Below are 57,671 nucleotides of genomic sequence, written 5' to 3' on the forward strand. Positions count from 1 at the left end.
ACCTCAGCTGTTGTTACTCATTAACCATCTCTTTGGGACAAGAGCACTTGAAGATCAAGCTAGTGAAATCATCACGGCGATTAACAGCGAACCTGCGCTTGCTGAGCTGCTCATTCATAACTTGTCAGCATGGCGCATTGATTTAGGTGATGCACTCAGGCAGCGAATTTTATCAACAGATGAAAATTGGCCTACGAGCCTTATCTATTTAGCATTTAGTACGGCTAACTTGTCGCGCCACCAACTCATGGCCGCACTTGAACATAGCAACCCTGAAATTGCCTACACGGCATTGGTGAATATGTGGCTGTGTAATACAGAGCAACTTTCAGAGCACTTAGTGAAGCGGTTTGCGATGACCGATGATGCCGCGCTAAAAGCAAAACTATTGCAGCTGGCAGGCTTACTCGACGAACCAAAATGGGATGAACCATGCTTACTTTATTGCCAGCATAATCCAAGCTACATTGCAGAAGTGTTTCCGTACTTTTCTCATACCCGTTCGTTACAAAATCTAGTTAAGTTACTCGAAGTCCCCAGTACCGCTCGTCCGGCTTACGAGGCGTGGAAACAAATCACCGATCTCGAATTGCCTGAAGAATTCGCAATAAGTGATGCGAAAACTGGTATTCAATCTCAAAAATCGCAAAAACTGCCCAGTTTTAAGCAAGCAGAATACGAACGCCAAGCTTTAATAACAGCAAATACCCAACATCAACTCGCAGGGCGTAAAGTCTCTGAGCCAGCGGCTTGGTTACAACAGGGATTGGCTGGCCTTGCTATACAGCGCAAGCTTTCCAAAATTTCCTCGCATGCACTTGGCGCTGCGCTTTTTTACATGCCGATGGCTTATCTTCAGTGGCAATCAGTGAAACAGGAGTTGAACCATGCTAGTGAATGAATCCGAGTGGCAAAGTAGCACGGTTGAGGCTTGGGATGAGGACAAAGATCCTATCGTAGTCATCGCTGTGAAGCAGAACTTTGAATACGACGTAAAGGGTAATGTATATCCCGATCCAACTGGAGCGCCTGTTGTACTTGCTGATGACTTTGACGGTGAAGGGCTTGAAGCCAGCCTAACCGCCGTTAGCGAAGTTCAGCCTTATAAAACCGGTTTTGAAGTATATGGTGAATTGACCTGTTTTCCACCAACCGACAAGCAAGCGCGAGTGATAGAAGTAGGACTCAAACTTGGCTGTGACGATAAGGTCTTTGTTGATAAATTACTGCGAGTTACTGGTGAGCGTGTGTGGAAGCGATCGCTATTCGGGCCCGTGGCGAGCGATCCACTAGTATTATCGTCCTGTGTATTAAATTACCAACTTGCCTATGGCGGCACAAGTCCGTCGGATGAAGAACAAGTTTCGACCCAAAACCCTCTTGGTCGTGGCTATAAGCTCAAAAATAAAGAAGCGAAAGGCCAGCCATTGCCACAAGTGGAGTATGCTAATCAGGTATTAAAAAAGCCGAGTCACGACACTGCGGTAGCAAGCTTTGCAGCGATCCCACCATTTTGGTCGCCAAGGGGTGACAAACTCCCAGAGGTTGACGAATCCCAAGCCCTCGCGGGTAAGTTTCCATTTAAAGAAGTAGTCCCCGCTGCGCATTATCAAGTCGCGCCGCAAGACCAACAAACTCCAAACCCGTTTAGTGATGGCTGGTGGATTGAAATGATGGGCTTGACACCAGATTTACCTTATGGACAAAGCCTAAAGCTAACGTTGCCCAGAATCGTACCTCGCTGTCGTTTGGTTAATGGCCCAGACGCCACGCCTATTGATATGCAGTGTGATACGCTGGTAATTGACTCGCAAACACAGCAGTTTTCATTAATATGGCGAGGAAGGGTAAAAAAGAGCCAAACAGGCAGTAACAGTGCGTTCTTAGTAGAAGAGGCGCAAGCGCAAGGAGTGGCACATGCAGTTTGAATTAATCGCGCTAGAAACTCCCGCCGGTAACCATCCCAGTGCTTTATATACCGCAGTCGCAAATAACATGCGCTTTTGCACACCAAGCAAAGCCATTGTTAGATATGATATAAGCCTCGATGCCCCATACTTGCGCGCACAAATTGAAGAAATCTCGGTCACACGACGTAAAGACCGCTGTTTAGCCATTTTAGAATCTTTATTAAATCAGACAAAACAACGGCTTGATGGCAGTGCCAACACGTGGGATGGCACCATTAATCTGGTTACTGCCAACACAAAAGCAGAAGAGCCATATATAGAGCTGTCTGATGTGAGGGCGCTTTGTGGCCACCTTGAGCTGAACGTTGACGATATTCAGTTGCATCAAACACTTGATATTGATTCGCTCTCGCCAAATAGCCTCTATGTATTTGTAGATAGTTGCGTTGGTTATGATGAAGCGTCAAAGCCAAACTGGGTAGGCAAACTACAAGTTGTTGGCGGTCCTGAAGGTGTTGTATTAAGTGAAGGCGGTTGCGTACTGCTTGGTACAAGTGCAAATAAAAATGCATGCCAAATTAAAGCATATCAGGGCGACTTAGGTGAGCTATTAAAAGAGCTGCACGCAGAGATAAACGAGCCTTATATTTCGACCCGCTTACTCAGTGAGCAGTGGCAAAGAGAATGGCTCAATGCCAGCCGCGCCTTGTACCAAGAACACGACGCGTTAATAGAGCTAAATAACACGGCAAATACCATTGGTTATATTGGCGCTGGCCATAATGCAATGGGGCTTGCGGTTGCCAGCAGTTATTTACACAACCCGTTAAATAGCCACATTGAAAGAGTGTGGCTGATCACAGAGCAAGAAAAACCACAATTAATCTCAGTAACAAGGAGTGTGTTATGAGCTTTATCGCAGCAGTAAAGGGAAAAGAGCCAGATTCAATTCAGTACGATCAAGATGCAATGTCTGCGACGTTGAGAGTAGGCGGGAGTGTGTCGTGGCGACATAATAATCCTGCATTGTTAAAGCTTACTATCGCAGCGAAAAATAATGGTGCCATTGGCTGTGTAAATGGGATAGCCGTATTTCCTGACAAAGCCAGCGGTGAAAACGCATTTATAGACGAGATTGAGCGCGCTAAATATGGCGATATGATGCTGGGTGAAATGATAACCGAGTTTGCCAGTGACTATATTGTCCCACCGCCTAAGTGGAACGACGAAAAAAACGAGCCAATTTTACCTCATCAAGAGCCAGAAACTGGCATGGATATGCACATGCCCATTGACAACCCTCGGGCATTTTTAGATTTGGTTGAGCGCAAAATAGGATGGCAAGCTGGCACTGAGGAACAAATTGAAAAAGATGCAGATAGCGAAGCGCAGCAGGTAGGCATCGTGAGCGGCCAAAACGTATTAATTAATGGTCGCACCGCAGTACACAAAGATAGCGGTGGCGCGCTCACGACCATAGATGTTTGCTGGACTCAAATTGGCAAAGTAGTGGTGCCGATACCTTACTGTAATATGGCCAAATCCAAAGACGCGGCAAGTACCGCTAGCTCGGTAAAAATTAATGGCAACCCTGCAGCCAATATAAAAAGTAACTTTTCAAAAAGCACAGGCGATCAGCCCGGCAGAAAAAAAGGCATCGCCAGCGGCACTATAAAAGGCAAAGCCGAATTTATTCTCGGCTCTTTTGATGTGTATATCGAAGGAAAACCCGCCGTTCGCCAAGGAGATTTTATGATCTCTAACAGTAAAAATACGCCGCCTTCTCCCCTTAACCAACCGGGCGGTGCTACTCCTAGCTCACTATCAGTGGCAAAAAGAGATGCAACGGTTACAGAACAAGACCCAATCCAGAGCGCATTTGGTCTAAATAACCAAAGCAGCCGTAGTCTTATTTCACAGGGAAATTTCGTGATAAAGCAAGGCGCAAATAAACAACAAAAAAAACTAGAACAGGGAGGGCAATAAAGCATGGGCGCACATATTTTTAATACGGAACTCAACGACGAGCAAGCACCTTGTACTCTGGAATTGCAACTTCAAGGATTAAATGGCAAAGATTGTACAGTGCCACTTGGTTTTGCTGAAGTTCAACGAGCGTCATCACCAAAATCGGATGACCAAATTCCTTTTGTAGAGACGGTAGAGTTACGTGTATTCTCAGAAGCGTCGCTTGATATTAATAAAGCAAAGGCACCAGAATACGTGCCCATGTTTAAAGATCAAAAAGAATTTCAAGAAGATGAGCCGGTTGGTTACTACTACTTTTTTGTTAATGGTTATTTGTGGCGAGAAATAGCTGCCATTTCAGGTGGCATGCTCAGTGAAGTTGACCTTCGCGAATATCACGGTCAAAGCTTCAGGCCCAACAACGGCACGCACATGCCAAGACTCACACTACCAATTCGCGCAAAGGGCCTATTCTCAGACTCAACTTCAGTTGAAACCATGACTTATCAAGTTGCCTTTTCACGCGTGCAATGGTCGTGGGATTACATCAGCGCGCTTGGAGATATGAAGCCAGGTGACAGCCGCTTTGATAAAAAGCCGATGACGTCAAAATGCCCAGACGAAGGTAAAGCCTCGACCTATCGTAGCGAGCGGATGCAAACCATCGATTTTTCATCAGCCCCCAATTGGGACAGTATTGAAAACCTAAAGGCTAATGAAGACGGTGAACCCTGTATTTATTTGCATGACGTTTTGGGGATAGCGCAGAAATATTATTTAGAAGGAGAGGCTGCATTACATAGCCTGAGAAATAGACAAACTGAGCTGTCTAAAAATGGGTTTCAAAAGTCAGCATTAATTGCTCATAAGCTCCTTTTTGATGAGTCACTCTATGAAATTGATTACACAAAAATGAGAAACAGACTCGCAACAAACTTATATGAGCAAAATGATAGTACTTCTAAAGTGCTCAGAAAGGCAGCTGCCTTAGTATCTGAGGATAAGTTAGAGCAATATCTTCTAGGCGAAAAACCACAAGAAGTTGTTAACGAATTGCAGTCAATAATTGATGCTAGAAATAACTTGTATGATATCTACAATAGAAAAGTTGAGGCTCAGAACACTCCACTTTCTAATCTCTGTTCTAGAAATAATATTGCGAGCCCGCCGACCCAAAAATCTGTACTAATTGACTTTAGTACACTCGAACAATCGGCATTTGATGATGGACTAGGACTCACATCCGAACATTTTTTACTATTAACTATGCCAGATGATTCTATACCTTTATACATTGATTCAATGGTAAATAAAAAAGAGTTAACACGAATCAGAAAAGACCTACAGCTTCAACAAAGTAAAGCACTAGAGTTTGTATGGCAACATTTTGACAATGAGAGTAGCTTTTTTAATGTTCTATTTTGTGCTCACCCAGATGCTTACGGAGATATGCTCAAGAGTTCCATTTATGACGAAGAGTTGATTTCCTCTGAGCTTGGCGAATTCACACCGAAAAAGTTTAAAAGTGATATCCAAGGTAATCAGCACATCAATATGGGAGGATCCATTTTTAATATTGCTAAAGGAGGGGTTGATATTTCACTAAAGGGTGTACAAGAGTATGTTGCACTTCAGCAACAGTTAGCTGTACTGAAGTTTGAGAAGATCCCACCTAGTGAAAGACTATTACATATTGTTGGTGCAACGATAAAAGCGAGGTCTCCAAGTTGGTTTGATGAGCTAGAGATTCACTCTTTAGGAGCTATACCAAACGATAGAGTCGCAATTACTAAAGAATTCGTTGATTTGCCTGTTTTGCAGAAGCTTGTCACGGGTGAGGCAAAAAAACCTTTTCAGCGGATACTTAGGCAGGCAAGTAACGGAAAGCAAGCAAATATAGCAAAAAGAGATCTTAAGGTTGTTGCTGGTGCATTAAAGCTAAAAATTAAAGGACCTGGAAACAAACCTCACAATGCTGAAATGTTAAAAAAGACCAAAGAGGTTATTATAGCTTTAGCACTGAGGGTTTCAGATATTAAGGAGGTTCAAGACTCCGTGCTCAGGGGTAAAAGTGCGCTTACCATGCCAAAAACGTCACTTTATAAAGGTGGATTTGCTTTTAATGTGGCACAAGAATTAGGCGGAGACTATTCCATTAATGGAATATCCTCTACAAAAGCAAACTTAGGTGCTCAGCTTATAAATAAATCCGTTGCCCATATTGTTTTTATGTTAGTTTCTTACAGTACCTATCTTGCTTATTCTGATTATAAAAAGAATTTTGAAGGCAAAGGAGATATATATGAGTATGAGAAGAACATCGCAATAATTGGAGCACAAATAGCGGCGTCGGTTTCACTTTTCAATGCTATTAAACAAGTTAAAGAAGTGGAACATACTGCTAAACTTTGGCGTTTTAGATTGTTATACACGAAACTCAGACTTTTTAGTGGAATCGTCGGATTTGTAGGAGCTGATATATTATTAAAAGACGCTTTGAAGCTGATTGAGAGAAATGATACGGTAGCGGGTACGACAATGTTAATAGCTTCTGGTGTGACATTTTTTTCGGCGATATATGGTATATTTGCTGCCACAATGGGGCCGGTAGGTTGGGCTTTACTTGTTGGGAGTATACTAACTACTATAATAGCTGAGTCATTAATTGAGTCAAAGTTAGAAATCTGGGCTAAAAATGGTCCATTCTCAAAGGGTAGTGAAAACCTCCCTGCTTTTACAAACCATGAAAAGTATTATAATTATATTAACTCTATACTTTTTGAGCCGAAACTCTCAATTTCCAGCTTAGGTGACAATGCTTATTTGGTAAAGGTGTTAACACCAAGGTTTGAGGTTGGGCTATCTGACTTGAGCCTAGTTGTTAGTTATGAGTATCGACATAAAGTGACACTTAATAAACATAAAGGAACATGGGTTTATGGGACTCAAGATTATAATCCTACTTTTTCTAAAGAAAATGAGCACCTTTCAGGTGACTTCTATTTCAAGATTCCAGATGATGTAACTAGCATTAGTATAAGTCCTAAGTTGATTTTAGATGATTACATTACTCTCCCTGTAGATTATGAAAGTTATGAGACCGGAGGAGGTTATTGAAAGTGAGAAGTACACGTTACAATGGTTTTTTCGAAGAGTACAATATATTGCACTTTATGGGGGGGAGAAAAAAAGGGTTGGCCTTATTTGACATTGAAACGGATGGAGAGAGTTTCCAAACCATACAGCGGGAAACGTGGCGGTTTCACTTAGTGTTAGATGAAGGGGGATTTAAACGGTTTTTGATGTTTTTACCTCTAGGTTTATGCGGTGCCCTATGGTTTCTCTTATTATTTAATGTTGTGTTGTATTTTTTTACGGACGAAATTACTAGTAAAGAGCTAATTGATCTATTTGCTGGGCGCTTTTTTTTTAACGTAGCTCTTTCACTTTTTTTTCTAAATATTTATCCGTACTTTTTAAGAATGTTGGGGCATAAATACGCCTACTTCGATAGAGTTAAACAAACCGTTAGTTTTAGTTTTGATGTTGGCTCAGACGAGCTGGATGAGTTTGGCAATCAGTGTTTTCCATGGCTGGATATAGAAGCGGAAATTTTTGAGCAAATTGGCGATATGGGGGTTCCACGTTTCTTTGTCCGTTTAGTGCATAAAGAACGCGATAAATACCCAAAGGTAAACCTTCGTATGGATGTTGTGGGAATACAAAATTCAGCTATGTACTGTCATTTAAGGTGGGAATTGATTATCCGACATATGGATTATACTAAACCATTACCAGATATCCCTATTTATGAGCTCGGTAGAAGCAAAGATGATTTGACGAGGGAGTTTGATAAGCAAAACAATCGACCAAAGCTTTTTTGGGCTGGGTTTAGTCTGGGAGAGCAGAGTCGATTAAAACGACTTTATGAAGAAGACGCTGCAGATTTTAACTTCACTTACGGCCCTGAACGTGAGGAAATTGTAAAGCCTTGGTTAAAGTGGAAACCAGATCTGACTCAAGAGCAGGTCAATAAAAAGCAAAGCTTTATAAAAGTCGCGTTAATACAGATTCTAACAGGGTTACCATAACAGTTGCTACAGCTTTTTCAGGGAGGAAAATAGTGAATACACTTCAGAAAAATAGCTTTTTTAATCGATTTTTTCGTGAAAATAGCTTTAAAGGTGGGCTAAGTAAAAATAGGCACGGCTTGGCAATTTATAGAAGGTTCTACACTCCAAAAACGGATGTGTATTTAAATACTAATGAACGCTACTTTTATGAAGAAAAGCCTAGTAGCACAACCTTTTTTCTATTTTATTTACCATGCGGTATTTCCTTTTCTATTTGGGTTTTGCTTCTAATAAACCTTCTTGTTGTTATTTTTACTGACGGAAGTTTCTACTGGCCGATTCTACTGATAATTCCAATCTACTCTTTTATAACTGTTAATGTTTTAGGTTTGACATATGATCGTGTAAAGTTTAAAGGAGCTTATTTTGATCGTTTAGAGAAAAAAGTCAGCTTTACATGGAAAGTAAAAAACGCTGAAGAATTTGATATGTTCGGTAATCCAACATTCAATTGGGAAGACATTGAGTGTCACACTAAAAATGAATTTGCTGTTTTAGGTATTATGAAAGGGTTTATTGAAATTAGACATAAAAATTTAGATCTTTACCCTAATGCAAAACTTACAATAAATGCCTCTGGTGATACATCGAAGCCTGTGCAATGTTTTTTGGAATGGGAGTCGATTGTTAGGCACATGGAGCAAGATAAACCTTTACCCGATACACCGGAATACGAGCTGTATCGAGAACTGGATCCAATCACTAAGTCTTTTGATGAAAGCAATGGTCGACCAAAAGGCTTTTGGACACAATTCAGCCTTGAACAACAAAGAGAAATTGAAGAGCAAATATTTCAGGAAGCTATAAAATTTGACTGGTCTGAGGGCAAAGTTCAACCAGAAATTACAAAACCGTGGGAAGTATGGACTCCTGACCCCAAACGGCCACCCAAGCCAAGAGGTATGTTCACCATGATAATGTTACAGCTAGTATTTTGCTATCCTGAGTAAAACTCCAAGGACATTCTTAGCTTTACCCTCGATGGTGATATTTTGGATGTTGAATTCGCGACGCCATTTATAAGAAGGGGTGGATTTAAACTTCCTGTTAATTATAAAGAATATGAAAGCTAGGGGCGAAATTGAAAGTACTAACTAGGGCATGCTATTTTAATCGATGTTTTAACGCTGAAAACTTTTATGGGGGGTTGTCTAGAGAAAGATTTGGTTTAGCCTTCTATATAATGTTCATGAAAAGGAAAGAAGAAGACAGGAAAAATCGTTTTATTTTCATTCATGCTCCGCAAGATTGGTCATTTTATATTTTTGCACTCCCTTGCTTTGTATCTGCGTTAATGTGGTTTGCACTTTTTGGGAAACTTATCGCGTATTTATTTATGGGAGATGATTTTTATTGGCCGGCGTTAATAGTACTCCCGATTTATTCAATATTTTTTGTTAACTTGTTAGGGTATTTAAAGTCTTTTAAACCCAAAAAAGGTGTGTGTTTAAATCGTGTAGAACAAACGGTAAGCTTTGCGTGGAAAATTGATGGTGAAAAAGATATTCCTTCAGGTGCTAATTTAAGCTTTAATTGGGAGGATATTGTTTGCAAACAAAAGCAAAATGTTGGCTCCGTAGGCTCTATGGTAAGTGTTTTAGAGTTAAGTCATCATAACTTAGAATCGTTCCCAAATGCAAAGATGACGTTGCCTTTAGGTTTGGATAATACATCAATGCCCATTAATAATTATCTAATGTGGGAATATATCGTGAGGTACATGGATATAAGTAAACCACTACCTGACTCACCTGAGTTTGAGCTATTTCGAGAACTTGACCCTTTGACTGCCAAATTAGATGAAAAAAATAAACGCCCGAATAGATTTTGGACACAATTCAGCCTTGAACAGCAAAGAGAAATTGAAGAGCAAATATTTCAAGAGGCTTTAAAGTTTGACTGGTCTGAGGGCAAAGTTCAACCAGAAATTACAAAACCGTGGGAAGTATGGACCCCTGATCCCAAACGGCCACCCAAGCCAAGAGGTATGTTCACCATGATAATGTTACAGCTAGTATTTTGCTATCCGGAATAGGTGTTGTGGATAGCTTTTAACTTTTGATGCTTTTATGGGACGTTTGCAACGCTAGCGTATATAGCCTCATACAAACCTAGATTGATTTAGTCTGCGCTCCGGTCATCAACATGGAAATATAAAATGAAAAATGCATCAATCGATTTTTATAGTATGTTGTATTCGCCTACGATAAATATTCAAAGATTTTTTAGTGTTTTTAAAGTGTAGGTTAGTATGTCTCCAACCAATGAGTTAGGAGGCTTCCTGCTCATTTTTATTGGTCAAAAGAAGGTGATGACAAAATACAGGAGATAAATCATCATCAGTTGGCCAAGCTTAGCAGTGGTTGGAAGCTATATCCTAATCGAACCGGTTATTACTTTGAGTTCACTGAAGGAAAACTCTGTGAACTATCAAACCTAGAAGTTGGTAGCTCTATTGAGTTAATCATAGAAGTAGAAAGCTACCCCAATGGTAAAGGTAAAAAAGTGATCGAGAGCGCTACTGAATTGTACTCTTTACCAACGGTGGTGACCAAAAAAGACGATGGTTATTTGATTGCGAAAGGGGTTAGATACATAAAAGAACTATCCAGATTAAATCAAAAGTTCAGATTTCCTGAAAGGCCGCCAATTAGATAGAAGGAAACGAAGTATGAAAAAGATTGAAGAGATGACTCAAGAAGAGCGGAATATTTATTTAATTGAGAGGGCTAAAGAAAGAAACAGAAAGTACCGTGAAGAAGCTACCGAAGAAGAAAAAGAAGAAGAAAAAGAAGACTTCGCAAAAATTGATGCGTATATAGATAGAGAAACAGGTTATCGCCGAAGTGGTGTTTTTTATGAAGAACTACCAAAAGATCATCTTCATAACTTAAGCTATAAGGAACGGCTTGCCAAGGCGGAAGAATTAAACGATTGTAAGTTTAAAGACGCAAAACCCTGTAAAGACGCATTTGCGCCGAGAGACGACTTTAGTGGCGTAAGTTACCCTAGCCAATGCGATGGTAGGGTTGTTTCCGTACCGCGCTCACCGGGATTATGGTCTATTAGGCTGCATGGGTTGGTATTAGGCCCTATTATTGGGATTTGTCTGTTAGGGGTAAGTATGACAGACGACAGTATGCCAGCTTTGCATTCATGGTTGGGGCTGTTTCTACTGACTGCATTCCCTTTAATAATGTACAAATTAGGGAATGCAATTCGTATTGTGGATGCAATTGAGTTTAACCGCCATACTGGATTGGTAAGAACGCCAAACACCTTATTCAGAAAGCCATTTTATATCCCCATAGAAGACCTAGAGTATGTTGTTGGTCCAGAAGTAAAAAATATGCGAGGTAGCGCATCGATGCAAACGGGTTACTTAAGTTGTAGAAAATACCCCGAGCACTATTGGTTTGGAAATCGTATTGGTATTGCAGGGGGCGGCGATGCTCACGATTGGTCACAAATGAATAGGTTTATGGATATTACTCAACCAATTGACGAGTACTATCACAGTGCTATGGAGTATACGTTTAAAAAGAATAGGAATGCTCACGGCAATGGCCCATTTCCCGAGGTGATGAAAAAGTACTTTGATGCAGATGACTGCCAAGTAAATCGCATGGAAGTGTGGTGATACGAATTCTAAAAACTTTTATCTGTAGATACGCTGGTCTCAGTATGATAGCTATTTCAACAAGCAATCCAATTTAATATCAGTCTCCAATTAGGTGGATACCAAGGTACCAGTAATAAAGCGGGTATTCATTTTTGGCCGTCTAGAGTGCATGTTAAGTTTTTGTGGCAAAGCAGCTGCATGTACTAAATGAGCCAAAAATTTAGGAGATTATGTAATGGATAGAAAATGGTTATTACCATCATTATTGGCATCAAGTAGCCTTCTGGTCGCATGTGGGGGCGGTAGTGATGACGATCCACAACCTGGCGATAACACCGGAGCCAAAGGTTCAATAAAAGTCATTGTACAGGGCTTACCCGCAGGTGCCGAGGCAGATCTAACGCTAACAGGTCCATCAAGCTATAGCGAAGATATTTCTACTACCACTACACTCAATGCGCTTGCTACGGGTGAATATAAGCTAACAGCTACCTCTCGTTCTGTAAATCAGGCACTGTATCAACCCAATGAAGAATCAATCACCGTTGATTTAAGCAGCAATGAAGAAGAAACAATCATCATCACCTACCGGACATCAGTCAATGCAGAGGGAACGGTAACGGGATTCGGCAGTGTGTATGTTAATGGTGTACGTTATGAAACAACACCAGAGCAACAAGCAAACCTTAAAGTTGGTATGCAGGTTGACTTACAAGGTAAACAAGGAGCAGATGGTGGCTTTGCGGTTGCAGACTCTATTACCTACGACGCAACCGCTAAAGGTGTAGTGACCGCAGTAGACTATGCAAATCAAACAATTACCGTTTTAGGTCAAGAATTTGGTGTCGATAAGCGCACAAAGCTCACTATCGCATTTACTGAGTTAAATACGGGAGACTTTGTTGAGATCAGTGCGCTGCATCAAGGGCAGGGTCAATACATCGCTACCCGTATTGATGTTGAAGAACAAAATGGCGAGTTTGAGGTTGAAGGCAAGGTTTCTGAACTAAACCTCGATGCCAAGACATTTAAATTAGGCGCGCTTATTGTTGACTACAGTCAAGCAACAGCGGTTGAAGGCACAATAGAAAATGATGCAATAGTAGAAGTAGAAGCTTCAAACTTACCTGTAGAGGGCGTTTTACTTGCGGATAGCGTCGAGGTTGAAAGCGCCAATTCAGCGCCTTCGGGAGCGGTGGCCAAATTCGAAGGAATAGTAACACAAGTCAATGACGATGCTTTTGCAATTGGCGGCCATACTTTTACATTGAGCGATGAGACTGACTATAAGAAAGGCGACGATGACGACTTACAAGTCGGTATGCGTGTATTTGTGCTTGCAGTTGCAACTGAAGAAGGTTTAATCGCCAAAAAAGTACGCTTTGATAAGCACTCTGAAATCGAATTAACCGGTGTCATTGACGCAATTGATCTTGAAGCACAAACACTAACGGTATTTGGAAGCAGTTATTTTGTAGATAACTATACCCAATTTGAAGATGAGTCAGATGCTGAGGACAAAGAGTTAAAACTCGAGAAGCTTAATATTGGCGATGTCGTTGAAATTGAAGCTTTTGGCTTTGAAGGTGCTTATGTCGTGAGAGACTTAGAGCGCATCTCTGCGAGTGATTTTAATGATCAGCAAGAGCATGAAGTTGAAGGAAAAGTTACTGCTGTGAATGCAGCTGAGCAGACAATCACTGTTGGTAAACTGGTCTTTGCTATCAATGGAGCAACCGAACTTGAGCTTGAGAGTGATGTTGATCTAACGGTATTTTTTGAAAAAGTGGCGGCAGGTGATATCGCGGAAGTTGACTATGTTATCCAAGGTGGTGCACTTATCGCCACGAAAGTTGAGGTTGACGACAAAGACGACGACTTTGATGACCGAACTTTTGAATTATCAGGTAAAGTTTCGGACTTTAACCCTGTCGATGCAACTTTTAGCCTCAATGGTAAAACCGTGTTTTTTGATGAAAACACCGAGTTTAAAAACGGCATATTTGTTAATGACGACTTCGTTGAAGTCAAAGCGATTCAGCGTGCTGACGGCTCAGTTTTTGCGCTTAAAATTGAAATCGAATCTGAAGACGGCATTGAGCTTGAAGTTGAAGGTGACGTCACTAACTTCGTCTCAGCGTCTGAGTTTATGGTGAATGGCATTTCAATTACCACGGATAACAATACTGAGTTTAAAGATGGCAGCAGTGAAAACTTAGCTAATGGCGTCTCTGTTGAAGTCGAAGGGGTGTTAACCCAAGATAACGTACTATTGGCTAAGAAAGTTGAATTTGATGATGACGATGCCGAAGAAGTAGAGATTGCGGGGGTTATCGAAGACTTAGTTAAGGACTCTCCGTTTGATTATCAGTTCAATCTCGGCGCGCAGCGTGTTCAAGTTACCGCAAACACAGAGTTTAAGCATGGTAATTTTGAAAAACTAGATAATGGTTTAGAAGTGGAAGTAGAAGGATACACCACAGATGGCGTGAAAGTGGTTGCTAAAGAGCTGAAGTTTCAAGCAATAAAGTACGTAGAAGTTGAAGGGTTAATCACGCAAGTTGATTCAGCAACCATGTTTTATGTGCTAGGCCAAAAAATTAAAGTGTCTGAGCAAACTCAGTTTGAAGATGGTAGTCAGTCTGATATTGCAACGGGTAAAAACGTTGAAGTGGAGGGCTATTTAGTAACCGAGGATGGTGAAACTTATATTCAAGCAGAAAAAGTAGAGTTCGAAGACTAAGTATTACTAAATGTTAAGCAAGCAATTAAAGCCTCCAATATGGAGGCTTTTTTGTATATTTATCACTTTAAAGTTAATTCACTTCTCCTGACTTAGTACCGTCATATTTCTAGCACTTAACTGCCATAAAAGCTTAGCTTTCTTGACTTTTTTCCCTCGTATAGTGACACCCGCCACGCAAAACGCAACGGTTTATCCTGACTCGCTGTTCTTCTTGGTTCAGTTTCTATGAAGTGGAATAAGAAGAGACGTGAATTGGTATTACTGAAATAACTAAAAGCATGCGCACGGGTATGCAAACAAAGTAAAGAAAGGACTTATGAAAACAAAACTACTTCCAATCGCACTACTGTGCGGTGCCACAAGCATTATGACTGGTTGCTCAGATTCAGATAACAATGTTGATATAAACGTGCCGAAAGGACCTGATATTCCAAAAGAGGGCACTGCGGTGTCTTTGCGTTTACTAGAAACCACAGATTTGCATGCAAATGTATTGAACTACAACTACTTTTCAGATAAGCAAGATGACAAAGTGGGTCTAGTGAAAACTGCGGCGTTAATCCATCAAGCGAGAAGCCAAGTTAAAAACTCCATGCTGGTAGATAATGGCGATTTGATCCAAGGTAGTCCACTTGGCGACTATATGGCGAAAATCAAAAACCTCAAAGAGGGAGAAGTTCATCCTGTTTATAAGGCCATGAACACACTAGAGTACGATGTCGCGAATATTGGTAATCATGAGTTTAACTTTGGCTTAGCGTTTTTAGACGAAGCAATCGACGATGCGAATTTTCCCTATATTAGTGCAAACGTATTTAAGGTTGATGGTGACGAAGATGAAACAAATGATGTGCCGTTATTTAAGCCTTACCTAATTCAAGAAAAGCAATTCTTTGACGAGAATGACAAGCTTCAGGTGATTAAAGTCGGCTTTATAGGTTTTGTTCCACCGCAAATCATGCAATGGGATAAGGCCAATCTTGAAGGCAAAGTGATCGCCAAAGACATCGTAAAAATGGCAAAACACTACGTACCTAAGATGAAAGCTGAAGGCGCGGATATTGTCGTTGCTATTCCGCACTCAGGCCTAGACGTGTCTGCCGATAAGCCAATGGCTGAAAATGCATCTTATGCTTTGTCCAAGGTGGATGATATAGACGCCATTATGTTTGGTCACGCGCATGCAAACTTCCCAGGTTCGGGCTATGCAGACTTAGCGGCACATGGTGTTGATAATGATAAAGGCACAATCAATGGCGTTGCGGCTGTAATGCCTGGTTTTTGGGGCAATCATCTTGGTGTAATTGACCTAGATATCCAATTTAAATCAGGTAAATGGGTGGTGGTTGACTCACAGTCGACGCTGAAAGCTATCTATGAAACGGATGAAAATCGTAACACCGTATCTTTGGTAGAAAGCGATGCGGCAATTGAAGCAGCGGTACATCGTGAGCATGCTGAAACTCGCGCATGGGTGAATGAGCCTTTTGCTAAAATTACCAACACAGTGAACAGCTATTTTGCGTTAGTGAATGACGATCCCTCAATCCAAATCGTGACTGACGCACAAGCATGGTATACAGCAAAAATCGTGCAAGGTACTGAGCTTGATGGATTACCTATTCTGTCTGCGGGTGCGCCTTTCAGAGCAGGGCGTGGCGGGCCTGATGACTTTACCGCAATACCTGCAGGTGATATCGCCTATCGTAACGTTGCGGATATGTACATTTACCCGAACGTACTTAAGGTGTTGAAGCTCAAGGGCAGCGAAGTGCGCGAATGGCTTGAAATGTCTGCGGGACAGTTCAATCAAATCACACCAAATACTGAAGGCGTTCAAGCGCTGATCAATCCAGACTTTCCTTCATATAACTATGATGTACTAGATGGTGTGACGTATCAAATTGATGTCACTGAGCCTGCACGCTACGCGGCAAACGGTGAAAAGGTGTCAAACGGTAACCGCATTAAGGCATTGAAGTATCAAGGTGAGTTGGTGAAGGACGACCAAGTATTCTTGGTTGCAACGAATAACTATCGTGCATCTGGTGGCGGTAATTTCCCAAATATTAAGGGAGATAAAATCGTTGTCGACTCGCCAAATGAGAACCGTCAGGTCGTTGCTGACTATATTACTTTTGTTAGCGACCAAAATGGTGCTGCAGGACTTGATCCGTCCGCCGATATGAACTGGTCGTTTGCACCTGTAGTTGGCGCCAATATTGAATTCTTTAGCTCAACCAGTGCGGATGCTGAAACTTACAGTCAGCAATTTAATCATATTCTACCTACCGGCAAAACCGACGAAAGAGGTTTTGCACTTTATCAGCTGGATTTAACACAACCGCTGAACTAATACACTACGCCGCCATATTTTGGCGGCTTTTTTATTGCTTCTTTTTATAATTTTCAACGGGATTTGACGAATGAAACAAGTAAACTTCAAGCTTTGCAGCGTAGTTTTGGCTGTAGCTATATCCACCTCTGTATTTGCAGCGCAGCCGTATGACTGGAATAACCACATTCCAGTCAAAACACCAAGCACAAACAACAATGGTAAGACAGTATTATTTGATGTGTCACACGGTGGCGTTGAAGGAAACGCTGATTGGGTTATTGACGGTGCGTTTTCAGACTTTGCGGATGCATTAGTTAATGAAGGATATACCGTAAAAGAATATCGTGGTGTTGATTTAAACAATGACGGCAAGATTAGATTCTTTGACGACCGTACCTCTCAAAGCAATCAAAATGAAGCGGTTATCAGCTACGATGCGATTAAAGATGCAGATGTTTTTGTATTGGCAGAAACTAACCGTCCTTTCACTCAATCAGAGCAAGCGGCGTTATTGCAGTTTGTTGCGGATGGAAAAGGGATATTTTTTATTGCAGATCATTATGACGCGGATCGTAATCTAAATACGTGGGATGCCACTGAAGTCTTTAACGGCTATAACCGCTCAGATCTGGCCAAGTATAATCTAGGTGGTGAGTACGGTGACTGGCGTAATCCAAAATCAGCAGACATGGGATGGCTTGCAGAAAACTTTGGGATCCGCTTTCGCTTTAATGCCGCGGATTACAAACAAGGCGTAAGTGGTATTGAGTCTGCGAGCAAAACAGAAGGGATCACACTTGGAGTTACTCCTGTATTGATGGCCGCAGGCGCGACACTTGCGATTGTAGATGAACAAAAAGCGAAAGGCTTGGTTTATTTTTCACCTTTAGATACACCGGCTAAATGGCGTCATGCTAAAGATGATGGACTTTACTTTGGTGGTAGAAATGAAGGCCCGTATGTTGCTATCTCAAAAGCAGGGTTAGGCAAAGCCGCATTTATTGGTGATTCTTCCCCAATTGAAGACGCTACGCCTAAGTACAAGCGTCAGGATAATGGCAATAGTAAAAAGACGTACCCTGGCTGGACAGACAGTGGTAATGCGGCTGTACTTTCGGTCAACATCATCAATTGGCTAGCAACGCCTGAGTCGTATCAGTACTTTGATGGTACTAACGGTCATGCAAGCGGTGAAGTAACACCAGTGCCAATGGCGCCGCAAGAAATGTCTGATCCAAACAATGGTCAGCCATGGGGGACGCCTGCATCGGGTTTTGATGCATGGAATACAGATAGCTATAAAAATAGCTCTTTCAATGCGCCTTATGGTTCAGGGCAAACCAACCCAGATCCTAATCCCGATCCAGAGCCAACACCTGATGGCGCGATTTCTGTAGCACAGGCACTTGCTGCTTCAGCTGGGTCTAAATTTGCTGTGTTAGGTAAAGTGACAGCCGAAGTAAACGGTATCTATGGCCTATTACTCACAGATACTGCCAACGCATCGTTAAGTATCAACGTAAAGCTTGAATCTGCTCAGCGCAGTGACTTTAACCCGCAACTCAATCCTGAGATCCTTGGTCAATCAGTCATAGTGACTGGTACTCGAGACAGTTATATGGGTGAGGCTGGTATTCGTTATGTAAGCGATATTCAGATTGCACCAGTGGCATTGTCGGTTGAGCAGGCGCTTGCAACTGCCGAGGGCAATGAAATTGAGCTTGTTGGGCGCGTTAAATCTGCACTTAATGATATCTATGCTCTAGTACTTGAGGACAGCCAAAATCCAACTCATACGATAAATGTTAAACTTGAAAGTCACCAGCGTGCTGCATTTAGTCCGCAGCTTAATCCATCCATTCTTGATTCTACTTTAGTTATCAAAGGTGTTCGCTCATCGTATATGAGTGCACCGGGGATACGAGAAGTAAGTGAGATACAAACCGTTGGTACAACGACAGAGCCATCTAGTGATATGAGTGTTGCTGACGTATTAGCGCTAAATAATGGCTCGGCAGTGGTAGTCAGTGGCAAAATCACAGCTGCTGTAAACGATATCTACGCGCTTGAATTAAGCGACCCAACAGTTGCTGGCAACAAGCTATATATTAAGTTGGAATCAGCTCAGCGCGATGCATTTAGTCCCAAGCTTAACCCGAGCTTGATTGGTAAATCACTGAGAGTTGAAGGGATTAAAAATGACTATATGAGTCATCCCGGTGTTCGTAATGTTACTTCACTTGTATTGTTAAATTAAATCATTGTAATTGACCCTCCTTAAAGTAGGCATAGCGACGTTTATGTCTACTTTATTCTAAGCGTTATTCCTGTATATTCTTTGTTCATTCATTATTTCACAAACTACACTTTTGAGGTCATTTACCTAGTTTGGATGGTAATGATTTTTATTTGTGTTAGTGTGTCGGCGTTATAGTGACATAAACTCGCCAGCTGCAATGCTTAGTCGAGATCAGTAGGTGCTATTGCATAGTGTTTACTGAAAGGAATAGTGTTTTTAACTTTGGAACAAACTACATGAAATGCGTTTGCTTAATACTCTCTCTTTTATCCTTTAACCTTTATGCTGCAGCGGTCAATGTTGTGGTCACTGATGTAAAGCAACAACAGCTTGAACGAACATTGTCTTTAACGGGCTCAATTAGTGCAGCACAACACGCACAAGTGTCAAGTTTAACCGATGGTGTAATAACTAAGATCTCAGCTGAAGCTGGTGATATTGTTGAAGCAAATGCTGTACTGCTGGGTCTCGATGCCGCTTTAGTAAAAGCTGAGCTGAAAAGCGTAGAAGCAGCACTTGAGCGCGCCAAGGTCGATCGCAATAATGCGATAAGATTGGTAAAAGAAGCACAGTCTCTGTCGCAGCAAAAATTATTTGCGCAAACTGAGCTTGCTGACAGAGAGGCTAAGTTACAAGCATCAGAAGCCACGCTTTTAGAAGCACAAGCTAAGATAGCTTATCAGCGAGAGCTCGTTAACCGCCATCAATTAAAAGCGCCTTTTACGGGGGTGATAGCAAGGCGCACGGTTAATTTAGGTGAGTGGGTGACGCGTGGACAAACGGTGTTTGAATTAGTGAGTAGTGATGTTTTGTGGCTCGATTTGCAAGTGCCACAAGAATACTTTCAGCTTATTAACCTTGGCCGTGTCGTTAATTTTAGTGTCGCAAGCGCGCCAAGCGTGCTGCATCAAGCTCATGTATTGGCAAAACTTCCTATCGTTGACAAAACCAGTCGCTCGTTTCTATTAAGATTGGCAATCCCAACAGATGCGCAGTTGCGTGTCGGCGCATCGGCTACGGCAAAACTGCCGCTAATTCGAGTACAAGACCACAGCGTGATTATTCCTAGCGATGCGATTTTGCGTCATCCCGACGGTGGGTTCAGTGTCTTTGTGGCCGTTGACGGTCAAGCAAAGCGGTTAAACGTTCAAATTGGTGAGCGAATTAATGGTCATATTGAAGTTTTATCAGGCTTAGAGATAGGGCAACAAGTGGTGGTTGAAGGCAATGAGTTATTGCAAGAAGGCCAGGCATTAAACATTGTACCGGGTTTATAGGAGCGGGTGATGTTAAGAGCCAGTGTAAATCACGCCATTTTAGTTGCAGTCACGGTATTGATCTGTTCGATATTGGGTATTGTTGCCGCGTTTAAAATTCCGGTGCAAATGATCCCAGATCTTGAAGTAAGAACCATCACTGTGGTGACCAATTGGCCCGGTGCCACGCCACAAGATGTTGAAAAAGAAATACTGATAGAGCAAGAAAGGTATCTTCGCTCACTTGCGAATCTAACTCGCATGTCCAGTTATGCCAATACTGGTGAGGCAGAGGTAGAGCTTGAGTTTCCATTTGGTGTCGACGTCAACGAAGCGCTCATAAACGTGAGCAACGCGTTATCTCAAGTACCAAATTATCCTGAAAACGTTGACCAGCCGGTGTTATATAGCAGCGCGTTTTCGAGCAATGCCTTTATGTTTTTTAATCTAAAGCCGCAACCGGGAAATCCACTCAATCTTGATATTGATATGCTTCGCGATTATGCCGAAGACTTTATTCGTCCAGAAATGGAAAGAGTCAGTGGAGTATCTCAGGTGGGTGTGCGTGGTGGTGCACTCTATCAAGTACAAATTTTGGTAGATCAAGAACAATTGGCGAGCCGTGGAATTAGCTTAGTTGACGTTAGAAATGCAATACGCAGTCGTAACCAAGATGCCTCTGCTGGCGATATAGACAGTGGGAAACGGCGTTATTTACTGCGTATGGTCGGCCGCTTTGAGTCAGCTAAAGCGCTAGAAGAGCTGGTAGTCAGTCACCGTGAGGGCACCACAATTAAGCTTAAAGACATCGCTCAGGTAAAGCTTGATCATTATGAAGTGCGCGATATTGCCTATAACAATGGCGAGCGAGCCTTAATGCTCTCGGTGAGACGGGAAAGCGGTTCTAACGTGATGGCCATTAAAGAAGAAATGATGGAGGTAGTGGCTCGCATCAACCGTGACATGCTCGCAAATAATGGACTACAACTGACGCTATTGAGCGATGATGTTCGTTACGTTAAAGGATCAGTTGAAAATGTTTGGACGAATTTAGCGCTAGGTGCGGTGCTTGCGACTCTGGTGATGTTTTGGTTTTTAAAGAGCCCACGCTCTACCTTTATTGGTGTGATGGGCGTTCCAATTTGTACCATCGCGGCATTTTTGGGTCTGTTGCTATTTGACAGAACGATCAACGTGATTTCCCTCGCCGGCGTTGCATTCGCCATTGGCATGACGGTTGATAACACCATTGTTGTACTTGAGAACATAGAGCAAGCCAGACGCCGAGGTCTCGACAAACTTCAAGCTGCTATTACCGGTGTTCAAGAGGTATGGCCTGCGGTGCTTGCTTCAACCCTGACCACAGTGTTGGTATTCGCACCTATTTTGTTTATTCAGCAAGAAGCCGGGCAGCTTTATTCAGACGTCGCAATTGCGATTTCTGCTGCAATCATCGCTTCTATGTTGGTGGCCTTGTTTGTGGTGCCTGCGGCAAATGCAAATTTTGCCTGTAAGGAGATCTCCAGTGGCATGTTGTCTACGCCTAAACTGCCAACGTTTATTCCGGCGATGTTATCAAGTCCACGTGCTCGCATAGTGTGTATTGTATTCGGTAGTGTGTTGTTACTCGGTGGGGCGTGGTTATTTATGCCTAAAGCCGAATATTTGCCAGAGGGAGAGGAACCAAAAGCGTTCTCTATGATGATAGCGCCTCCGGGCTATAACCTCAGCCATATGCAAAAAATTGGTGATGAACTACTTCCTTATTTAAACAAGCATTTGGAAAACGATGACAGCGATTTTGTATCAGGTAAAACGTCGTTGCCACCTTTAAAGTATTATTCGATGTCTGTTGGTGTTGGCAGCATTTGGCTATTGAGTGAACCATACAACCGTGAATACATCGATGAAATGATGGAGGCAATCACGACCAAGTTTAGAAGCTACCCAGGAATGCGCGCATTTTCTTCTAGAGGCTCGATTATCTCAAGTAATGATGGCGGTTCAAGAGCAGTCGCTTTGGATATTAGCGGTACAGATCAAACGGCGCTCTACCGCGCGGCAGATGCAGTGTATCGGTTAGCGGGGGAAGTCTTTGATAATCCACAAGTGGATTCTGCGCCATCTTCTCTGACACTCGACCAACCGCTAATAGAAATCCAACCAAGATGGCAACGGTTGGCTGAAGTGGGTATGAGTGCTGACGAACTCGGCTATACGGTCGCAGCCTTGAGTGATGGCGCGTATGTTGACGAGTTGATCTTAGACGATGACAAAGTAGACGTCTTTTTATTTTCTGAGTCGGGTAATCAGCAAAGTCTCTCGCAATTAGCGCAATCTCCGGTTGTGACCAAAGCTGGACTGATCCCGCTGAGCGCTTTGGCCGATCTACGAGAAAAAGCAGACAGTGATAGTTTGCGTCGAGTTGATGGTCGTAGAACCGTAACTGTATATATTATCCCGCCAAGAAATGTTGCCCTAGAGGAAGCGCAGGAATTAGTAAGAACAGAATTATTACCGCAGCTTCAGAGGCAGGGCGATCTGCTGCCTGGTGTTAATGTGAGTATCGGTGGTGCTGCCGATCAACTAGACAAAACCAAAGAAGCGCTGGGCAGTAATTTTATCGTCGCATTAGCGCTGTGTTACTTATTACTTGTCGCAATCTTCAAGCATTGGGGCTATCCGCTATTTATTATGGCAACAGTGCCGCTTGGCATGGCAGGGGGCTTACTTGGACTAATTGCTATTAATGGCATTGGTAGCATAACAGGCACTTTCCACCAGCCTTTTGACATGATAACCATGCTTGGCTTTTTAATCTTGTTAGGGACTGTGGTTAATAATCCTATTTTGATTGTTGATCAAAGCCGCAGAAACCTTGAGAGTACCGCGATGAGTGTGTACGAGGCGGTGATCTCCGCGCTACAAACGCGATTAAAACCGATTGTGATGTCAACGATGACAACCCTATGCGGTCTTGCGCCATTGGTGTTTATTCCAGGAGAAGGATCTGAGCTCTATCGAGGCGTTGGCATGATAGTGCTTTGTGGTATTGCTATGGCAACTATCGTCACACTCACCATTTTACCCGCGCTATTAGTCAGCTTTTTAAAACGGCCGGTAGAGAGTTCTGTAAGCAAACTCTAACCATATATTAATCACGCTGTGGATATTACGTATGCCTTGCTTGAACTTTTCCGTTCAGCAGGGCATTTTTTTATTGCTAAGTGGTATGAAAGCTTGAATTTAACGGTTTTTGCCCACAGTAAAATAAGATGCGTACAGGTTTATATAATAAAAAGAGCACAACATGACAACTAACATAGGCTCTGCAATTATCGCCGAGGGCGGAGGTCAAAAAGGCATTTTTACAGCGGGCGTGCTTGATGCTTTTCTTGAGAAAAAGTTTACGCCTTTTGATTTAAAAGTGGGTGTCTCAGCGGGTGCACAAAACCTCGCAGCTTATTGCGCTCGCGCCAGTCAATATGCGCAAACCGCTATCGAATCACTGACGACGGAGCAGCAGTTTTTCCGTCCAGCACGATTTTTTACCGGTGGTAATGTCATTGACTTGGATTGGTATTTTCAGCAAGTAGAGCACAGCGGAAAAGTACGGTTTCCAACTGAGCCTAATCACCTCACGCCGGAAAGTAACTTTTATGCGGTTGCAAGTCACTTAGACTCGCTTGAGCCACATTATTTGCATACGTGGCACGATAACATGTTTACCCATTTAAAGGCTTCTAGTGCAATCCCTTTTTTATATCGACCAGGCGTTAAAGTTGCGGGTCACGGCATGATGGATGGCGGCGTGGCCGATCCTTTACCCGTGCGCTGGGCACACAGCCAAGGGGCAAAGACGATTTGGGTGATCAGAACCATTGAGGCACATGACGATGGCAAAATGCCAGTGCTTGAGCGTTTAAAGCCAATCATGCGGCGGGTTAATCAATCTCCTCGAATGTTTGAAATGTATCATCACTATCAAAGTCGTTATGCCGATGCGGTTAACTTTATGAATTCACCACCAGAAGATGTTGACGTCATTCAAATAGCGCCCAATAGACCACTGGGATCCATGGTTTTAGGCTCAAGTCCTGAGACCTTAAAGTCTGATTATAAATTGGGGTTTGAACTGGGATTAAAAGCGGTAGATAAATGGCGTGATATGCTTGAAGTAAGTGTAATGTAACTAGCAAGCCTCAGGTTGAGACTTGCTAAGTAACCTGAGCTGCGGATAATTAATGCCTTTCTAGCAGCCAGCTTTAGCGCTAACTGCGTTGAATTCACTTCCAATAGCCAGCTATTGGTGCGTAAATTCGCCTTGTTTTCCCTAAAACTCTCTGGCTAGAAAAGGAAAAAACTAAGTTGTTATTTAGAAACAATGAGTTGGAACATTCCTTATCCAAACCTCAGGTTAAGTATTATGTGCGTTTAAGACTTGCGAATTGAAATAGAAGTCGCTTCGATATCAATTCGGCCATCTTTAAATAAACCACCGATGGCTTTTTTAAAGTTAGCTTTAGAGGTAGAGAAAGTACGCTTGATGGCGTCAGGATCTGACTTATCGCCCAGCGGTAAATAACCGCCGCTTTCTTCGAGCTTGCTATAAATGATTTCCGCAAGGTCTTTAACCTTACCAATACCTGGCTTTTCTAACACGATATCAATCTTATCTTCGTCATGAATCGCTTTTACAAAGCCCTTCATGCGCTGACCAATATACATACGCTTAAATACATCATTGAAAAAGACCAATCCAAAGTGTTTTTCATTGACGATCACTTTATAGCCAAGATCGGTTTTTGCCGCGACGATTAGGTCTACTTCTTCGAATTTTTCGTACTCGGCTTTTGATTTACTCAAAAATTTACCCAGCGCACTAGACGCACAAATACGCTTACTGGCGTTGTCTAGGTAAAGCCTAACCAAATAGCTATAGCCGTCGCGCATTTTCGGCTTTTGTTCATTGAAAGGCGCTAACACGTCTTTTTCAATACCCAAATCCATAAAAGCACCAACCTTATTGATCTCTTTTACGCGAAGCAGGGCAAACTCACCGACTTGTGCAAGTGGCTTTTTGGTTGTTGCCGTTGCGTGTCCCAAGTTATCTAAATAGATAAATACTTCAACAGAGTCACCTTCTTCGGTGTGCTTTGGCACTTCTGCTCGAGGAAGAAACACATCGCCAAGCTCACCACCGTTTAAATAAGCACCTTCCGCGGTAAGCTCTTCAATGGTTAACATTTTGATTTGACCTAACATGATTATTCCTCGTCAGTTTGTGGTTTTGGTTTGCGACGCATCGGCATAGTACCGTCAATATCAATCGGTGGCGGGACCACTTTTCTCGGTTGTGATTTTTTCAACGGCTTTTTCTTAGGTTTACTTGTTTGTTTTGGCGCAGACTCTGCAGGGCGATTTTTACTCTGCTGTGGTTTTTGCTTAAGTCCTTTGAATTTACCAACAAGACCGGGGACTTCTTCAAAACGTAGTGGCTCATCAAGATAGTTTTTGATTGCCACATAGCTATCCCAATCTTTAGGACCAACAAATGAAACCGCAGTGCCTTTAAACCCAGCACGTCCTGTACGACCGATACGGTGGACATATTCTTCTGCCTGCTTAGGCAAGTCAAAATTCATAACATGGGTAACGGAGAGCAAATCGAGACCACGAGAGGCAACATCTGTGGTAACCAGCACTTTATAGATACCACGGCTGAAGCTTTCCATGATGTCTAACCGCTTACTTTGTGGCATATCGCCCGACAACGATACCGCTTTAATCGACATCTCATTTAACAGTTTGCTTAATCGGTCTGTGTCGCCACGGGTTGCGGTAAAGATAATGCACTGTCCTACGTCATCTTGTGTGATGAAGTGCTTAAGCAGCGCTTCTTTATGATCTAAATGATCGGCAAAGTAGAGTGCTTGCTTAATGTCTTCATGCTGCTGGTGGGCATTGCTTAACATAATGCGCTTTGGCGATTTAAGTAATTGACGTGATGATGCTTCAACTTGAGTATGGTCTAGTGTGGCTGAAAATAGCAGCGTTTGTCTTTGGCGGTGATCCGCAGAGTCATTAATGACGTCCAACTGTTTTTCAAAGCCAAGGTCAAACATACGATCTGCTTCATCAAAAATAAGCAGTTCAAGACCACCTAAAAATAATGAGCGATTTTCAACGTGATCGGCAATACGACCAGGAGTACCCACCACAAAATGCGGGTCTCGGCGTAGCGCTTTTACCTGATCATTGTAGTTTTCACCACCCAAAATCTTACAGACTTGAATATTAGTGCCAGCACACAGTGCACGACACTCAGAGAACACTTGAGTCGCGAGTTCACGAGTTGGGGCTACGATAACAACGCGAGGATCGCGTTTGCTCAGCGCTTTTTGTTTCATTACACGCTGTACGGCAGGCAGCAAGAAGGCTAGGGTTTTGCCAGAGCCTGTTTTAGACTGCGCAAAAACATCGTGGCCAGCTAGAGCCGTTGGGATGGCATGCGCTTGGATCTCGGTCGGTTCCGTGATCCCTTGGTGAGCCAGTTGTTGTTCTAGGCGCGTATCTATCCCAAGTTCAGTGAATCTCAAGTCAATTTCTCCAAGTCTTGAATTTTAAAAACACGAGATTATACCAAAGCATAGACGCTATCGGATATAGAATTTGTGTTTTTTGCATTTTAATCAAAAATCCGTAAAATACGCGCCTCAGCGCCGGGTTTGCGACTCGGTTTTCGTGCTTTACACATCGTCATGCTTAATGTGTAAGCTAATCAAAGCTTAAATCTAGGAAAATACAATGTCAGAACAATACGTTGTTTGTGCTATGTACAAGTTTGTCTCTTTACCTAACTATCAAGAGATAAGACAGCCACTTCACGATGTGATGGAAGCGAATGAAGTTCGCGGTACGCTATTACTTGCCGAAGAAGGCATTAACGGTACCGTTGCCGGTAAACGTGAAGGTATTGATGCGCTACTTACATGGTTAGACAAACAACCGGGCCTTGATAACATCGTTTATAAAGAGTCGTTCGATGAAACGTGCCCTTTCTACCGCACTAAAGTAAAGCTTAAGAAAGAAATCGTGACCATGGGTGTGCAAGGTATCAACCCTAAAGAAGTGGTTGGTACGTACGTAAAACCACAAGATTGGAACGCATTGATTTCAGATCCTGACGTTGTGCTCGTTGATACGCGTAACGACTATGAAATCGAGATCGGTACGTTTAAAAATGCCATCGATCCTAAAACCAAGACTTTCCGTGAATTCCCTGAGTGGGCACAAAATAACTTAAACCCAGAAAAACACAAAAAAGTGGCGATGTTCTGTACTGGCGGGATCCGCTGTGAAAAATCAACAGCGTATATGAAAGAGCAAGGCTTCGAAGAAGTTTATCACTTGGAAGGCGGCATTCTAAAATACTTAGAAGACGTGCCAAAAGAAGAAACCATGTGGGAAGGCGAGTGCTTTGTGTTTGATAACCGCGTTGCGGTCGATCATGATTTAAACAAAGGATCTTATGATCAATGTCATGCTTGTCGTATGCCAATCACAGAAGCAGAGAAGCAACTTGAAGAATATATGGAAGGGGTGTCTTGTCACCACTGCCATAAAGACCTAACAGAAGAGCAAATTGCACGATTTGCTGAGCGTCAAAAGCAAATTGAGCTGGCTAAACAACGCGGCGAAGGTCATATCGGCCATGAAGCACAGGATGCTATTCGTAAGCGCAAAGAAGAAAAGCTAGCGCAAAAAGAAGCGCAACGTCAAAAGCGCTAAAGATGCATTGTACTAAGAATACGTAACAAAGGGACCGGATGGTCCCTTTTCTCTGCTAAACCTTTCACTGCCAGCTATTTGTGCAAGCGCCATTCGCTTTGCAAACTTTTCATATTAGGTGTGTAGCCTTTTCTAATTCCTGCTTTCAAATTCTTCGAAATCAAATTCTGAAATTAAATTAATTTATAATAATCAAAGAGATACTCTTTATTTTCAGATTGGTGTCTTCCTTGCTTATTCAAAGGCTATCGCTGTAAATCTACAAATTGATTTACGCCGTTAAATTTTTGAAGGAGCTTTATGATGTCAAATACGGTAACCACAATTAATCCTGCGACAGAGCAACCCGTTAATGAATATACGTTAATGAGCTTGGACGAGGCGCAAAAGTCGGTGGACTTAGCCAATGACTGTTATTCATTTTGGAAGAAAACCACATTTACGCAAAGAGCACAAAAGCTAAACAGGCTTGCTGACTTAATTGAGCAAAATAAATCCAAGTTAGTTTCACTGATGACCGAGGAAATGGGCAAAGTGACGGAGCAGGGCGAACAGGAAGTCTCCTTGTGTGCTGAAATTTGCCGATATACCGCTGAGCATGGCGAAAAAGAATTACAGGATGAGCATCGGGTATTTGAGCAGGGACATGCCATTATCACTTATCAACCAATAGGCGTGATCTTAGGAATACAACCTTGGAACTTTCCGCTTTATCAGGTTATCAGATACAGTGTTTCGAACGTGATGGCGGGTAATACCACGGTAATGAAACATGCCTCAAATGTATTTGGTATGGCTAAATTAATTGAAGAGTTGTATTTAGAGGCCGGTTTTCCAAAAGGTTGCTATCAATCACTGTTAATTGATGGTGAGGCAGCAAGCGAGTTGATAAAGAATCCATATATTCGCGGGGTTACGTTTACCGGAAGCGATAAGGTAGGTAAACAAGTTGCAAAACAAGCGGCTGAGCTTTCTAAAAAAACCGTCCTAGAGCTTGGTAGTAACGATGCTTTTGTGGTGCTGGCAGATGCTGATATTAATAAGGCAGTGTCCGCGTGTATTCAAGGTCGTATTGTCAACAACGGTGAAACCTGCGTTGCCGCGAAGCGCTTTATTATCGTTGATGAGATTTATGATCAGTTTAGAGAGGCTTTTGTGGCTGGCTTTAAGCAGCTAAAGGTGGGAGATCCAACCGCAGCAGACACCGACTTAGGTCCTATGGCGCGTAAAGATTTACGTGATGAATTACACCAACAAGTTGAAGCGTCCGTTAAGGCGGGAGCGACTTGTCCACTTGGTGGAGAAATTCCAAAGCAACAGGGGTTTTATTATCCAGTCACCATTTTGGAAGACGTTAAACCCGGCATGCCGGCTTATGATGATGAACTATTTGGCCCTGTGGCGTCGCTAATTCGAGTGCAAGATGAGGCTGAGGCGATGATGGTAGCCAATGATTCACGCTATGGTTTAGGTGGCGGGATTTTTTCTGAAGACACTCAACGTGCAACAGAGCTTGCTATCAAGGAGTTTGATACTGGCATGGTGAACATCAATGGCTATTCGCTGGCGCAACCAAACTTGCCGTTTGGTGGTGTTAAAGACAGTGGCTATGGTAGAGAGCATGGTGGCTTTGGGATCAAAGAGTTTGTTAACGTGAAAACCGTAATGGTCGCAAGCGCTGAATAACGCAAACTGATCCTGACGTTTGCTTATATGCTGGAGCCAGTAATACTGGCTCTTTGCGTTTTAAATTGGTTATAATTCGCGTCCATTTTTTACAGCGAGAAAGACACGTGGGCGAAGCAAGCTTAACTACCTTACATTTATTGGCAACTGATCCAAGCGCAGTGGCGCAAGCGGCTGAACTTGCACGTGACGGTCAACTTGTTGCGGTTCCAACGGAAACCGTTTACGGCTTAGCAGCAGATGCAAGGCAACCCGATGCGGTAAAAAAAATCTTTGCAGCAAAAGGACGCCCAGCTGATCACCCGCTAATCGTACACCTCGCTGACAAGTCTTTGGTCACTGAGTGGGTGGAAACATTGCCAGACTATTTTGATGCCTTAGCTGATGCGTTTTGGCCGGGACCACTGACGATCGTTGCCAAAAAGCAAGCACATGTGAGCGATATAGTCACAGGCGGCCATCCAACCGTGGGTATTCGTGTGCCAAATCATCCTGCAATGTTAGCATTATTGCAGCACATTAACTCTGGACTTGCTGCGCCTTCTGCTAATCCTTATAAAAAAATTAGTCCAACCACCGCCGAGCAAGTGTTGTTTGGATTGTCCGGCAAAATAGCGGCTGTGTTAGACGGCGGTCCATGTGAAGTAGGACTTGAGTCTACGATTGTCGATATATCTTCAGCCACACCGAGGATCTTGCGAGCAGGCCCTATTACTAAAGCTACACTTGAAGCGGTGCTTAATATTGAAGTGGATGAGCCTGATGTACACACTGTAGCCGTCCCAGGTAACGTAAAAGCCCATTATCAACCAAGCAAGCCACTTACCCTGTTGTCGACAGAAGAGTTAGTTGCTCGCCTCAGCAGCCAGTGCGAAGCAAATACCGGTGTGTTGTATTATTCATCACAAATAGAGCGAATGATCTCTGAGAATTCAGCAAACAACGAGCTGGTGGATCTGAAACTTGGTGCCGACAAAGCCAAGTATGCGCAGGGCCTTTATCACGGGTTACATCAATTGGACCAATCAAGTGCAACCGAGATTTTGTTGGAAGCACCACCAACGGCGCCCGAGTGGCGCGATGTTAACGACAGACTGATGCGCGCGGCCGCGCAATAGACATAATTTGGCGCGGTAGCCTATCGCGCCTTACTCTGCCTCAATCTTTACATAACTTTACCTTACTTTACATGGGCTTATCTTGCCTTTAAAACGCTGCAAGGCATACTGCATCTTATCGCACTTATACTGTGTGTTATCGAATAGTTTATCTTGATGTGAGTGATTAACTGTTACACTCAAATATAGCTAAGAACAATGGAAATTATTAAGGTTAATATGTGTAAAGTAACGCGCTTGGTGGTTTTTACGGCCACTATGCTGATAACCAATGCCGCTTTGGCGAAACCTTCGCAAGTGATTGCAGAGCCTATTCAATTTGAAAGCAGTAGCCAGCAAATTCAGGCAGTAGGTAATGCTGAAGCTATTCAATCGGTTATTTTGTATCCCGCAATTGGCGATAGGGTGACTGCGGTACATTTTAAACCGGGCGATCAGGTTAAAGCGGGTACTTTGCTATTGGAGCTAGATTCACGCCGCCAAAAAGCAGCGCTTGAAGAAGCTAAAATTCGTCTTGCAGATGCGCAGCGCACCGTCGACCGCCTAACTGATAGCCAAAAGCGTGGTGCCGTCCCAATTAATGAATTAGATAAAGCGGTAACGGACAGAGATTTAGCAAAAGTCGCCTTGATCCAAGCTAAGAATGAATTAGAAGACCGCCAAGTGATCGCCCCTTTTTCTGGCGTAATGGGACTCACCGACGTTGAGGTTGGAGATCGCATTACCACCCAAACCGCGATTGCGAGTATCGATAACTTTGACAAGTTGTATGTTCAATTTGCGGCACCGGAATCGGCGTATGGCATGCTTAAATCGACCGATAGCGTGCTGCTGACACCTTGGAATGATAATTCAACACGGATAGACGCAAAGATAGCGCAAATGGACTCTAGAATTGACCCAACAGCCCGCACACTAAAAATCAAAGCCATCTTTGAAAACCGCAACGACCGTTTTTTGCCTGGAATGAGCTTTAGAGTATCGCTAACGGTATTAGGTGAAGAGTTTGCCGTTATTCCTGAAGCCGCACTGCTTTGGGGCGCAACAGGTCCTTATGTATGGAAAGAAGTAGATGGCAAAGCTAAGCGTATTGATGTGAAAATCCAACAGCGTTTGCCGGGTAAATTGCTGGTATCAGGCGATTTGGCTGCAAGAGAGTTATTAGTTGTAGAAGGGGTGCAACGTCTTCGTCCTGGGCAAGAAATTGCGGTGACGAATGCACTGGCGAAGGAATAAATTGTGACTAAACCGGAGTTACCACAGTTACAAGATTTACCGTCGATGGCCATTCGCCGTCCGGTATTAATCGTTGTATTAAATTTATTGATTATTATTGCAGGTATTGCTGCTCTTGCCGGCGTTGAAGTTCGTGAACTGCCCGATGTGGACAGGCCGCGTTTAACGGTGTCCGCATCGTTTCCTGGCGGCTCGCCTGAGACCGTCGACACCGAAGTAACGAGTAAGTTAGAAGGCGCAGTCGCGCGCGTCAGTGGTGTAAAAAGCATTCGTGCACAAAGTGAAGAGAATAATGCGCGTATTGTTGTTGAATTTCGTCCGGGCATTAATCTAGACGATGCAGCAAACGAAACACGCGAATCCGTTTCTCGAGTACAAAGAGAGCTACCTGAGGAAGTTGAACGGGTGTCCATTATTAAAGCGGATAATGACGCAGAAGCCGTGGTGTCTTTAACTGTAAGTAGTGCCTCTTTAACACTTGAAGGATTGACCGAGCGAGTAGAAAAAGACTTAGCGCCGCAGTTTTTGACTATTCCAGGCGTGGCCGATGTGCGCCTGAACGGCGATAGAGAGCGAGTGCTGCGCGTAAGACTTGATCCCTTAAAACTGACAAGCTTTAATCTAACCGTTCCGGATGTTGCTGCGGCGCTTAGACAAGCACCGTTTGATGTACCCGCAGGCAGTTTAAAGTCGGACGACCAACAGCTGATTGTCCGTGCCGATGCCACCTCTGTAACCGCTGAGCAGGTGAGTGATATCATCATTCGTGGTGAGACTCGGGTGGGGGATATTGCCTCTGTGTATTTTGGACCGGCTGATCCTCGCTCTATGGTGAGGCTTGATGGAGAGCCTGTAATTGGTCTTGAGATCATTCGCCAAGCACAGTCTAATACCATTGAAATCTCAGATGAAGTGCTGCAGCTCGTTGATAAGATAAAAGTACGCTTTCCAGATCTCGAGCTATTCGTCACCTCCGATGATGCACAGTTTATTCGCTCATCCGTAGACGAAGTCTTGAGCTCTTTAGTGATAACCATATTGCTGGTGGTATTCACGCTTTGGGTATTTATCGGCTCGTGGCGTGCGACGCTTATTCCAGCTTTTGCAATCCCGGTCGCGCTTATCGGCTCTTTGGCGCTGATCTGGGCGCTTGGCTTCTCGGTTAATATTTTAACCTTGCTAGCACTGGTGTTGGCCACTGGACTTATCGTCGATGATGCGATTGTGGTTAGTGAGAATATTCAGCGTCGTCGTGGCGAAGGGATTGGTCGTCGCGCCGCGGCGGTACTTGGGACAAGAGAAGTTTTCTTTGCTGTAGTCGCGACAACCGCAGTACTTGCTGCGGTATTCGTACCGATTGCCTTTTTACCCTCGACTGCGGGCCGACTGTTCAGGGAGTTTGGTGGCGTGTTAGCTGGTGCCGTGATTATTTCTTCATTTGTGGCCCTGTCATTGGTGCCAGCATTAACATCTAAGTTAAAAGTAAAGCAAGATAGCAAAAAGCATCTATTTTCGAGCATTGGTGTGAAACTCGCAGAAATGTATCGTGGTACGATCCACTGGGTGCTTGACCATGCATGGCTAACCTTTGGTGTATTTGTGGTTATTGCGAGCTTATCTGGTGCGCTCTATTCGCAATTGGATAATGAGCTTTTGCCATCTGAAGACAGAGGTAAGATCCGGATTTTCGCAAGAGGGCCTGACGGTGTTGGCCTTAACTTTATGGACCGACAAGCCAAACAAATGGAGGACATTTTATTACCTTTTGTGGAAAGTGGAGAAATAGAGTCTATCTATACGGTTGTTGGTCAGTGGGATCCCAATATCGTGTTCATTACTGTGCCGCTAAAACATTGGGATGAGCGTCATTTCTCGCAACAGGAAATTATCGATAAGATCAGAGGACCGCTTGGTAATATACCCGGTGCACCTGCTCGTGCCTTTGGTGCAAACAGTTTAAATCTTAGAGGCCAAGGTGGTGGTATCGAGCTTGCGCTACTTGGTAACGACTATTTAGAGATTTTTAAAGCAGCGCAACAATTTGCGGCTTTGGTTGAAAAAGAAATGCCAGACGTGGCTCCAGTGCAAATCTCTTATCAACCCTCGCAACCTCAGCTCCGCGTAAACATTGACCGTCGAAGAGCAGAAGAGCTTGGCGTTAGTTTGAGTGATATCTCAACGACACTTAGGGCGGCCATTAATGGCGATGATGTTGCTGATTTGAATGTTGGCGATCAATCCATACCAATTATGCTGCAAGCTCAAAACCATACCATCAGAGACCCAAGTGATTTGGCTAACCTTTATGTTGGCAGCCGCTCTGGTGCGTTAGTTCCGCTAAGTAGTCTTGCCGTTATTGTAGAAGAGGGCGTGGCTGCCGAGCTTGAACGCCACGCTCAGCGTCGTAGTATCGAGCTGGATATGAAACAGCCAGAAGACATGCCTATGGCAGAAGTGGTTGAAAAATTACGAACGCTGGCAGATCAGAGTTTACCTGACAGCGTGACGCTGGCGTTTAAAGGTGAAGCGTTAACCTTTGAAGAAACTGCCAACGAAGTGTTACTTACCTACGTGCTGGCGTTTTTGATTGTGTTGCTCGTACTTGCTGCACAATTTGAAAGTGTAAATAGTGCCGTTGTAGTTATGATCACAGTTCCGTTTGGGATCACCTCCGCCATACTGGCGCTGTATCTTACAGGTACTTCGCTAAACATATACTCGCAAATCGGTTTAGTGATGTTGATTGGTTTAATTGCTAAAAATGCCATCTTGTTAGTTGAGTTCGCAGATCAGTTACGTGATAAAGGACGTTCGGTAAGACAAGCCGTTGAAGAAGCAGCAGTGATCCGTTTACGTCCTATCATGATGACCTTAGTGTCCACATTGCTTGGTGCTTTACCGTTGATTTTATCGGTAGGTGCAGGTGCTGAGTCGAGAAATGCAATCGGTTGGGTCGTATTTGGCGGTTTAGGCTTGGCGGTTTTCTTTACGCTTTACCTCACACCTGTCGTTTATCTCGGTTTAGCGAGATTTACAAAACCGAGGGCGGATGAAACCAAATTATTAGTGGATGAACTTGATAAAGCTGAAAGTTAAATTCCACGGTTAAAAATAAAGTAAGGTGAGCGCAGCAATAGCTGCGCTTTTTTTATACAGTGATTAATGTTGTGGTAACACATTCTTTGATACTTTTTGTTGAACTTTTCATTATTTAAACTGTCACAACCGATGTGGTTGTTTTATAGCCAGTATGTTTGCTACTCTAAGACAGTAAATCCTGTTTTCTATAACAATAATAAAAATAACAAGCTAATTGAAAGAAGATGTGTCATGGGTAATTTATTTTTAAAAGAACGGGAAAATTGGACCGCCTGGATTATTTGGAGCTTGATAGGATGCACGGCAACCGTTGCATTATCGAGTTATACCAGTGAGATATGGATGGGGCTATTGGCGCCTATCTTGGTATTAGGATTACTAACAACATGGATGAGTTACACCAAGCGATTTGATTTTTCCAGAGCATTCAAAGTGCTTAGTACCGTTGTGTTGTTTTCATCTATTCCGGTTATCATTGAAAAAGTGCTGCCTGCAAAAAACGCAGTCATTGGTATGATTGACTCGGGGATCATCGTGATTGCAATGGTTATCGCCAGTTGTATTTTTGCTTACATTGCCAAAAGGCCAAAGCAATATTATTGATTATTCGGCTATTATTTGCGCTTTTGAATGCAAAAATCGAAATAGTGCTTTACAACCGATGGATAACTCCATAAAATGCGCGCCAACAACGGAGAGATGGCTGAGTGGTTGAAAGCACCGGTCTTGAAAACCGGCATACGTTAATAGCGTATCTAGGGTTCAAATCCCTATCTCTCCGCCACCTCATTCCCAAAACCGCCTCCAAATGGCGGTTTTTTTCGTTTGGAGGCGTGTATGTCTGCGGCTAGTAACATGGCAATAATAAAACATAGTTCTATTTGGATTGTATTTAGTTATTTTTATCTTAGTGGTCTAAACATGGCGCTTACGTTGTCGATTGATTCGCAACAAGACCCTGATATTACGATGACGCTGCTGCATGTTTTTTTATTCAATTGCCTTGTTGGTCATCTGATCACTAAATATGAAAAATCCTGGCCAGAAATTGCCAGTGTGGTTATTGCATTATTTGGTGTGGTTGGATTTGGACACTACTTTGTTGGTAGCTTGGGAGAGTACAGTGATGAGCTTAATATTGGTCTTGTATTATTGCTGCCATTTGCAACCTTTGTAATGAAAAAACTCAAACAATATGCCGAAGAGAAAGCCGCTAGTTAGCGGTTTTTTTGTGTCCGACGAATAGCTTGACTGCTTGATAATCAAGCAGCTCCGGTATCTTGCCTATTTTGGCTGTGATACAATCTAAGATTCTTGTTAATAAAAAATATGGAAAGACTATGTCTCAATTCAACACAGACGCAGATAAAGCGAGCTACGGTATTGGTTTACAAATGGGTGAGCAACTTAAAGCAAACCCTTTTGAAGGTCTAAACCTTAACTCTGTATTCGAAGGTATGAAAGATGCTTATGCTGGTGACAGCTTCCGCGTTGAGATCCCTGAAATTCAAGCGGCATTTGAGAAGATCAATGCTGAAATCCAACAGCGTCGTGAAGAAGAAGCTAAAGTGTTAGCTGCTGAAGGTGTTGCATTTCTAGAAGAAAATGCAAAGCGTGCTGAAGTAACAGTAACTGAGTCTGGTCTTCAGTATGAAGTAGTTGAAACTGGCGAAGGTGATAAGCCTGTTGAAGATTCAAAAGTACGTGTTCATTACCACGGTACTCTAATCAACGGTACGACTTTTGACAGCTCTTACGAGCGTGGTCAACCAGCTGAATTCCCAGTAAATGGTGTTATCAAAGGTTGGACTGAAGCACTTCAAATGATGCCAGCAGGTTCAAAATGGCGTCTATACGTACCGCATGAGCTTGCATACGGCGAGCGCGGTGCAGGTGCTGCAATCGCACCTTTCTCAACGTTGATCTTTGACGTTGAACTACTAGACGTACTTTAAGTCTATGCTTTGAGTGGATCTGTTCGATCCACTCTATTATTCCATTTAGCGTTAATACTCCCTCAAATTGAGCGACTAAACAACAAAAACTTTTACCTCGCCGACACAGACCTCGCTACCTTGCCCATAGCTGTGCTATCGACAAGATTTTCTCGTCTAAAAATGAATCGTTGAATTAGGCTAGTTGATATTACTTTTGCTGCATATTTTCTTTAACCCGCCTCATTACTTCCATTCAATACTAAATACACATTCTCCCAAAGCTTTGATAATGCAATTAGGTAGTCAGGCGTTTGAAAATGGGGACAGTCGCTGCCGCCATATATAACGGCTTTAAGTTGTTCAAGTACGGCTAAGTTGGCTTTATCGCGCAATGTCATTATTTCATTCACCGTAAACGCATGTTGCTCCAGCAGGTAGTGGCTTCGCCACTCTTTACTAGACATAGTGATAGGTGATGGTAACCAAGTTAATGGACCATAAGTATCGCTTAGCAGTAATGTGCCATGGTTAAATATGGCTGAGACTCTATGATTGATAAATGTTGCTGAACCATCATCAAACTCAGACGCAAAGTTTTGACAAAGCAGCGAAATGGACATCTCCCCGCGTTGTAGCAAAATACTAGCAAACGCACTCGGAGTAGCCTTCGGTTGAATGGCTACTGTCACATCAACTTCGTCGGTAAACAGACGACAAATTAAATCCAGTCCCGAATACAGTGTCCTGAGGTTAACGGCGAGGTCTAGATGCATACATTGGCCTTGTGCTGCGGCACTGAAGTAGCTGTCATAGAAAGAGCGAATAGGATACAAATCGGCGAAATGGGCGTTCACCCAGAACCTAACGCCATTCGCTTTTGCGACTGCTAATGCCTGTGCCATCGAGGTCGGCCCAATTGGATGTTCACAAATTACATGAATATGTTTTTCTAATAGTGCGATAGTAATCTCAATACCGGCATCGCCAGCGATAGCCACACAAGCAATATCTACTTGTTTGTCTGTTATCTGCTCTACATTGGTGTAATGTGGTACGGCAAAGGACTGAGCGTACTGTGTTGAGCGAAGACCACCAGTTGACAATATGCCACTGAGCATCAATCCCGTATTTTGAAACTGTAATGCCCGAATATAAGTAGCACCGTAATTTGTTCCGCATACTAAAACTTTCATAGCTGAGTCCTTATGCAATGGGGTGTGGATACAAGTTAACCGCGCGGCCTGCCAAGAGTTTATGCAATCTTGGGTTGTCAATGCGCTTGAATTGTTCGCCAAAGTGAATGGGCTGCATATTAACACCAACAGCTCGAGCAACTCTAAATGGACTTAATGCAACGTCTGAAGCAGTGACGTCAACAATGGCAATATCAACCCCCGCTTTGGTAATGCGCTGTCTTAGATCTGCGGCTCCCTCAAGTGTAGGATAAGACCAGCATGATAGCGGTTTAGATTCAGATTTAGGCTGTCTCATGAAGTTAAAGGCGGATAAGTGTGCACTAGAGAAATAAAATGCAGCATGATCCTCTAACGTTCTGACCTGCTCTACGGTTTGTGGAGCTTTATGCCCACTCTGCATTAGGCTGCAAAGATAGGGCATAACATGACCTTGCTCCAATAGTGCTTTGGTGACAGCCACATTGATGTTGTCATGGGTTGCTAGTGAAACTGATACCGCAGGCGTGGTGAAGCCATCGCCTAGACCAAGGCAAACTACCGTTGGGAGATGGATGCCGACGTCAAGAAGGTATAACTCTAGCGCTATGCCTTGCTGTGTTATCGATTCGACCATGAGCTTCAACTTGCCAGTTAGCAAAGAGTCGGCATCTAATCTAGTACAAGGGAGTTGGGCGTACCAGGTAAGCATCATCGCATCTCTTTCAATGAGTTCGAAGCAGGCTCTGACAGCGGCATCTTCGTTATCTTTACCTGCCGCTAAGCCATTAGAAGAAACTTGACTGAATTGTTCTTCATAAGGGCAAGTAAAATTAAAGTAGCTCACTAAAGCGGGCACCCAAGTAGCGCGACTTGTGCCAATCCAACTGCCTTCAACCCAATGAATTTTTTGTTTGCTTCGCCATTTACTAAAAGGAAACCCTGGTGTTGCATACTGCTCGGGAGAATAGAGGACTAGATCTGCTGGGTTTACGTAGTCTCCTTGAAGTTGATTTACCGTGGCATAACGACAGTTACGAATATCGTATCTTGCTGCTGAATAACGTTCAAGTGCTTCACCCACGGCACTAATATGAGCTGAAAGCGAGTCTAATCCTTTGCCTGAACCAACTTGGCCTTGTGTTCTCGGATCAAACTTACCACTTGTAAAACTACTTAGGCTTGCAGATGCGGTGACAGGGAGTTCAGGCAAGTGGGGGGCATGGCCCGTTAGTTGTTTTATCACGCCAAATTCAGGGTCAACCCAACCTCGCATCATTGTTTTAAATTGCTCAACTGTCTCTAATTCAGAAATGGCTGATAACGCCTTATTGCAGGAAGAGATATCTTGTTCGCTAGGGCCAGAGCATACTGCGCATTCAGGGACTGGAATAATAGGGTGGAGCGAGCTTTCTCCACTAACCAAATTGGTTGTTCTGGTAGTATTTTGCAGCACAGATTGCGTGTACTGTAACAAAATGGTTTGTATATCAGTTGCAGCCTGCATTGCGATTGATGCTGACATACTACTTAAAATTGAATGGGCTCGAGCGCCGGAATGTGCTTTATTCGTGATCTCATCAATCTTGTGTGCAGTTTGCGGATTTATTGCGGTGCCAAGTTTTCGCAGCCGTAAACAGTTCCAGCATCCACCGCCTTGATTGGTAACATATGGACCTACATGCCCGGTTAGTCCATCAATTGAGACGTAAAAAGTAGGTAGTGCAAGCTTAGCTAAATGCGTGGCGATGTTGGTATGCGCACTGAGCGAGTCCGATGGCAGAGAAATAACAACCAGATCCCAGTTTTGAAGAATAACTTCATCTAATGGGGAGTTCAGTTCGGCAGTTTGTGCACTAACTTCTGAGTGAACAAAGCGTTGCTTTAGGTAGTCTGTGAAGGCATCGACCGTTGTAGTATTACTTGGCAGGTGATTAACTGCATGATGATAATAGCCACTTTGGTTAGTACAATTAGCATCATCAAGAATATGAATATACCCCACGCCAGCATTTAACAGCTCTTCTAGCATAGGCATCGCCCAAGGCGTTAACCCTATACACAGAATACGGTTATTCTGGAGTGTTCGTGGATCACGCTTTGCCTCATTTTGCCACGCGTTAATAAAGCGGTATTGTTCAGGCCAAGGAGCTGAGGTTGAGTTGATAACAACGCGTTCAATGAGACCTTTTTGCTCCAATAAGCGCAATAATTGCTCAACACTAGCGCTAGAGTATTGCGTTATCTGTGATGCGATCTCATCGAGGCCAAAGTCACCATTTAATAAAGGAATAATGTCGTCAACAAAAGCACTTATGTCTTTTCCATGGAGTTGAAAATCTCCAAGATCAGAGCGTAGCAATACTCCCTCATCGTTAGGTAAGATACTTGCGGCAGGTGATAGCCTTATTTTATCTTTATTCATATGCATCCTCTGTAAGTTATGGAAGCCCCGATAGAGAGGCTTCACTAATGTCTTTATCCTTGAACTGCACTCAACATACAGCAATAAATTGGACCTGGTGTACAGGTATAACATTGGTATGTTGGGTTACTTCCGGCACACAATTGTGCACCTTGAAAGTGATTAACAGAGGGTTGACACAACACACACTGTGTTGGCTGACAAGTAACGCACTGCGGTTGACATAATACACACTGTGTTGGCTGACAAGTAACACACTGCGGTTGACATAAAACACACTGTGTTGGCTGACAAGTAACACACTGCGGTTGACATAATACACATTGTGTAGGCTGGCAAGGAACGCACTGCGGTTGACATAAAACACATTGTGTTGGCTGGCAAGGAACACACTGCGGTTGACATAATACACACTGTGTTGGCTGACAAGTAACGCACTGTGGTTGACATAAAACACATTGTGTAGGCTGGCAAGTAACGCATTGCGCAGGCTGGCAGGTTACACAGAACGAAATGATACAAGGAACACACTGTATGCTTTGTGCGCATTGAACACTAGCGCCCCCTGAAGGTTGACACTGTAGACATTGCAATGATGCAGATTCTGGCGTAGCAGTAGGCTGACAGTGAAGGCAGCAGTTACAGAAATTGACAACACAAGGTAGGCAGTTTGTACAAGGCGAACATGGAGTACATGGTGTGCAAGGAGTACATAAATAGCAAGGACTGCACGTAAGGGCGCAAGCGTCGCATTTACGTACTCCCTCTGCTTGCTGCTCAGAATATTGCTTTTCTAATTCTTTAACTTTTGAACTTAGCTCAGTGAGCTGAACCTGAAGATCTTTAACGTCATTACTCATTTTCAAATCCTTTATGACCAAAGTCATGGCTTTAGATTGATATTTGGTGCCGAGCGATAGACACCGCTAAATTCGCCATGGCAAATAACAACAAGGTTGAGACCTGACTAACTACATGTAGATATCAACTTATATTTTGAACCTAAGCGAAATCCTAGTATCGCTATCCCACCTTAAACAGGGTGTTTGCAGTAATGTGGGGAAACAGTAGTTTGCTGTTTTTGGTGTTGTTAAACTGTAGCGAGATATTCTGTGTGTATTGCAGTTGCAACGCGCCATTGGATAACCTTTCTATCCAGTAAGTGGTAGAAAAGTTTGGAACGTCTACATGGTTTTTACAAAATGGGATACTTGAAACTAATCCATCATTGTCACTGTTAACGGTCAAAATATCCGTTTTAGTGATAGGGTTATATGCTTGGTTAACTAGCAATTGTTGTTCTAACACGATATTCGGATTGATATTTGGATTACTCGGTGAGTTTTCGCCATACAAACCCGCAATGGCAGTACCTGCCTTAGTTTCTGGTTGCGGCAGCGTGTTGGCAATGGGAATTTCTGGACGACCATCGACAAAGTGATGATTTCCAAGTGCTAAAATTGAGTTACCGTGTGGAATTGAAACCTGTTTGACTATCGCATGCTCTGGATTTTGTATTGGCACGTTTGCTCCACCTGAAGGAGCGGGGATATAAGGAGGGCGGTTGTACTTACCTGAACCTTGATTGGTGGTGGCTAAATTGAGCCAAGTGCCATTTTCAGCATGCACAAGTTGGTCTTTCTTGTCACCGTCGGCAAAAAATACACGTTGCTCATAAAAGATCGTATAACTATTTTGTTGATAATCGCCACCTCGATTTACTACTTTTCCTTGTGTAGCGCTAAAGGTGATCACCTCGTAGTAAGGGAAATTAAATAATATAACCCCTTCTGGAGCAGTTTCTTGCGGCAGCGGCATGACGTTAAATCCCGCAAAACGAGCACTTGCCCAAGTGCCGATGAGATCTGCCAATGGCCCAAGTGCGCTGAGGGTTTCTGGCTGGTTATTTCCTCCTCCTGTTGCGAGTAAAGGTATATTGTAATCTGGGACAAAACCTTGCTTGTTAGGTTGCAGCGCAGCTTGTAGGTGATCTGCTGTGGCTTTTGCTTGCTGATTGGTGACAGTATTAAACATAAAAAACTCCCTTTAAAAGGTTTGTTAATAAAGTGTTTTCAGTGTTTAATTTAAGTATGGTTATGCAAATTGATCGATTACATCACATTACATTGAGGGCTGTGTTGTGCATATGAATACTTAGGTGTTTGAATTGGCAGGGTTCTATGACCTCGGGTGAGCGCTATGTTGGTACAACTATAGTAAAGCGCTGATGTTATCATGAGAGATCTCAAAACGCACAATGCAAAACGCTCCCATGAAAGGGAGCGTTTTTAGCAAAGCTGAGTTTGTGACGTTTTAGTAAGTCGCACTGCCTTTAGTACGAGGGAAGGCAATAACGTCACGTACGTTGCCCATGCCAGTAACATAAGCAACCAAGCGCTCAAAGCCAAGACCAAAGCCTGAGTGAGGCACTGTTCCATACTTACGTAGGTCGCGGTACCAGCTGTAATCTTCTTTGTTTAAGCCCATCTCTTCAAGACGCGCATCTAGCACATCTAAACGTTCTTCACGTTGTGAGCCACCAATGATTTCACCAATACCAGGTGCAACGACATCCATAGCGGCAACGGTTTTACCGTCTTCGTTTTGGCGCATGTAGAATGCTTTGATATCACGAGGGTAGTTTTTGATAACTACTGGTGCGTTAAAGTGTACTTCAGCAAGGTAACGTTCGTGTTCTGACTGTAAGTCGACGCCCCACTCAACAGGGAATTCAAACTCTTTATCACATGCTTTTAGAATTTCGATAGCATCTGTGTAATCTACCTGAGCAAAGTCTTTATCGATGAATGATTCTAGGCGAGTAATGGCATCTTTTTCGATGCGCTGTGCGAAAAATTCCATATCATCACGACGTTCATCAAGTACTGCTTTAAACACATACTTCAACATGTCTTCTGCAAGCGCTGCGATGTCGTTAAGGTCGGCGAATGCCACTTCAGGCTCAACCATCCAAAATTCTGCTAAGTGACGAGAAGTGTTTGAGTTTTCAGCACGGAATGTTGGACCAAAAGTATAGATTTTTGAAAGGGCACTCGCGTATGTTTCACCGTTAAGCTGACCAGATACGGTCAAGAATGCTTCTTTACCAAAAAAGTCTTCAGAATAGTCTACATCGCCTTTGTCTGTGCGTGGTAGGTTGTTCATATCAAGTGTAGATACACGGAACATCTCGCCTGCGCCTTCACAGTCACTTGCGGTAATGATAGGCGTGCTGATCCACTGGTAGCCACGCTCATGATAAAAACGGTGAATAGCTTGTGCAAGACAGTTACGTACACGCGTAACCGCGCCCATAACATTAGTGCGAGGGCGAAGGTGCGCATGTTCGCGTAAGTATTCAATACTGTGGCGTTTTGCAGCCATTGGGTATGAATCTGGATTCTCAACCCAGCCTAATACCTCAACGCTGTTCGCTTGGATCTCAAAAGATTGACCTTGACCTTGTGATTGTACAAGCACACCAGTCACCGCTACTGAACACCCAGCAGTAAGACGAGTCACTTCGTCATAATTATTCAGCGAATTAGGGACTACGGCTTGAATAGGGTCAAAACAAGAACCGTCATGAACGGCTAGAAATGAAATACCTGCTTTTGAATCACGTCGTGTACGGATCCAGCCTTTTACTGTTATTTGGCTGTCAACCGCAACGGTGCCTGCTAGTAGCTCCGTTATCGCTGTGTGGCTCATCTTTACTCCAAATGATTTATTTTTTATTTGTAAATTAAAAGACAGAGTGTCTTATCGTCATGTAAGCCGTATCTTACCTGCGATGGACAAATAAAAAAACACTGAAATGCAAAAAACTGGGCTGAAAAGAATGAGTAAAAGCCATGAAAAAACAGTCGGACTGTGGCATTATGAATGTTCGATGATAAAAATAGCTTTATTAATACTAACAGTGACGTTCAAAACTCGATGAAACAAGTTTTTATTTTGAGGGGTCTACCTGGCTCTGGAAAATCGCATTACGCGCAAACGCTAGCCGACGATTTCGTCTCCGGCGATGAAACACAGTATTTTATCTGTTCAACCGATGATTATTTTCTTAATGAAAACGGCGAGTATCATTTTGAAAAGCAACGCCTTTCAGAATATCACAATTTAAACTTAGCCCGGTTTATTAATGCCTTAGCTGAAGGTATCCCTTTGGTCGTTGTTGATAACACCAATATCAAGAAATGGGAGTTTGTTGCTTATGCGTCAGCTGCTGTGGCAATGGGTTATCAAGTGAAAGAAGTCATTGTTGGCGAAATTAAAGATAAATCCCTACAGCACTTATATGCCAAACGTAATAGCCATGGCATTGGTTTGAAAACAATTTCAAAAATGGCCCACCTTTTCGAATGGTGATCAAGCTTAGGGAAGTGTAACCCTAACAACGCTCGCGTATGTAAAACAGGATAGTATCGTATCCGATCTTACAGTTAAAAAGAGCGGGTTTAGAATTCGCCTTCGAGCAAACAAAAGACGGTCGTCAATGTTAGCTTCATTCTACATATCGGCCGTTTAGTCAACTCATTCCTGCTCCATTTCGATTCAGCAGTGGAATGTGCAACCAACTTTTTTAGCTTCAGTTGACCCAATTTTCGTAATGCTACTGAGTTTCGAAAGGGCTCTGACATTTATATTGTGTCTAACGTCATTGTGGCCCAGTAATTCTTGAACACTTCTTATATCACGACCAGCTTGAAGCAAATGGGTTGCAAAGCTATGCCTAAACGTATGGCAGGTGACGCGTTTATTTATTTGAATATTACGCACGGCATTCCCGAGCGCTTTACGAATAACACTTTGATGTAAATGGTGCCTGCAAAGTGTTCCTGTATAAGGATTGATACAAGTAGTGCTGGAAGGGAAAATAAACATCCACCCATGCTGCCTAAACGCGTTGGGATACTTGCGTTCTACGGCATTTGGCAAAGATGGACCTATCCCGTGAAGGTTGTCATCCTGTTGAATCTTAATAGCCATTTCAATATATGTAGTGAGCTTTTTTGAGCATCTATTGCTGAGGATGGTTTGCCTATCTTTATGCCCTTTTCCGTCTCTAACGGTCAGCGAAGCTCTATCAATATCAATATCTTGGATACGTAACCTGAGGCATTCTGAAACTCTTAGTCCGCTACCATAGAGTATTTCTATTATTAGTCTATCACGGCCATCAAGTTCATTTAGTATTAGTGAGATTTCTGATGGGGATAACACTGTAGGTAAATGTCTTTGTTTAGTGGCATAGCAAAAACCTAAATCCCCAAGCTCATGGTGCAAATGCTTCTGATACAAATAGGCCAACGCGTTAAGTGCAATTTTTTGTGTGTTGATAGCCACATTTCGTTGGTTGGCAAGGAAGGTTAAAAATTGTGTAACCTCTTCCGTTCCCATTGTCTCAGGGTGACGCTTGTGGTGAAAGTTAATGAATGCCTTAATCCAATATAGGTAGGTTTTTTCTGTTCTAATGCTGTAACCACGCATACGCATTTCTTCCTGAAGACCTTTCAGAAATGGGCTTTTTAGACTCATGATAACTCCTTATTCCACATTGCTGTATATATACAGTGCTATCTAAAGTTCTCGGATATCAAGGGAAATAATGAAAAAATTTTTGCGCGTTTACGCATGAATAAATTAAAAATATGATTTTTATCAAGAGGTTATTTATTTTCGATTTGAGATAATAGGTTTGGGAAACGCGCATGCGCATTTTTCTAGATGGTATATTTAGAAGAATGCTGATAAGTTCTTTACATACTGATAGTTAACTGCGCGCGTTTTCACTGGTCCAACGAGGTAAACGCGCATGCGCACGAATAAAATGTTAGGCCTTCGATACGAATCACAAAAATTTTATGACTTATAGGAGTAAGTAATGTTTGAACCAACTTCAATAGATGATGTGCGTCAAGCACTAAAAGAGGTAGAAGATATTGAACGCCCTGATGCCGACAACGAAGGAGATCCTTTGAACTCGCCTTCAGTCTACGATTACTTGTCACCTGAAAATCAAGAAAAGGTAGATCATGCTGTTGAAGTCGTTTGTGATTACGTCAGAAATTCAGCAGGTGAGCCTAATAAGAGATCTATCACAACACTAAACAACAATGGATTCTCTGCCCATTTCAACCAAGATCAATATGATCCATACCGGTACGTCGGTAGCGTAACAGTCGGAGAGTGGGAAATAGATGTCAGTGACCCATCTTCTGGCGAAGAATGTTAACAGGCTCAACGATAAGAATAATGGCCTAACAAAGGCCATTAAATTCGCTCCCTACGGTCGCCGGACGCTCGCAAGCTCGCGCAGTTTATGGCAGCGTTAGCATTCAGGGAAGTTTGTGAGAATAGTTCTAGTTTTGGTGTCACTAACTCTCATTGGTTGCTCCCCAGTTTGGGAAGACCCGCCGTATGAAGTCTATTACATTGATGGTGCAAAAACGTTAGGCTATAGCATTGGTGAAGGTTCATATATTGGGCGTATTGATGAGCCTGTAAATATAAATGCTAATAAAAAGTACATATCAGTTTATGCTTGCCCATATAAAATGTGTTCTTTTTATTACATCGATAAAACCAAAGACCATGAGTTTGCTGAGCACGACGAATTTGTGTTTGGGCCATATACAAACGAGCAGTTTGCAACGTTAATTAAAATGTTAGGCTTACCGAGTGTTAGCTCGGAGTAAGCTGAATGCTAACAAACGCTTTAACCAATGGACGCAAAACAGCAGGCTTGCGCTCCTTCGTCGCTATTTTGCGCCGGTTAAGCGGGGCGTTATGTGCTAGTTACGGACTCCTACATAGAGGTAAACTTTGAATAAGATATATTATTTACTCGGATTTGCATTTCTTGCTGCAGCGGCAAGCATATACACATTCGTGGATCATTTTGGCTGGGGATATTGGCAAAAAATCGAACAGTGGGGAGCAACCGGAGACTTTTTTGGTGGTATTTTAAACCCGATATTTGCATTTTTAAGCCTTATCTTACTCGCTTATACTCTGTGGCAAAATCAGAAAGCACTGCAGAATAACAGCGAAGAGTTAAGGCTCAGTAGGGAAGAGCTCTCTAATTCTGTTAGTGCACAAAAATTACAGGTACATCAAGCTCAAATGCAACGATTTGAAGATACATTTTTTTCACTACTAAACCAATTAAAAAGCTTTGATGAACCTAAATTGACAGACTTTGTTTATGATAACGTGATGGTACGAGAATATGATCCACAGTGGATTTCAACAAGTATCTTAAGAGAGGCAAAGAGCTATATTTACCCTAAAGGTGGAAACTTAAATAGGTACTTTAGAACTCTATACCAATTGTTAAAATTTATTGCTCACAAATGCCCAGAATCAACATTAGATGGTGAATTTTCTCGAAGTAAGCTTGAGTCTACGACTACCTCAGAAACAGAAAAGACTTATTCAAACATTGTAAGATCCACTTTGGACTCAAAGCTAGTTATATTGCTTGCAGTGAATTGTTATTGCTCTGATGAAGATGATTCTTTCTATAAATACCTACTTTTAATAAAAAGGTATTCATTTCTTGAGCATATGCCGCTATCTGTAACTAATACAGAAAAACAACATGTAATCCCTGCATTAGTTGAATACCATGATCCTGAGACGTTTGGGAACAATATAAATATTAATCGCACCTAACAAGGCGTTTAAACGGAACAAAAACAGTGGGTTATGTTTCGCTTCGCTACACATTATAACCCACAATTTTTGTCCGCTTAACGCGGCGTTATATTTATATGCACCTCTGCGTACTAAACCCCAGAGTGTGAGGTCAGCTATACGAACGTTAGACTAGATTTGTGTACTATGTGTTTCAACTGAGTTCTGATCTTTATGGTGTCGACTTTTGATTGAGGGTCATTATGAATATCTTTGAAAACTTCAAGCTACTTAAGGCTGATATGGAAGAAAAAGGTTGGGTAATTGAGGCCTTTTCTTTCAGTTATAAAAAAGTAGATTATGTAGTCCTAGTGAAACTGTATCAACATAATGAAGTTAAGGAAAACAGATACGCTCTCTTGAAATTAGAATTTCTTAAAGCACATGACATCAATGACAATTTAGTTGTTCCCGCGAACGCTCGTGAGCTCCTTACAGATGCTCGAACTTTGAGAGAGTATTTTGGGATTGAATGGTCTGATAATCTAGGTAATATTCTACGCCAGTTTAGCGAACACTTTGCTCAATTTATACCTGACAAAGTCAACTTGTCAAAAAGTGATTTATTTAAGGTTGCTATGACAAAGTCTCTTTCCGTGAGTGATAGTGAAGATCCGAGGAAGATTTATTGCTATGGCGTAAGAAGAAACCGTAACAATGGATTAAGATCTATATTTAACGACAATAAATCTAGGCTATTGCGCCCAAAGCTATATGAGAAATTTATGGACGAACAGACAGTTAGCTTTTATTACTCCTTAGATAGCGAAAGGGAAAAAACTGATGCTGAAATCATTAGAAACTTTACTAAAAATTATACTAGTTAGTCGTTTCGTAAATATAACAAGCCAATAAAGTGGCGGGACTGCTAAAGTTTGGCTCGGTTTCGCTTCGCTACACAAGTTTAGCCAAACATTATCAGCCCGTTATGCGGGCGTTGGTATGACTCCCACTGTCAAGTTAAACACACTGATCCTTGCCTAACTTTAAGCCATAATTTCTTAACTCGAATTAGAGAGAGTTAATGCATAGGATGAAGCAAGTAATTTCGTCGGTTTTCTTGCTGGTATTCGTTGGTTACTCATTTTTATGAGCAGAGCAGACCTTACTTAACTCGACGTGGCACCTGTTTTCAGTCTATGTTCGTGGTTCAATGCTGCGTTAGCTGCATTGCCATCCTAACGCCGTCGGTGGTTGTGCCACACCCGATGCTTGACCCAATACATTAACTCTAATTCGTTCATTTTAAGCTGGTACTCTGGATAATCTTAATTTGGGATTTACCGGTGAGAGCACAACCTGTTTTGCTATTGCCCAGATATAAGCAATCATTTCACGGGCAATGGCGGTGACAACGAGGTTGTAATGCTTGCCTTTATTTATAAGCTTTTTATAACGTTTACAGAGCCTTAATTGTGCTTTCCATAAAATATCAATAAGTTGCTTTGGTAAGCCTTCTTGTCGTTTTTGTAACTCAGTCGATATGTTGGCTGCATGACGGTAACTGTGAGCACCTTCGACTAATAAGCGCCTTGCACGACCATTGCCACATTTAGTAATTGCGCCAATATGCCTTTTACCACCACTCGAGTGTTCACTCGGAACGAGCCCAAGATAACCCATGAGTTTTCGCGGATGGTCGAAGCGGGTTAAATCACCAAGCTCAGCGACAATACCAGCGGCCACGAGTAAGCGAACGCCGCGCATAGCTTGGATTGCTTTAACTACAGGGTAGTAACGCCATTGATAAACATGATGAGAGAGCTCATTGTCGAGTCGCTCCAATCGTGCAGTTCGCTCGTTTATGGTTTGAATAAACTCTTGTAAAACGATTTGTTGTGCAGGATGTGGCAATACCAGTTCTGTGAGCCAACGTAAGTGTTTGAGAGACCAGTTTGCTGTGCCAGCATAGTTAATGTTGTTGCGAAGAAGCATTGCTTTTAGCTGGTACTTTGCATCTTTTAAATCTTTCATCGCAACTTCTCGAGCACGAGATAAATCACGAATAGCTTCATCTTCCGGCTCAGGTACATAAATAGGGGTTAAGTCTTCAGACTTAAGTAATTTAGCTAGTTTAAGTGCATCACGTTTGTCAGTTTTTACACGCTCGCCAGGTTTTTTAGGAATGAGAGAAGGGGCAACCACATAGCAGCAATGACCAAGACTAGTGATTAACCGATAAATCCAGTAACCGCAGGGGCCAGCCTCATAAACGAAATGGAGCGTAGTGTTAGGGTATTTAGATTCAAATTGTCTGATAAGCTTTTTAATAGTGACTTTAGCTGAAGAAATACGACCGAAATGAATGGGTTGTGCGCCTCGGTTGTCTTCAATATAGGCAACTTCAATGAACTCTTTATGAGTATCTAAGCCAATGAAAAGTATGTTATGTTTAGTCATGCTAGCCTCTGCTATTTAGTTATTTGACAAACTAATTATGGCTCTGGCTTTAAGCTAACCCACGAAAATGCGGAGGCTAGCACCGTGTGGGAGTCATTATGTCTAAGTGCCTGTTAGAAATTTTAACTATGAGGTATCAATGGAAGAGCAAAATAATAGAATTAATCAAGAATGGGTTACATTAAATGCTGTTAGAGGAATGGTTAAAATTGCTTCTAAAGGAAGCATGACGAAATCTACCTATGATAATACGTTAGATCTTGCCGGAGAACTTTATCCTGAGCTATTGGGACCAGAGAATAGTTTGTTAAAAAGAGAGCGTGAAAGCGATACAACAAAAGAGTATCGCCAAAAAGCAGCTCTTAAATCTATTAAAACTGAAAGTGAGGTTACTGCCCTAAGTTTGGTTTTAGAAGATATTGATGAATATAATTCATACTTGGATATAGCAAGAGAGAATAAAGGTGATAGAAAGAGAACTGATCAATTAAAACGTAAACTAGGTCAGTTGGAAAAAGCAAAAAAAGAGCTAGAACCTAAACCTCATAGTGAAAACCAACTAATATTTCGGGATGCATATAACGTAGAACGAGATTTGCCCGAACTTTCTAGGGGACATGCACATAAAGATTTTCAACTACCTGATGGAAAAACTTTACGTATCAGGGTATTACATCCAGATAGACCAGAACATATTACAGGTGCTGATATAATCTATGAACGTCATAATGAACATACTGAAGGAATAAGTATTGTTGCCGTTCAATATAAGATTTGGGAGGATCGTCAGTTATACCTTTCCGATCAAAGAATGTTAGGTCAGTTAGATAAAATGCGTAAATTTCTTTGTTATAAAGGGATCTGTCAAAACGATAATCATCAAAATTCGTATCGTTTTCCTTACTGTACGGGTTTTTTGAGACCTACAGACAAATTACAAACTGTTGATCAGAAGTTTATTTCAACTGGTGAACATCTCCCTATCTGTCAAATTGACGCTTGTGCTACAGAAGGAAAGCGGGGAGGAACTTTATTGAAATATGACGATATTAAATCGGCTTCTCTGTCTGGTGAGTTATTCGAAGAGCTATTTAATCGTGGAAAGATTGGTTCAAGAGAATTATCCCGAGATGAGCTTGAACATTTATATCAAGAAGCATCTGTGATTGATTATTCTGATACGGTGGTAATTTATGCGCAAGAGTTTGGCACTTAACAAACAATTCAACAGTGATTCGCAACGCTTGGCGCTCTCACTTCAGGTTGAATTTAGTGTTTAGGGCGCAGTGTTCAAGTTCAGTGCCTGCGCTGCTCACACGTTAATTGGGCGTTAGCCCATAGAAGTCTTTATGCGAAACTCACCTAATACAGACGTTCTCCCAACTCGTTTTGTCCAAATACGAGTCAGTCGAGTGTCTGGTATCGCAATTAAGTTTAAGATATGAAGTTGCTGTTGAACCGCCGAATTTGGCCCTTGTGCAACAGTCAGATTTGATTAAGCCCCAGTAATCAAACCTGATAGATATAATTAAGACTTATTCAAATTAGAGCTTTTAGCAGCCTGTTATCCGCAAACGCTCTAGCTAGATAAGGAAGTAATTATACTTAATATTAAAAGCAATGAGTTAGCCCACCTCTAATCTAAACCTCAGGTTATTTAAATGCGCCAAATAAAATAAAAGCCAGCAATTTGCTGGCTTTTTTGATATTTTTACATTTACATGACGTCGTACTCGTCCTGCCAGAAGAATTTTTCTTCCCCAAATGCAGGTTTTAAGTCATCCAGCCAGTGGGCATTTTCGTCGAACTTGGCAAAGAACGGACGCTGCACCCAGTCTGGGTTTCGTGCTTGAATAAAGCGCAGCACAAACACCTTTTCGCCTGCGACTTCTGTTACGCCAGACACTTCAACTTTTCCAGGACCTGCACTCATTGAAGGGCCTCGAACTGTGCGGCTCACACCAGAGACTTGCTTATAAGCTTCACGGAATGTTTCCCACGTTTTGTGTAACGGGATTTCAAAGTAACGCTTAGCGCCGGTATCTCGCTCGATAAACATGTAGTAGGGGATCATGCCAAGCTGAGTTTGCTCTTTCCACATGTCAGCCCACATATCAGCGTCTACGTTTATATTATTTAAAAGTGGTGCTTGTGTTCTGATCTGTGCACCAGTTTTGCGGATGAGTTTAATCGCTTCACGTGTGACTTCAGTACGCAGTTCTTGTTTGTGGTTAACGTGCGCCATGATTGATACATGCTTTCCGGCATCAACCAACTCTTTTAGCAAGGTTAACAACTCTTGTGCGTCCGGATCGGTGACGTATCTAAACGGCCAAAAAGTGAGAGATTTAGTGCCGATCCTGATGGTACGAATATGGTCAAACCTTGGCTCTTTTAGCGCCTCTAGGTATTTACGCAATTTAACGGTGCGCATTACCATAGGATCGCCACCAGTCATCAATAGATCGGTCACTTCAGTGTGTTCGGCCAAGTAGTTGTGGAGCAGCTCGGCGTCGTTATTGTTAAATCGGGTAGCTTTGCCAACAAACTGCGCCCAGCGGAAGCAGAATGTGCAGTAAGAGTGGCAGTATTGTCCTTGAGACGGGAAAAACAACACTGTTTCTTTATATTTGTGTTGGATCCCGTCTACGCGTTCACCTTCATACTCAGGAACATTTTTTTCCATTTGACCAGCTGGGTGCGGGTTTAACTTTTGACGAATTTTGGTTGCGAGGTTAAACACTTCTTCTGGTGTATGTTCGCGACTTAACAAATCGGCCATTTGCTCGTATGACTCGTCATCCAGCATGCCACGCTGTGGGAAAGTTAATTGAAAAACGGGGTCGTTAGGCACTTTATCCCAATCGATGAGCTCTTCAATCACAAAGTTATTAACGCGAAAAGGGAATACATTGGCAACGACTTTCATTTGAAAGCGAAGATGTTCAGGCAGTTTATCCAGTTGCTCTATCTTATCGATTTGGCGGTGTTGGTAAACAGTAAAACGAGGGGGCTGATAAGCTTCAGCTGGCTGCAATTTGACGGTTTGCTGCATAGATAATATGTCTCTTTTCTCACTTGCTAATAATAAAAACGACCATGGTAACATGCCATTGATGTTATTTCAGGTACAAAGCGAGGAAAGTTCGAAATAACGCAATTTTGTTGAATATGCGCCATTGTTTTAGATTACATTGTCGAAATTAGGTCATGAAATAGACCTAATTCCAAATTTAATGTGTTTTAGAAGTGTTCGCCTTCAATGGCAGCGTAAATCGCGTCAATGAGTGTTTCAATATCTTCATTTGAGGTGATATACGGCGGCATAATATAAATTAACTTGCCAAAAGGTCTTATCCATACACCTTGTTGAATGAAGAATTTTTGGATTTTTGCAACATTAACAACCCGTTCTACTTCCACCACGCCAATCGCACCAAGGACTCTAACATCTACGACTGCACTTAGATTAAGACAGCGCTTGAGTGCGTTTAGCGCGCTCGTGACTCGTTCAATATTGGCCATTGTTTCTTGGCGTTTTAAGATTGTGAGACTAGCTACAGCAGCGGCACACGCCAGCGGATTTCCCATAAAAGTTGGTCCGTGCATTAGCACTTTCGCTTCGCCTTGGCTAATACCCAAAGCCACCTCTTCTGTTGTTAAAGTGGCTGCGAGCGTCATGTTTCCGCCAGTAAGCGCTTTGCCAACACACATAATGTCCGGTGAGATATCTGCGTGTTCACAGGCGAACATTTTACCTGTACGGCCAAACCCAGTCGCAATTTCATCTACAATCAGTAGCACCTCATACTTATCGCATAGTGCTCGAAGCGCCTTGAGATATTCTGGGTGGTAGAAGTTCATGCCGCCTGCATTTTGCACTATCGGTTCGATGATAAATGCCGCGACCTTTTCATGATTAGCGGCAAATGCGGTTTCTAATGCGCTAAGTTCATCTTGACTTTGGCTGCCGTAAAACTCACTTTTAGGGGCATCGACAAACACTTGCTCAGGTAAAAAGCCTTGGTACATGGCATGCATCGAATTCACAGGATCGCAAACGCTCATCGCCGCGAATGTATCACCGTGATAGCCTTTTTTGGCTGTCATTATTTGGGTTTTATTCTTTTTGCCTTTACTCAACCAATATTGGATCGCCATTTTGATTGCAACTTCAACACTAACTGAGCCGCCGTCGGCTAGGAATACTCGATTAAGTGGGGCTGGGGTTAGCTCCACAAGTAGTTTGCATAACTCCACGGCAGGCTGATGAGTTAGCCCACCGAACATGACATGGCTCATCGTGTCCGCTTGATTTTTTATCGCAGCGATTATTTCTGGATGACCATAACCATGCACAGCACTCCACCAGGATGCCATACCGTCAATGAGAGTTTCGCCAGTTTCAAGCTCAATTTTGTTCTCGAATGTTCTTGCGGCTGGATAGACGGGCAGAGGGTCAATCATTGATGTATAGGGGTGCCATATATGCTTGCGATCAAATTCAATATCGATTGTTTGTTTATTGTTCATTTGTAAACCTTGTGGGCGCATGTAACGTTGACAATACTAAGCTAAGAAGTAGACTAAGCCAATCACCGTCAGTTTGACTGCGCTAAATTTAATCACTAGAAAATACTCGTGTTGTAAATTTAGGCAAGAATAAAAAGAGAATGAAAATATGGAATTAGGCGCGCTAAGACACGATTGGACACATGAAGAAGTAAAAACACTGTTCACCATGCCTTTTAACGACTTACTTTTTTATGCAGCAAGTATTCACCGCAAAAACTTCAATCCCAATGAAGTTCAAATCTCCACTTTGCTGTCTATCAAAACGGGTGCCTGTCCTGAAGATTGCAAATACTGCCCACAGTCAGGTCATTACAAAACGGATCTTGAACGTGAGCGTTTGATGGAAGTGGAAAAGGTTGTAACTCAAGCTAAGTTGGCGAAAGAAAAGGGCGCGACACGTTTTTGTATGGGCGCCGCTTGGTCTGATCCAAAAGATAGAGATATGCCTTATATCGCCAAAATGGTGAAAGAAGTTAAAGAGCTAGGCCTAGAAACCTGTATGACTTTGGGTAAACTGGATAATCAAAAAGCGCACACGCTAAGAGAAGCTGGCCTTGATTATTACAACCATAATTTGGACACCTCACCTGAATACTACGAGCAAATTATCACGACAAGAACTTATCAAGACAGACTTGATACCCTTGATCACGTCAGAGATGCAGGAATGAAAGTGTGCTCTGGTGGTATTGTAGGAATGGGAGAGCAGGCATCTGATCGTTATGGCTTGCTGATCCAATTAGCAAACCTGCCAAAACAACCAGAAAGTGTACCGATTAACATGCTTGTTAAAGTTAAAGGTACGCCACTTGAAAATGTTGATGATCTCGATCACTTTGAATTTATCCGTACTATCGCGGTTGCGCGTATCATGATGCCACACAGTTACGTGCGTTTATCTGCAGGTAGAACGGCGATGAATGAACAGATGCAGTCTATGTGTTTCTTCGCTGGCGCTAACTCAATTTTCTATGGTGATAAGCTATTGACCACGGAAAACCCAGAAGCAGACGCCGATATGAATCTCATCAGAAAACTTGGGATGAACCCTGAAAAACGTGAAGATTATTCGGATGAGGCCTATGAGGCATCGTTAAGCTCTGCAATTGCAGACAAAGCGACATCAGAGCTATTTTACGAAGCCAACTAATCAATGTCATTTGAGTATATTCAATCTGCCTTAGCAGCCCGTCACGCTGAAGGGTTGCTAAGAAAGCGCATAGTGGTTGAAAAGGCCTCTGCAAGTAGAATAAAAATTGCTGATCAGCAATATATTAACTTTGCCAGCAATGACTACCTGGGACTTGCAGACACGTTGGAGTTTAACACGCTTGCATGCACTGAAGCCGGAAGCCGAAGTTCGGCGCTTGTTACGGGTTATCTTGATATTCACCGTCAGCTCGAAGATAGGCTTTGTAGTGTTTTGGGTTATGATGCAGCACTGTTATTTCCAAGCGGTTTTGCTGCTAATACCAGTGTGTTAAAGGCATTGTTCACGCCCCAAGAAAAGCAATTAAGCGCTGCGGTGTTCCAAGATAAGCTCAACCACGCCAGCCTGTTAGACGGTGGTTTAGCGGGCAGCGCTAAGTTTGTTCGCTTTAATCATAATGATTTGACGCACTTAAGGTCTCGATTAGAAAAAACCAAAGCCGACAGTAAACTCATCGTCACTGAAGGGGTGTTTTCTATGGATGGAGACCAAGCGCCAGTACCTGAAATCAGTGTGCTGGCTAAGTCTCATTCTGCGTGGCTGATGGTAGACGATGCTCATGCGTTTGGCGTTGTGGGAGCGCAAGGACTTGGCACGATTGAAAGCGGCATTAAACCTGAAATTTTGGTGATCACCTTTGGCAAAGCGATGGGCTGTCAAGGAGCTGCGGTATTAGCAAGTCATGATGTGATAAATTACATGACGCAATTTAATCGTGAGTTTATCTATACAACGGCGCTGTCACCTATTATGGCAAGCGTTGCATTATGCCAACTAAATAAATTGCTTGTTGCATCTGAAGCGAGACACAAATTACAAGTAAATATCGACTATTTTAGGTCGTTAGTTGCTCAAACCAACTTATCTCCCATTCCAAGTGGTACGGCTATACAGCCTCTTGTGTATGGAAGCAGTGAAAATGTATTAGCGGCGCAACATAAGCTAAAGGAAAAGGGGCTTTGGGTTGGCGCTATTAGGCCACCAACTGTGCCGCAAAATACCGCACGATTGCGAATAACAATAACGGCACAGCACAGTCACGAAGA

General features: G+C 42.7%; 42 protein-coding genes and 1 tRNA gene (2 of these 43 only partly in view). 33 read left to right on the forward strand and 10 right to left on the reverse strand.

Going from position 1 to position 57,671, the window contains the following annotated elements:
- The 16 genes from EXT47_RS08295 to EXT47_RS08370 form a co-directional block, all read left to right on the forward strand.
- Nucleotides 1–901, forward strand: the 3' portion of a protein-coding gene (locus tag EXT47_RS08295; protein WP_130126267.1) for a hypothetical protein. It extends 251 nt beyond the left edge of the window; only the last 901 of its 1,152 coding nucleotides appear in the window; its start codon lies beyond the left edge, outside the window; its stop codon occupies nt 899–901.
- A complete protein-coding gene (locus tag EXT47_RS08300) occupies nt 888–1,928 on the forward strand; it encodes a DUF2169 domain-containing protein (RefSeq protein ID WP_226899080.1) in 1,041 nt (346 codons plus the stop codon). Before EXT47_RS08295 ends, EXT47_RS08300 begins: the two co-directional genes overlap by 14 nt.
- Nucleotides 1,918–2,820 carry a hypothetical protein gene (locus EXT47_RS08305; protein WP_130126268.1) on the forward strand — a complete coding sequence of 301 codons (903 nt, stop codon included), beginning with the start codon at nt 1,918–1,920 and terminating at the stop codon, nt 2,818–2,820. The genes EXT47_RS08300 and EXT47_RS08305 overlap by 11 nt, the downstream gene beginning before the upstream one ends.
- Nucleotides 2,817–3,896 carry a DUF4150 domain-containing protein gene (locus EXT47_RS08310; protein WP_130126269.1) on the forward strand — a complete coding sequence of 360 codons (1,080 nt, stop codon included), beginning with the start codon at nt 2,817–2,819 and terminating at the stop codon, nt 3,894–3,896. The genes EXT47_RS08305 and EXT47_RS08310 overlap by 4 nt, the downstream gene beginning before the upstream one ends.
- Before the next feature lie 3 nt (nt 3,897–3,899).
- Nucleotides 3,900–6,995 carry a hypothetical protein gene (locus EXT47_RS08315; RefSeq protein ID WP_130126270.1) on the forward strand — a complete coding sequence of 1,032 codons (3,096 nt, stop codon included), beginning with the start codon at nt 3,900–3,902 and terminating at the stop codon, nt 6,993–6,995.
- 47 nt (nt 6,996–7,042) lie between these two features.
- Complete coding sequence (locus EXT47_RS08320; protein WP_130126271.1) at nt 7,043–7,969, forward strand: hypothetical protein; 927 nt, start codon at nt 7,043–7,045, stop codon at nt 7,967–7,969.
- Nucleotides 7,970–8,001: 32 nt separating this feature from the next.
- Nucleotides 8,002–8,961: a hypothetical protein gene (locus tag EXT47_RS08325; protein WP_130126272.1), complete on the forward strand. Its 960-nt coding sequence runs from the start codon at nt 8,002–8,004 to the stop codon at nt 8,959–8,961.
- Between the two features lie 131 nt (nt 8,962–9,092).
- The gene (locus EXT47_RS08330) at nt 9,093–10,046 is read left to right on the forward strand and encodes a hypothetical protein (RefSeq protein ID WP_130126273.1); all 954 of its coding nucleotides are present in this window, start codon (nt 9,093–9,095) and stop codon (nt 10,044–10,046) included.
- A 308-nt stretch (nt 10,047–10,354) separates the two neighbouring features.
- On the forward strand, nt 10,355–10,669 hold the full coding sequence (locus EXT47_RS24050; protein ID WP_226899078.1) for a hypothetical protein: 315 nt from the start codon (nt 10,355–10,357) through the stop codon (nt 10,667–10,669).
- 13 nt (nt 10,670–10,682) lie between these two features.
- The gene (locus EXT47_RS08340) at nt 10,683–11,651 is read left to right on the forward strand and encodes a hypothetical protein (protein ID WP_130126274.1); all 969 of its coding nucleotides are present in this window, start codon (nt 10,683–10,685) and stop codon (nt 11,649–11,651) included.
- 217 nt (nt 11,652–11,868) lie between these two features.
- Entirely contained in the window at nt 11,869–14,376 is a 2,508-nt protein-coding gene (locus tag EXT47_RS08345) for a DUF5666 domain-containing protein (RefSeq protein WP_130126275.1), read from the forward strand.
- 319 nt (nt 14,377–14,695) lie between these two features.
- Nucleotides 14,696–16,735 (forward strand): bifunctional 2',3'-cyclic-nucleotide 2'-phosphodiesterase/3'-nucleotidase, encoded by a 2,040-nt coding sequence (locus EXT47_RS08350; protein ID WP_039495823.1) that lies wholly within the window; start codon nt 14,696–14,698, stop codon nt 16,733–16,735.
- A gap of 70 nt (nt 16,736–16,805) precedes the next feature.
- On the forward strand, nt 16,806–18,974 hold the full coding sequence (locus EXT47_RS08355) for a DUF6359 domain-containing protein (RefSeq protein WP_130126276.1): 2,169 nt from the start codon (nt 16,806–16,808) through the stop codon (nt 18,972–18,974).
- A gap of 278 nt (nt 18,975–19,252) precedes the next feature.
- A complete protein-coding gene (locus EXT47_RS08360) occupies nt 19,253–20,293 on the forward strand; it encodes an efflux RND transporter periplasmic adaptor subunit (RefSeq protein WP_130126277.1) in 1,041 nt (346 codons plus the stop codon).
- A 9-nt stretch (nt 20,294–20,302) separates the two neighbouring features.
- Nucleotides 20,303–23,419, forward strand: coding sequence for an efflux RND transporter permease subunit (locus tag EXT47_RS08365; protein WP_130126279.1), 3,117 nt, complete (start codon nt 20,303–20,305; stop codon nt 23,417–23,419).
- Nucleotides 23,420–23,582: 163 nt separating this feature from the next.
- Entirely contained in the window at nt 23,583–24,464 is an 882-nt protein-coding gene (locus EXT47_RS08370) for a patatin family protein (protein WP_130126281.1), read from the forward strand.
- Nucleotides 24,465–24,706: 242 nt separating this feature from the next.
- Here EXT47_RS08370 and EXT47_RS08380 read toward each other — a convergent pair whose 3' ends face one another.
- Together EXT47_RS08380 and EXT47_RS08385 are read right to left on the reverse strand one after the other, a co-directional pair.
- Complete coding sequence (locus EXT47_RS08380; protein WP_130126283.1) at nt 24,707–25,537, reverse strand: S1 RNA-binding domain-containing protein; 831 nt, start codon at nt 25,535–25,537, stop codon at nt 24,707–24,709.
- 2 nt (nt 25,538–25,539) lie between these two features.
- Nucleotides 25,540–26,871 (reverse strand): DEAD/DEAH box helicase, encoded by a 1,332-nt coding sequence (locus EXT47_RS08385; RefSeq protein WP_130126285.1) that lies wholly within the window; start codon nt 26,869–26,871, stop codon nt 25,540–25,542.
- 208 nt (nt 26,872–27,079) lie between these two features.
- Here EXT47_RS08385 and EXT47_RS08390 point away from each other — a divergent pair, with 208 nt between their 5' ends.
- From EXT47_RS08390 to EXT47_RS08430, 9 genes are all read left to right on the forward strand, one after another.
- Nucleotides 27,080–28,063, forward strand: a complete 984-nt coding sequence (locus tag EXT47_RS08390) for a rhodanese-related sulfurtransferase (protein WP_130126286.1) — start codon at nt 27,080–27,082, stop codon at nt 28,061–28,063.
- Between the two features lie 303 nt (nt 28,064–28,366).
- Nucleotides 28,367–29,749 carry an NAD-dependent succinate-semialdehyde dehydrogenase gene (locus EXT47_RS08395; protein ID WP_130126410.1) on the forward strand — a complete coding sequence of 461 codons (1,383 nt, stop codon included), beginning with the start codon at nt 28,367–28,369 and terminating at the stop codon, nt 29,747–29,749.
- A 107-nt stretch (nt 29,750–29,856) separates the two neighbouring features.
- Nucleotides 29,857–30,867, forward strand: coding sequence for an L-threonylcarbamoyladenylate synthase (locus EXT47_RS08400; protein WP_130126288.1), 1,011 nt, complete (start codon nt 29,857–29,859; stop codon nt 30,865–30,867).
- A gap of 198 nt (nt 30,868–31,065) precedes the next feature.
- Nucleotides 31,066–32,103 carry an efflux RND transporter periplasmic adaptor subunit gene (locus EXT47_RS08405; protein ID WP_010604799.1) on the forward strand — a complete coding sequence of 346 codons (1,038 nt, stop codon included), beginning with the start codon at nt 31,066–31,068 and terminating at the stop codon, nt 32,101–32,103.
- A 45-nt stretch (nt 32,104–32,148) separates the two neighbouring features.
- On the forward strand, nt 32,149–35,199 hold the full coding sequence (locus tag EXT47_RS08410) for an efflux RND transporter permease subunit (RefSeq protein ID WP_172439979.1): 3,051 nt from the start codon (nt 32,149–32,151) through the stop codon (nt 35,197–35,199).
- Nucleotides 35,200–35,433: 234 nt separating this feature from the next.
- On the forward strand, nt 35,434–35,805 hold the full coding sequence (locus tag EXT47_RS08415; RefSeq protein ID WP_010379077.1) for a hypothetical protein: 372 nt from the start codon (nt 35,434–35,436) through the stop codon (nt 35,803–35,805).
- 90 nt (nt 35,806–35,895) lie between these two features.
- A tRNA-Ser gene (locus EXT47_RS08420) sits at nt 35,896–35,986 on the forward strand.
- Between the two features lie 53 nt (nt 35,987–36,039).
- Nucleotides 36,040–36,423 carry a hypothetical protein gene (locus EXT47_RS08425; protein ID WP_010604797.1) on the forward strand — a complete coding sequence of 128 codons (384 nt, stop codon included), beginning with the start codon at nt 36,040–36,042 and terminating at the stop codon, nt 36,421–36,423.
- Nucleotides 36,424–36,542: 119 nt separating this feature from the next.
- The gene (locus EXT47_RS08430; protein WP_010604796.1) at nt 36,543–37,157 is read left to right on the forward strand and encodes an FKBP-type peptidyl-prolyl cis-trans isomerase; all 615 of its coding nucleotides are present in this window, start codon (nt 36,543–36,545) and stop codon (nt 37,155–37,157) included.
- A gap of 212 nt (nt 37,158–37,369) precedes the next feature.
- On the opposite strand, the gene EXT47_RS08435 is transcribed toward EXT47_RS08430, so the two are convergent.
- From EXT47_RS08435 to asnS, 4 genes are all read right to left on the reverse strand, one after another.
- Nucleotides 37,370–38,332: a Gfo/Idh/MocA family oxidoreductase gene (locus EXT47_RS08435; RefSeq protein ID WP_130126290.1), complete on the reverse strand. Its 963-nt coding sequence runs from the start codon at nt 38,330–38,332 to the stop codon at nt 37,370–37,372.
- A 10-nt stretch (nt 38,333–38,342) separates the two neighbouring features.
- Nucleotides 38,343–40,736, reverse strand: coding sequence for a TOMM precursor leader peptide-binding protein (locus EXT47_RS08440; RefSeq protein WP_130126292.1), 2,394 nt, complete (start codon nt 40,734–40,736; stop codon nt 38,343–38,345).
- Between the two features lie 1,023 nt (nt 40,737–41,759).
- The gene (locus EXT47_RS08450) at nt 41,760–42,770 is read right to left on the reverse strand and encodes a heme-binding protein (RefSeq protein ID WP_039495837.1); all 1,011 of its coding nucleotides are present in this window, start codon (nt 42,768–42,770) and stop codon (nt 41,760–41,762) included.
- Nucleotides 42,771–43,049: 279 nt separating this feature from the next.
- Nucleotides 43,050–44,447: an asparagine--tRNA ligase gene (gene asnS / locus EXT47_RS08455; RefSeq protein ID WP_039495838.1), complete on the reverse strand. Its 1,398-nt coding sequence runs from the start codon at nt 44,445–44,447 to the stop codon at nt 43,050–43,052.
- A 228-nt stretch (nt 44,448–44,675) separates the two neighbouring features.
- Between asnS and EXT47_RS08460 the strand changes: the two genes are divergently transcribed.
- A complete protein-coding gene (locus tag EXT47_RS08460) occupies nt 44,676–45,110 on the forward strand; it encodes an AAA family ATPase (protein WP_039496020.1) in 435 nt (144 codons plus the stop codon).
- Nucleotides 45,111–45,296: 186 nt separating this feature from the next.
- On the opposite strand, the gene EXT47_RS08465 is transcribed toward EXT47_RS08460, so the two are convergent.
- A complete protein-coding gene (locus EXT47_RS08465; RefSeq protein ID WP_240701600.1) occupies nt 45,297–46,280 on the reverse strand; it encodes an integron integrase in 984 nt (327 codons plus the stop codon).
- A gap of 346 nt (nt 46,281–46,626) precedes the next feature.
- Here EXT47_RS08465 and EXT47_RS08470 point away from each other — a divergent pair, with 346 nt between their 5' ends.
- From EXT47_RS08470 to EXT47_RS08485, 4 genes are all read left to right on the forward strand, one after another.
- Nucleotides 46,627–46,977: a hypothetical protein gene (locus EXT47_RS08470; protein ID WP_130126294.1), complete on the forward strand. Its 351-nt coding sequence runs from the start codon at nt 46,627–46,629 to the stop codon at nt 46,975–46,977.
- 115 nt (nt 46,978–47,092) lie between these two features.
- Entirely contained in the window at nt 47,093–47,440 is a 348-nt protein-coding gene (locus EXT47_RS08475) for a hypothetical protein (RefSeq protein ID WP_130126296.1), read from the forward strand.
- 127 nt (nt 47,441–47,567) lie between these two features.
- The gene (locus tag EXT47_RS08480) at nt 47,568–48,419 is read left to right on the forward strand and encodes a putative phage abortive infection protein (RefSeq protein ID WP_130126298.1); all 852 of its coding nucleotides are present in this window, start codon (nt 47,568–47,570) and stop codon (nt 48,417–48,419) included.
- 224 nt (nt 48,420–48,643) lie between these two features.
- A complete protein-coding gene (locus EXT47_RS08485) occupies nt 48,644–49,267 on the forward strand; it encodes a DUF6037 family protein (RefSeq protein WP_130126299.1) in 624 nt (207 codons plus the stop codon).
- Between the two features lie 418 nt (nt 49,268–49,685).
- On the opposite strand, the gene EXT47_RS08490 is transcribed toward EXT47_RS08485, so the two are convergent.
- Nucleotides 49,686–50,840, reverse strand: a complete 1,155-nt coding sequence (locus EXT47_RS08490) for an IS110 family transposase (RefSeq protein WP_130126300.1) — start codon at nt 50,838–50,840, stop codon at nt 49,686–49,688.
- A 139-nt stretch (nt 50,841–50,979) separates the two neighbouring features.
- On the opposite strand from EXT47_RS08490, the gene EXT47_RS08495 reads away from it, so the two are divergent.
- Nucleotides 50,980–52,056, forward strand: coding sequence for a hypothetical protein (locus EXT47_RS08495; protein WP_130126302.1), 1,077 nt, complete (start codon nt 50,980–50,982; stop codon nt 52,054–52,056).
- 501 nt (nt 52,057–52,557) lie between these two features.
- Here the strand turns inward: EXT47_RS08495 and EXT47_RS08505 are convergent.
- Nucleotides 52,558–53,895 (reverse strand): KamA family radical SAM protein, encoded by a 1,338-nt coding sequence (locus tag EXT47_RS08505; RefSeq protein WP_026000943.1) that lies wholly within the window; start codon nt 53,893–53,895, stop codon nt 52,558–52,560.
- 188 nt (nt 53,896–54,083) lie between these two features.
- Nucleotides 54,084–55,373, reverse strand: coding sequence for an adenosylmethionine--8-amino-7-oxononanoate transaminase (bioA, locus tag EXT47_RS08510; protein WP_039495851.1), 1,290 nt, complete (start codon nt 55,371–55,373; stop codon nt 54,084–54,086).
- Between the two features lie 148 nt (nt 55,374–55,521).
- Between bioA and bioB the strand changes: the two genes are divergently transcribed.
- Both bioB and EXT47_RS08520 read left to right on the forward strand, forming a co-directional pair.
- Complete coding sequence (gene bioB, locus EXT47_RS08515) at nt 55,522–56,565, forward strand: biotin synthase BioB (protein ID WP_010379433.1); 1,044 nt, start codon at nt 55,522–55,524, stop codon at nt 56,563–56,565.
- Nucleotides 56,566–56,568: 3 nt separating this feature from the next.
- Nucleotides 56,569–57,671, forward strand: the 5' portion of a protein-coding gene (locus EXT47_RS08520) for an 8-amino-7-oxononanoate synthase (protein ID WP_130126306.1). 40 nt of this gene lie beyond the right edge of the window; 1,103 of the gene's 1,143 nt are visible here — the first part of the coding sequence; its start codon is at nt 56,569–56,571; its stop codon lies beyond the right edge, outside the window.

Source organism: Pseudoalteromonas sp. CO342X, from assembly GCF_004208915.1.
GTDB lineage: Bacteria > Pseudomonadota > Gammaproteobacteria > Enterobacterales > Alteromonadaceae > Pseudoalteromonas > Pseudoalteromonas maricaloris.

Bases quoted from the DNA above. Each gene is read 5' to 3' on its own strand.
- EXT47_RS08300 (WP_226899080.1), top strand. From the start codon at position 888: ATGCTAGTGAATGAATCCGAGTGGCAAAGTAGCACGGTTGAGGCTTGG.
- EXT47_RS08305 (WP_130126268.1), top strand. From the start codon at position 1,918: ATGCAGTTTGAATTAATCGCGCTAGAAACTCCCGCCGGTAACCATCCC.
- EXT47_RS08310 (WP_130126269.1), top strand. From the start codon at position 2,817: ATGAGCTTTATCGCAGCAGTAAAGGGAAAAGAGCCAGATTCAATTCAG.
- EXT47_RS08315 (WP_130126270.1), top strand. From the start codon at position 3,900: ATGGGCGCACATATTTTTAATACGGAACTCAACGACGAGCAAGCACCT.
- EXT47_RS08340 (WP_130126274.1), top strand. From the start codon at position 10,683: ATGAAAAAGATTGAAGAGATGACTCAAGAAGAGCGGAATATTTATTTA.
- EXT47_RS08345 (WP_130126275.1), top strand. From the start codon at position 11,869: ATGGATAGAAAATGGTTATTACCATCATTATTGGCATCAAGTAGCCTT.
- EXT47_RS08350 (WP_039495823.1), top strand. From the start codon at position 14,696: ATGAAAACAAAACTACTTCCAATCGCACTACTGTGCGGTGCCACAAGC.
- EXT47_RS08355 (WP_130126276.1), top strand. From the start codon at position 16,806: ATGAAACAAGTAAACTTCAAGCTTTGCAGCGTAGTTTTGGCTGTAGCT.
- EXT47_RS08360 (WP_130126277.1), top strand. From the start codon at position 19,253: ATGAAATGCGTTTGCTTAATACTCTCTCTTTTATCCTTTAACCTTTAT.
- EXT47_RS08365 (WP_130126279.1), top strand. From the start codon at position 20,303: ATGTTAAGAGCCAGTGTAAATCACGCCATTTTAGTTGCAGTCACGGTA.
- EXT47_RS08370 (WP_130126281.1), top strand. From the start codon at position 23,583: ATGACAACTAACATAGGCTCTGCAATTATCGCCGAGGGCGGAGGTCAA.
- EXT47_RS08380 (WP_130126283.1), bottom strand. From the start codon at position 25,537: ATGTTAGGTCAAATCAAAATGTTAACCATTGAAGAGCTTACCGCGGAA.
- EXT47_RS08390 (WP_130126286.1), top strand. From the start codon at position 27,080: ATGTCAGAACAATACGTTGTTTGTGCTATGTACAAGTTTGTCTCTTTA.
- EXT47_RS08395 (WP_130126410.1), top strand. From the start codon at position 28,367: ATGTCAAATACGGTAACCACAATTAATCCTGCGACAGAGCAACCCGTT.
- EXT47_RS08405 (WP_010604799.1), top strand. From the start codon at position 31,066: ATGGAAATTATTAAGGTTAATATGTGTAAAGTAACGCGCTTGGTGGTT.
- EXT47_RS08410 (WP_172439979.1), top strand. From the start codon at position 32,149: ATGGCCATTCGCCGTCCGGTATTAATCGTTGTATTAAATTTATTGATT.
- EXT47_RS08415 (WP_010379077.1), top strand. From the start codon at position 35,434: ATGGGTAATTTATTTTTAAAAGAACGGGAAAATTGGACCGCCTGGATT.
- EXT47_RS08425 (WP_010604797.1), top strand. From the start codon at position 36,040: ATGTCTGCGGCTAGTAACATGGCAATAATAAAACATAGTTCTATTTGG.
- EXT47_RS08430 (WP_010604796.1), top strand. From the start codon at position 36,543: ATGTCTCAATTCAACACAGACGCAGATAAAGCGAGCTACGGTATTGGT.
- EXT47_RS08435 (WP_130126290.1), bottom strand. From the start codon at position 38,332: ATGAAAGTTTTAGTATGCGGAACAAATTACGGTGCTACTTATATTCGG.
- EXT47_RS08440 (WP_130126292.1), bottom strand. From the start codon at position 40,736: ATGAATAAAGATAAAATAAGGCTATCACCTGCCGCAAGTATCTTACCT.
- EXT47_RS08450 (WP_039495837.1), bottom strand. From the start codon at position 42,770: ATGTTTAATACTGTCACCAATCAGCAAGCAAAAGCCACAGCAGATCAC.
- asnS (WP_039495838.1), bottom strand. From the start codon at position 44,447: ATGAGCCACACAGCGATAACGGAGCTACTAGCAGGCACCGTTGCGGTT.
- EXT47_RS08460 (WP_039496020.1), top strand. From the start codon at position 44,676: ATGAAACAAGTTTTTATTTTGAGGGGTCTACCTGGCTCTGGAAAATCG.
- EXT47_RS08465 (WP_240701600.1), bottom strand. From the start codon at position 46,280: ATGAGTCTAAAAAGCCCATTTCTGAAAGGTCTTCAGGAAGAAATGCGT.
- EXT47_RS08470 (WP_130126294.1), top strand. From the start codon at position 46,627: ATGTTTGAACCAACTTCAATAGATGATGTGCGTCAAGCACTAAAAGAG.
- EXT47_RS08485 (WP_130126299.1), top strand. From the start codon at position 48,644: ATGAATATCTTTGAAAACTTCAAGCTACTTAAGGCTGATATGGAAGAA.
- EXT47_RS08490 (WP_130126300.1), bottom strand. From the start codon at position 50,840: ATGACTAAACATAACATACTTTTCATTGGCTTAGATACTCATAAAGAG.
- EXT47_RS08495 (WP_130126302.1), top strand. From the start codon at position 50,980: ATGGAAGAGCAAAATAATAGAATTAATCAAGAATGGGTTACATTAAAT.
- EXT47_RS08505 (WP_026000943.1), bottom strand. From the start codon at position 53,895: ATGCAGCAAACCGTCAAATTGCAGCCAGCTGAAGCTTATCAGCCCCCT.
- bioA (WP_039495851.1), bottom strand. From the start codon at position 55,373: ATGAACAATAAACAAACAATCGATATTGAATTTGATCGCAAGCATATA.
- bioB (WP_010379433.1), top strand. From the start codon at position 55,522: ATGGAATTAGGCGCGCTAAGACACGATTGGACACATGAAGAAGTAAAA.